Here is a 57671-nt window from a genome sequence, read left to right as displayed (position 1 = left end):
AGATAGATAATCTGAGTAAATCGTTTAATGGAAAAATAGTCATTGACGATTTGAGTTTAGTTGTTAAAGAACATACGATATACGGATTTATAGGCAACAACGGCACAGGTAAAACGACAACAATGAAAATGATACTGGGGCTGTTGAAACCTGATTCAGGGGAGATTGAAGTGTGCGGAGAGAAAGTTGTCTTCGGCAAAACAGATACAAACAGCTATATTGGCTACCTGCCGGATGTGCCTGAATTTTACGGTTATATGAGAGCTGAAGAGTATTTAAAATTATGTGCGGAAATTACTAATATCAGTAAAGCAGAACGTCAGCCGAGAATAAGGGAGCTGCTTGAACTGGTTGGAATGGATAACGATCATATACAATTAATACGTACTCAAGAGGAATGAAGCAGCGTCTCGGCATTGCTCAGGCACTGATTAACAAACCGAAGCTCCTGATTTGTGATGAGCCGACGAGTGCTCTGGATCCGAAAGGTCGCAGTGAAATACTAATATTCTAAAGCGTATTACGGCGGAAACGACGGTTATTTTCTCGACCCATATCTAACGGACGTGGAACGAATCTCGATATGGCAGGGATTCTATATAACGGCAACGTTGTAGAAGAAATTAATCTGGATAAGAGTCTCGGGGATAAAGGAATTATGCTTGAGTTGTCGGGGAAGTTAAGAGCTCAGTGCGGAGATGGAAATTAAGCATGTCAGCGATTCTAAATACCGGTGAAGAGTCAGCCGCTTAAAAATATATACAAAATACTTCAGGACAAAGAGATTTATCCGGACAGTATAGTCAGAGAGAGAAGGTCTCTTGAAGATGTATATATGGAGGTGACGTCATGAACCAGGTTTCCGCGCTGTTTAAAAAAGAAATAATGGAGTCTGTAAGAAATTTCAAACTGTTTGTTCTCTTAGCGGTGTTTATCATTATCGGTATTATCAGCCCGCTAACCGCACTCCTGATGCCGGATATTATGGCAATGGTGATGGAAGACGCCGGTATTTCATTTGACCTTCCCGCCGTTACAGGTATGGATTCATATGTTCAATTTTTCGGTAACATGAACCAGCTGGGATTGCCAATATTAGTCGTTGTTACGGGCAGTATACTGACGAATGAATTTACGAGAAATACACTTGTAAACTTCTTAACTAAAGGGCTGAAGCGGCACAATGTAATAATCGTGAAGTTTTTATATACTGCATTGATGTGGACGTTTGTTTACGTATTAAGTGCTGTCACTGCATACTTATATACAATGTATTACTGGGACAACCAGCTTGAAAATATATGGGGGGCATTCGCTTTGACATGGCTTTACGGTGTTTTTCTGATTAGTGTAATTATGCTGGCATCAGCGATTTTCAGAACGAGTTTTCTCGGAGTATTATTTACACTGCTTGGGGTGGTTATCATCATGATTCTGAGCATTCATCCGGCAGCAGCGGAATATCTTCCGCAGTCTTTAATTACTTCCAATGTAGAATTGCTAACGGGCGAATCGGGACTGAGCAATGTCTTACCGGCAGTGCTGATTACTGTTGTAGCTTCAGTACTCATATTATTATTGTCGATAATGACGTTTAATAAAGCAACAATATAAGGGGATGGCACAAAAGCCATGAGAAAATAAAATGAATTATATAGGGTAGACAAAATCCGTCCGTTATACTCCAGGGGGAATAGCATCAGCGTAAGACTACAGGCTCACGCGAGACCTGAGGAAAGATAACGAACGGATGATTTATTTTAAAAATATTTTTGATTTGCTGCCGGTCAATGGACTGCAGCATAAAGTTGCAGGTATCGTTGTTACTGCGGGGTCACCAAAACATTATTTAATTGTAGAAAATCAGTTAAAACCGATTTTAGGTTATATGAAAGCACAGATTGTTCAGACGTATGTCTTTATTGAAGAACAAGATTTTCAAAGAAAAGAGCTTGTAAACGATGACGTGATATTTCGCATCGACAGGCTGATGTAAGACACTTTCCTGCTGACAAAAACCTATACGAAAATCAGAGAAGAAAAAAGCGGAATAAGGATTTTAAACAACATGAAACGCCCTGGATAAAAGTCCGGGGCGTTTTTTAGTAATGTTATAAGTCTGTCTCCCCGATTTCTTTTCGGAGCGCCGAAACTTCTGTGCGCGTCATCGGGGCAAGGTGGCCATGGATATAAGTGGCGTAGGGGATTTTGTCGACGGTTGTAACGTAGTCATAAAATTTGTCCGCATCGTATCCGCCGTCCAGTTTGTAAAAATCGCCCGTGTCGGCATCGCCGGCGAATAGCACTTTATCTTCCTGAACGAAAACGACTGCGCCGTCATCGGAATGGGGGTTAGCAATCGGTGTGACTTCGACTGTAACGCTGCCTAAGTTCAGTGTTAAGTTCCCGTCGAACTCAATGTCTGCACGAACGACTTTAATGTCGGTGATATCATCGTATTCAATTTTCATATGGGTGTCGCAGAATTCGCATTCCTCACCGGTCTTAAGTCGCTCATCCATGGCTTCCGGCGTCCATTCCCATTTTGTAAGAATGCTGAGAATTTCATTGGTTTTCGTCTGAGTCATCGTCGTGCCGGCAAAGGCGTGCATGCCGAAAGTGTGATCCCAGTGCCAGTGGGTAATCAGTGCAATTTCAGGTTTCGGCAGCCCCGCTTCATCAACCGCTTCAAGCATTGCGTTCAAATGTGCTCTGGAATTGCCTGCATCGACGAGGATACTGAACTTTTCGCCGTGTATGTAGCCGAGATTCGGACGGTCACGCTGACTGTCGAACGGCAGTATGTAAACGTGCGGTGATATTTGGGTGAGCATAATAATCATCCTTTATATAGACAGAAAACCACTTAACATGAGTTAGGTGGTTTTTATCTTGTATTATTTTCTCTTCTTCTTTTTTGACGAAGAACTCCCGTCTTTGTTAAGAAATTTTTGAACGATTTTATTTATAATAATTGGTGCGATAAAAATTGCCGCACGTTTGAGTAAACGTCCCATAAGTTTACCTCCTAAATAATAGATACTTATATATAACCATTATCTCACAGAATAAAACAAGGGAGGTAGAAAAACGTGCTGAATAGACGGAAGCTGTTGTAACCAGACAAAAAAGACGACTCCCTTGAGGGAATCGCCAGCCAATCGTAAATATAAGTTATCCGAAGTAATCAGCAATCGCATCGTTCGGAATATGTCCGCCGACGTAGAAGTCGCCGAAGACGCCGTAGCGTGCGCTTGTTTCATCGAATCTCATTTCGTAAATAATCTTTTTGAATTCGAGCATGTCATCTGATAATAATGTAACTGCCCACTCGTATTTGTCTAAGCCTTGTGAGCCTGTGATGTACTGCTTGATTTTACCGGCATATTTGCGGCCGATCATGCCGTGGTCGCGCATTAACTGTTTGCGCTCTTCCATCGGCAGCATGTACCAGTTGTCATCAAGGTCGCGTTTTTTATCCATCGGGTAGAAACAGATGAACTTAGATTTTTCCAGTGAAGGATATAATCTCTGCTGAATGTGAGGAATTTCCATCATCTCTTCAGGAGTTTTGTTTCCGCCTAAATAGCTGCTCATCTCGATTATAGATACGTATGAGTAAGTTGGAATTAAGTAGTCCGCAATCGCGAGTTTGTTAATTTCAAGCTCAAGCTTAATCAGCTCGTCTGCTGTCGGGCGCAGCAGCCAGACGATAACGTCTGCTTTATGTCCCATAATATTGTAGAATGCATAGTCACCTTCGTGTTTTTCATGCACTTCTTCCTGTCTGTTTAAAAATGCCTGCAATTCATCTGTCAGCGCATTTCTTTCATCTTTGTCCAGCACACGTAAACCTGCCCAGTCCACGCTGTAAAGCAGGTGCAAGCTGTACCAGCCATCTATTGTACTTACCGGTTCACTCATCTTAGTCTCTCCTTATTAAGTCATTACTTCTATTCTAGACCAATGGAAAACGTTTTAACAAGAGATTCTGTTTAAAAGATGTGACAAAACACGTATAATATACTTAGAGTATAGTAGCCAAGGAGGATATAATGAGTAAATTCATTAAAGATCTTAAAAATAATTTAAATGGTGAAAACATCAGAATTGTATTTCCAGAAGGTACAGATAAAAGAATTCTGACTGCAGCAGCAGGACATTTATCAAACAGCTACGTGCATCCGATTGTTCTCGGTGATGCTGACGAGCTTAAGCAAATTGCCGCAGAGGAAAACATTAATATAGAAGGTTTAGAAATTTTAAATCCGAAAACGTCCGAGTTAAGCCCACAGCTTGCCGGGAAATTTTGTGAAGTCAGACAGGGCAAAGTGACGCTTGAACAGGCTGAAGATATTATCCAAAATATAAACTACTTCGGAACGATGCTTGTGCATACAGGCTATGCTGACGGATTGGTGTCAGGTGCAATACATTCGACGCCGGATACAGTCCGTCCTGCACTGCAGATTATAAAAACAAAAGAAGGCGTGTCGAAAACGAGCGGGATATTCTTTATGCGCCGCGGCGATGAATTGTACGTAATGGGAGATTGTGCAATTAACCCGACACTGACTGCTGAAGAGCTTGCGGAAGTTGCGGTTGAAACAGCGAAGACGACGATGAGCTTTGGTATTACACCGCGTGTTGCGCTCTTAAGCTTTTCTTCAAAAGGATCTGCGAAAACAGAAGAAGCGGAGAAAGTCCGTTTAGCAACTGAATACGCACAGGATAAACTTCCAGATACACTAATCGACGGCGAGCTGCAGTTCGATGCGGCATTTGTTCCCAGTGTAGCAGAGAAGAAATCTCCAAATTCACCGCTCGAAGGGAATGCGAATGTCTTTATCTTCCCATCTCTTGAAGCGGGTAATATCGGATATAAAATTGCTCAGCGTTTGGGCGGATTTGAAGCTTACGGACCTATTCTGCAGGGCCTGAACAAGCCGGTTAATGATCTGTCACGCGGTACGACGACAGAAGAAGTATATAACCTGGCATTATTTACAGCAACACAGGTGATGGCGAATCGTCATGACAGCTGAATTTTTTAACGGACCGGTGGAGGTCATTGATAAAATGCGAACGGAACATCCTTTTGAATCGTTTGCGTTTGATGATTCCCTGCAGCATCAGATCAGTGAAGACGATGTGCCTAAAGTACGTTTTTGGGTGCATTCGCCTTATATTATATTAGGGCTTCAGGATGCGAGACTGCCGAAACTGTCTTACGGACTCGACTATATTTCGGATGCAGGCTTCGATTACATCGTGCGCAACAGCGGAGGTTTAGGTGTTGTGCTGGACGAAGGTGTACTGAATATCTCTTTAATTTTACCTAAAGCAGATTTTCCTTACATAGAAAAAGGCTATGATATAATGACAGAGTTAGTGACAAAAATGTTTCCGGAAGGAAAAATCGAAGCGTATGAAATTTCAGCCAGCTACTGTCCCGGCACTTATGATTTAAGTATCGGCGGCAAAAAATTCGCAGGTATTTCCCAGCGCCGCATTAAAGATGGTGTTGCGGTACAGATATACTTATCTGTTACAGGCAGCGGTTCAAAACGTGCATTAATGATGCAGGATTTTTATCGTGATGCACGTGCAGAAGAGAGTGCGAAATTTACATATCCGGTAATTAATCCAAATCATATGGCATCGTTAAATGAACTGCTGAATACAGAGTTCTCGATTCAGGACGTGGAGGAACGCGCCTTAAATGTACTCCGTGATATGGGTGCAGAAATAACGGACTATCCGGTGCTGAACGATGAGCAGCAGGCTCAGTACGAACAGCTCCTCAGAAACATTAAAGAACGTAATAAAAAATACGTATCTTTTGACTGACCAGTATATTTTATACTGGTTTTTTAATTTTTATGAAAGAAGGAATAACATGTCGACAAGTGCTTATGCACCGAGAATATGGACAAAAGAATTTACAGCAATTTTTGCATTCCATTTTATTTTAATGGGGGCAATGTATTCAACATTAGTAACAGTCGGAAACTACGCAATTGAAAAATACGGTGTCAATCCGAGTATTGCCGGCTTTGCAGCAAGTATTTTTATCGTTGGTGTACTGGTCGGACGGGGTGTGACAGGCTACCAGATAAACCACCTCGGCGCCCGTAAAATTATGCTGGGCGGCACAGTGATTTACTTTTTAACTTATATTTTATATTTTCTTGATTTCGGATTAACTTTTTTAATTGTGACACGGCTGTTAAATGGTATTGCAACAGGGATGATCAGTACAGCGCTTAACACGCTGGCGACGATATCCGTACCGGAAGAACGCCGCGGTGAAGGAATCAGCTACTTCAGTTTGAGTATGGTGGTGGCGAGTGCCGTCGGACCGTTTTTAGCATTTCTGCTTCTCGAACAGATTTCATTTGAAACGATGTTAATTTACGTGGGTATTTTAATGCTCGTTGTTGTGCTGATGATCCCGCTGATTAAAACAAATAACGTTACGAAAGACACAGCAGTCAAGCCGGAAAAATTTGTGATGATTGAGAAAAACTCGCTCAGAATGCTCATGTCGATATTTTTAATGGGGCTCGCTTATTCAAGTGTGCTGTCCTTCCTCAATACTTATGCAATAGAAATCGATGTCGTTAGAGCGGCGAGTTTCTTCTTTATCGTCTATGCGGCGGCTGTACTTGCAACCCGGCCGTTTACGGGCAGACTGATTGACCGAAAAGGTCCGAATATTGTTATTTACCCGACGTTTATATTAATGGCAGCAGGATTTCTGCTGCTCGGCTACGGTTCGACGGGACTTATTGTCCTCGTTGCCGGTTTTCTTATCGGCCTCGGTTTCGGCAATTTCCAGTCAGCCGCTCAGATTATCTGCGTGAACATGGCGCCGAAAGAAAATGTCGGCCTCGCCACATCGACGTATTTTATTATTTTAGAAATTGGTCTCGGCTTCGGTCCTGTATTTTTAGGACTGCTCGTACCATTTGCCGGCTACAGCGGAATGTATTTACTATTAATTGTACCGATACTTGCCGCAGGTTTCGTTTACTTCCTGATGGTTGGAAAACGCGGCACCGGTTCATACAGTTAAACAGGTTGAAACGGTCGGCTTACCCGGCCGTTTTATGATATTATTGGGGTGTTAAGGGAGGCGTAACAGCGTGATGATGAGTGACTACAGCAGGAAACAATTACAGGAAGAAAAAGTCTTTAAAGATCCGGTCCACCGGTACGTTCATGTCCGCGATCAGGTCATCTGGGATCTGGTGAAAACGAAAGAATTTCAGCGGCTCCGCAGAATAAAACAGCTCGGCACTTTGTATTTGGCATTTCACAGTGCAGAGCATTCACGCTTTAACCATTCGCTCGGGGTGTATGAAATTGTCCGCCGGATGATTGAGAATTTTGAAGAATATCCTGAATGGGACTCAGGTGACCGTCTGTTAGCCTTGTCGGCGGCATTGCTGCACGACCTTGGGCACGGGCCGTTTTCTCATACATTTGAAGATATATCCATACAGATCATGAAGAATATACGAAAAAAATTATACTGGAAGACACTGAAGTGAACGAAGTATTATCAAGAGTGTCACCGGATTTTCCGCGTGAAGTTGCGGAAGTCATCAACAAGACACATCCGAATAAACTGGTTATCAGTATGATTTCAAGCCAGATTGATGCGGACCGTATGGATTATCTGCAGCGGGATTCTTTTTATACCGGTGTCAGCTACGGTAACTTCGATATGGAACGCATACTCCGCGTGATGCGTCCGTCAAAAGATGAAGTGCTGATTAAAGAAAGCGGCATGCACGCAGTGGAAGATTATTTAATGAGCCGCTATCAGATGTACTGGCAGGTCTATTTCCACCCGGTATCGCGCGGTGGGGAAGTTATGCTGAACCTGGTGATGCAGCGGGCAAAAGCACTGTATAAATCGGAGTACAGCTTTAAACAGAAGCCGACATATTTCATACCATTTTTTAATGAAGATGTCACCGTTCATGACTATCTCCGGCTGGACGAAATGGTCGTGAATTTTTATCTGCAGGAATGGGTACATGAAGAAGATGAGATATTAAGTGACCTTGCCAGCCGTTTCGTAAACAGAGACCTGTTTAAATATTTACCGTTTGACGGTTCTATTATTACGATTACAGAACTGAACGAATTATACAGAAAAGCGGGCATAGATCCGGACTATTACGTCTTCAGCGACAGTTATTCAGATCTGCCGTACGATTACGACAGGCCGGGACAGAACAGAAACCGCAGACCAATTCACTTGCTGCGTCCAAACGGTGACATTAGGGAAATAAGCTCCCAGTCGGCAATTATTAATTCAATTACCGGCATTCACCGTTTAGGTTCAAGATTGTATTATCCGAAAGAAAAAATATTGGCGATTAAAGATTTAAACGTCAAAGCAGAGATTATTAATTTACTGAATGAACTCGATTAGGAGGTATAACATTGTCTGAAGAACAACCAAAAAAGAAACCGGGATTCCAGTTTAATATTATTAAAAACGATCCGCTCGACGGTCACAGAGGACAAAACTTCGGCTCGATAAGCCTTGAAAATATCGCACCGGTCTACATTAATATCGAAACGCAGGAAGCGAAGCTTGATATCGGCGGACTCCACGGCAAAGCTGAAGTTGAAAAACGTGTAAAATGGATTAAAGATAAAGAAGAAGCGATGGGCCCAGATGCTAAAGAATATTTCCTCGTCTGGATCGCTGTGGAACGTGCGGAAGCAGGAGCGGTTTATAACGGCGTCGCAGCATGTTATTTAATGGTGAACAAAGAAAAACGCCGCGGTTACAAAATGATGCACGAACATGTCAACAGTTTAGACGACGCAATGAAGGGCCGCATTAAGCTCGACGCGCTCGATGAACGTTCGAAAGAAACGCTGAAGCAGTTTATGATGAACCACAACGAAGAAATGTGGAATATTTCACAAAAAATGCAGGAAGCATTCAATAATTAGCAATATAAAAAGATCATTGTTAAAATGAATTTTAAACATAATATTTTAGGAGGATTTAAACATGTCAAAATTAGTATTTCAATCTCCAAGCCGTTATGTACAAGGTACGGGTGTCATTAGTGAATTAGGTCAGGAAACAGCAAAAATTGGTAAAAATATCTTACTGATTGCAGATGAAGTTGTCTGGGATATTGCTGGGAAATCAGTGGAAGAAAGTTTCGAGAATGTAGATGTTAAATATAATCATATACAGTTTTCAGGCGAAGCTTCGGACAAGGAAATCGAGCGTCTGACTGATGAAGGGAAAAGTTTCGGCAGCGATGTTGTGATTGGTCTCGGGGGCGGTAAAACACTCGACACAGCTAAAGCAGTTGCGGATAAGCTTAGTGCACCAACTGTAATAGTGCCGACTACCGCATCTACGGATGCTCCAACAAGTGCATTATCTGTAATTTATTCAGATGAAGGTGTCTTTGAAGGATATAAATTTTATGATAAAAATCCGGATCTTGTGCTGGTAGACAGTAAAATTGTTATCGGCGCACCGCCAAAATTCTTTGCTTCAGGCATTGCAGATGCAATGGCGACATTAGTCGAAGCGAGTGCAACAGTCAGACGCAATGGAGATACGATGGCTGGAGGGAAACCGACTTTAGCATCACAGGCAATTGCTGAAAAAGCTGAAGAAACTTTATTCCTGTACGGTATCGAAGCTTATGAAGCGGCTAAAGACGGCCTTGTTACTCCGGCAGTTGAAAAAGTAATAGAAGCGAATACACTGCTGTCAGGTTTAGGATTTGAAAATGGCGGACTTGCAGGAGCACATGCTATACACAATGGTTTCACTGCATTACACGGTGATATACACAACTTAACTCATGGTGAGAAAGTGGCATACGGTACGCTTGTACAATTAGTACTGGAAGGTCGTCCGGGAAATGAAATAGCTGAGTATGTAGATTTTTACGAAGCGCTGGAAATGCCAACGACATTAGCTGCAATGCATTTAACCGATGTCTCCTTTGAAGATTTAGTTGAAGTCGGCAAACTGGCTACAGGAGACGGTGAAACATTGAAGAACTTAGATCCGGAAATTACACCGGAACAAGTCGCCGAGGCAATATTAGCTGTAGATAAGTATAATTAACAGCTTTAGAATATATGTCTTTTTTGTGTCTTTTGGATTAGACATTGCACAATAGCCAATCTATGGATAAAATAAAGAGTAGTTATAGACATATAACTAGGACATAAAGGCGGGGCATATTGCCCTGCCTTTTTTTATTTTTCATCAAACCAATGATGCGCCTGTTATGATATAATTTACGATACTGAAGGTGATAAAAATGACCGGAACTATAACACATGAATGTAACTTAACTCAACTGGTATTCATGCACGGTGAAGAGACAAAATACGAACAGAAACTGCAAGTATCCGAACTGGAAAAAGGGGATACTTATTTGCGCTATACTGAAGCGCTCGATGACTATGAATTAAAAGTAACTGTGCGGCTCGGAGACAACTTCGTTAAACTCCAGCGGCGCGGCATTATCAATATGAATTTCCATTTTGAAGAAGGTGTGAAGACGGATACGTTTTACGACTCTCCGGCAGGCAGGCATCACTTTGAAATAGTGACACACGAACTTACAACCGGTGACGGTACACTGAATATTAAATATGATTTATTTGAAAGCGGCACGTTGCTCGGCAAATATAAATATACGTTGGAGAGGATTTAATTATGAACTTAAAACAGCAGTTAAAAGAAGCAATTGAAGCCGCGATTAAAAAAGCGGACATAGCAGAAGAAATTCCTGAAGTTAAAGTTGAAGTGCCGAAAGACAAAAATAACGGAGATTTCTCAACGAATGCAGCAATGACACTGACAAAGCTTGCACGTAAAAATCCTCGCGACATCGCACAGGCGATTATCGATAACATCGATAAAGAGTCAGCAAGCATTCAGGAAATCAGCATCGCGGGACCGGGTTTTATCAACTTTAAAATGAAGACAGCAGAACTCGCTAACGTGATTTATACTGTCCTTGATAAGAAAGAAGATTACGGACGTACAGAGCGTGAAACGGCTGAAAAAGTTCTGATTGAATTCGTGAGTGCAAATCCGACGGGCGATCTGCACATCGGGCATGCGAGAAATGCATCTGTCGGTGCAACGCTGTCGAACATCTTGGACTTTGCGGGCTACGATGTAACGCGTGAATATTATATTAACGATGCCGGCAATCAGATTAACAACCTTGCGAAATCGATTGAAGCACGTTATTTTGAAGCGCTCGGTGAAGCGCTGAAGATGCCTGAAGACGGCTACAACGGTAAAGATATTAAAGTAATCGGCGAGAAATTGGCGTCGGAGCACCCTGAATATAAAGACCTTGAACAAGCAGAACGTATTTCTAAATTCCGCGACCTTGGTGTTGAATATGAGATGCGTAAACTGAAAGCAGACCTCGCAGAATTTCGCATCAATTTCGACAGCTGGTTCAGTGAAACAGCGCTGTATGAAAGCGGCGAAATCGATGAAGCGATGACGAAGATGAAAGATAACGGTTATGTATTTGAAGCGGACGACGCGACGTGGTTACGCACGACAGATTTTAAAGACGATAAAGACCGCGTACTCGTAAAAAGCGACGGCACGCTGACTTACTTAATGCCGGATATTGCGTACCATTACGATAAAGTTGAACGCGGCTTTGACAAGCTGATTAACTTATTCGGCGCGGATCACCATGGTTATATTAACCGTCTGAAAGCATCTTTAGGCGCTTTAGGTGAAAATCCTGACAAACTGGAAATTCAGATTATGCAGCTGGTCCGTTTAATTGAAAACGGTGAAGAAGTGAAGATGAGTAAGCGTACAGGCAAGGCAGTTACACTGCGCGACCTGATCGATATGATTGGCGTGGACGCAGCGCGTTACTTCATGATTATGCGTTCGACGGATACTCACTTCGACTTTGACTTAGACCTTGCACGCAGTGAATCAAGCGACAATCCTGTGTACTATGCACAGTACGCGCATGCGAGAATCTGCAGTATTTTACGCCAGGCTAAAGAACAAGGTTTTGAAATCGACACGGAAAATCCTGTTGATATTATTGAAAACGAACAGGCACTTGAACTGCTTAAAAAATTACTGGAATTCCCGAACATCGTTAAAGGTGCAGCGGAAGCACGCGCAACACAGCGTATTCCGAACTATATCCACGACCTTGCAGCAAGCTTTCATAAATTCTATAACGCGGAAAAAGTACTCGGTGAAAATGCCGATAAAACACGCGCTTATATTTTAATGATCGAAGCTGTACGCCAGACACTTGAAAACGCACTCCGTCTGATCGACGTATCAGCACCTGAAAAAATGTAAAAGTAATAAGTGGAAGCCTGAACTGTAAAGTTCGGGCTTTTTGTATTAGGGACTTCTCTCTGTATAAAGGGGCTGAACTTTAATATAATAAAGGTAGTGTGCTGTTAAATGTTGTCGTTGAAAAGAACGACGGCAACGAATCTTTCCTCAATGAAAGGAGAATTATAAAATTGAAAAATATATACCTTTATCTAGCGCTGCTCAGCATACTTTTACTCGCTGCATGTAATAACGGCAGTGATAACGAGAAACAAATGACAAATACAAATAATGAAGACATGCGCATCATCTCACTGATGCCGAGCAATACTGAAATTATTACCGAACTCGGGGCAACGGACAATCTCGTCGGTATTACAACAGCCGACGATTATCCTGAAGACCTGAAAGAAAATCTGACACGCCTCGATACTTTTGCACTCGATGAGGAAGCAATGACGGCACTCGATCCGACACATATTATTTCACACGCCTCAAACCACGATGCGAATGCGGATATAATCACGAGGACAGCAGAAAGTACCGGGGCAGAGGTACTCGTTGTTGATGATGCACAGGAAATTGATAAAATTTACGACACAATCACTGATGTTGGAACCTTTATCAGCAAAGAAGGTGAAGCAGAAGAATTAAATACATTACTGCAGCAGGAGGTTGAAGAAATCCATAATCAGTACAGCGGAGAGAAGGCCGATGATAAAGTGTTTATTCTGATTTCAACGGCGCCGGATATATACACAGCGGGGGAGGATACTTTCATCGATGATTTTCTGGATACATTAAATATCGGCAATGCTTTTGAAGATGTGGCCGGTTACCCTGCGGTGACATCAGAAGATGTGATTGCGCGCGAACCGGAAATTGTACTTTCAACACTTGGTATCAGCAATGAAGAACTCACTCATGCGCTTGATGATATTTCCGGCCTGGAAGGCGCAGCAATAACCGAAGAAGAAAATCAATGTACACCGGATCCAAACCTGATTTCAAGACCCGGGCCGAGATTTACAGAAGGACTGACTGCGATTGCAGAGTGTGTGTATGAATAAAACCAACTGTATTCTCGTATTTCTGCTGATTATCAGTGTGGTGCTGAGCATTTTTATCGGTTCGGTAAATATCGGAGATATAAACAATATACAGGCATTCACCATTATGCTTGACGTGCGGCTGCCGCGTGCACTTATGGCTATACTAGTCGGAGCCGCACTCGCGATGAGCGGGGCGGTATTTCAGATTATCCTGAAAAACCCGATGGCTGACAGTTTCACACTCGGCATGGCGAATGGTGCAGTGCTCGGTGCAGCACTTACCGTCGTAACGATTATCCCGGCAGTATTCGCACCTGTGATCAGTATTATTCTCGGACTGCTCAGCCTGCTGCTCGTGCTTGTAATCGCACGAAAACTCGATTTAACTTACCGTCCAGAAACGTTAATTATTACAGGCATTCTGCTCGGGGCAATGTTATCCGGCGTGCTCTATATTTTATTCTGTTATTCCCGGAAGATACGGCGAATATTGCACGCTACATGTTCGGTTCGCTCGGCGGTGCGGATTTCACTAAAGTTTCGGTCTTATTAATACTGACAGCAGTGTCATTTATTATTTTGGAACGATACGGGCATGTGCTTGATCTATTGAAACTCGGTGATATTAGGGCACATGCACTCGGTGTCAACGTCAGCGTCATCCGTCCGGCATTGTTAATCACAGCAGCAGTGCCGCCGCTCGTTGCGATCAGCTATACCGGAATTATTGCGCTCGTCGGCATCATTATTCCGCAGATTATTTTATATATTAAACCGATGGCATTCCGGCCGCTGCTAAAACGGTCAATTTTACTCGGCGGCCTTTACGTGCTGATCATCGATACGCTCGGACGCACATTAATCGCTCCGCTCCAGATTCCGACCGGTGTAATGGTCATGCTGTCGGCAGTACCGCTATTTATATTTCTTCTGTATAAACGCATTCTTGTGAATCCCCGTTAACGAAAAGTCTGGGAGTTTGAATGTCAGAATATTATGTTAATTAGTAAACTCACGTTAAAGAATGTTATATTTAAAAAAGGGGGAAATTCAATGAGCAAAGTTTCTATTGATGATATTTTCAAAATTAAGTCGGTGTCTTCACCGAAAGTTGTACCGCAGTCTGACAGAGTCACTTATCTTGTGACGAATACTGATGAGGATAAGGATACTTACTATTCATATCTGCATAATTTTGACGGCAGGGGCAATATTCAGCTTACATATAAAACGAAACGATAACGAATGTGACTCATTCACATGACGGGGCGCTGACATTATTTACAGCACCGGATGATGATAAGAAACCGCAGGTATTTATACTGAGGCACGCCGGCGGTGAACGTGAACAGCTGACGCACGAAGACGATGGGGTATTCGGCGCGCAGTTTTCTCATGATGGAAATTCGGTGTTTTATCACGTTTCAAGTGAGAAGAAGCAAGAAGAGACTAAAGACAAAGACGATAAAGATAAAAAACCTGAAGCGGCAGTGATTACCCGCATGAAATATAAAAGCGACGGCGGTCCGGGATCGTACGGCGTCTTAAAAGAAAAATATACATCGGTAAAATCAATTGATATTAAATCCGGTCAAACAGAGACTGTCTTATCGGGTAAAGAAAACTTTACGCTTTACGATGTTTTTGAAGGCGGCTTTATATACGCAACTGACGTGAGCGAAAATCCTGATTTCAATTTTTCACAAAAGCTGTATCTCCGTAAAAATAATGAAGATACTTTAATCCGCGATGATGCCAGCATTATGAAGGCAGAAATTTCAGCGGACCAGAAGCATATTTTAATGACGGTAATGACCCGCAAGTTTAAAAATGCGACACATCCGCACATTGAAGTTTACGATGAAAAAATAACGGCATCCTCGATGTTACAACAAAACTGGATAAACCTGTCGGTGGACTGGTCGTGCAGGATACACAGCAGAATGCCGAAGGCAATACAGCCGAGTGGATATCAGATACTAACTATGTATTTCTTGTGTCGGAATTCGGCAGCGTGAACTTATACAAAGGTGACGTTGAAGGGAATATCCGTCCGCTCTTGCGCGGAGAACATAATATTTTCGGCATGGATGCCGACGCGGATGCTGCGTATTTAACAATATCTACGCACATATCGCCTAGTGAATTATATAAATTTGATTTTAAAACTGAAGCGCTGACGCAGCTGACAGAAATTAATTATGACTATGTCACGGATACAGAACTTGTTAAACCGGAAGCAATGAGTTTACAAGTTCGATGACACGGCTGTTCACGGCTGGTTTATGAAACCTGCGGGATATGAAACGGGTAAAAATTATCCGATGATCACGAATATTCACGGGGGGCCGCATGCCTTATATGCAAACACATACTTCCATGAAATGCAGGATCGCCGCAAAAGGTTATGCAGTATTATTCATTAATCCGCGCGGCTCGCACAGCTACTCTCAGGAATTGTTGACGCGGTGCGCGGCGACTATGGAAACGGTGATTACAAAGATATTATGAGTGCGGTCGATTACATTGCCAGTAAATACGACTGGATTGATTCAGACAATCTCGGTGTGACCGGCGGCTCTTACGGCGGCTTTATGACGAACTGGATTGTCGGTCATACGAACCGCTTTAAGGCAGCTGTGACACAGCGTTCAATCAGTAACTGGATCAGTTTCAGAGGCGTATCCGATATCGGCTACTACTTTACGGACTGGCAGATTTTAGCCGGGCTCGATGACCTCGATAAATTGTGGCTTCATTCACCGCTGAAATACGCTAAAGACGTTGAGACACCGTTATTAATTCTGCACGGTGAAGAAGATATCCGCTGCCCGATTGAACAGGGAGAACAGCTGTTTATCGAACTGAAATCGAGAGGGAAAGAAACGGAATTCGTCCGTTTCCCGGAATCGTCACACGACTTATCACGCTCGGGCAAACCGAGTTTGAGAATACAGCGTTTAGCTCATATTGCGCGCTGGTTCGAGCAGTATTTAACTCACAATTAATTGGAGGAAGATATAATGACAGGCAAAATCGAAGCGCTGGCACACAGCGTAAAAGCAGACTACTCAATTATTTCCGATCCGGTGAACATATTTTATTTTACCGGGGTGCACTTAAATCCTCATGAAAGATTACTGCTCCTTCTAGTCGATAATAAGACACTCGATACAGCGATGATTTTTCCAGCGCTGGACGGCGAAACGGTTAGAGCAAATACTGACCTTACAACGTATCTGCCGCACGATGACAAGGATGATGCATTCCAGTATGTATTCGAGACAATCAGTGCGGATAAAACAATTGCAGTTGAAGGTGAGCATTTAATTTATTCTAGATATTTACGCTTAATCGAAAAATACGCTCCTGAAAATATCCAGACGCTGGATGATGAAGTGAATTATCTGCGTGGTAAAAAGAATGAACACGATAAAGCCGAAATCAAACGTGCAGTTAAGATGACTGAAAAAGCACTGGAAGATTTAAAAACGATTACTGTAGAAGGGAAAACTGAGATGGAAGTTTCGGATTTCCTGGTTAAGCAGTTTAAATCATACGGCGCCGTTGGTCCGAGTTTCGGACCGAGCGTACTTGCCGGTAAGAAATCGGCAATGCCGCATGGTGATACAGGGACAGATGTAATTCAGCGCGGAGATTTTCTGTTAATCGATTTTGGTGTGGTTTCGGACACAGGTTATGTGTCTGATATGACGCGCACGTTTATCGTCGGGGAAGCGACAGAAAAACAGGAAGAAATTTATAAAACTGTGCTGCGCTCAAATCTTGCCGGTATTAAAGCCTCTCAAAAAGGTACGGTGATGGGTGATATTGACCGTGCATCACGCAAGGTCATCGACGACGATGCAGGTTACGGTGAGTATTTTATGCACCGTATCGGGCACGGACTTGGCCTCGATGTACACGAGTCACCATCAATTCACGGCGGTAACACAGACAAGCTTGAAGCGGGTCACGTAATTACGATAGAACCGGGAATTTACATTCCTGAAATCGGCGGTGTCCGCATCGAAGATATGCTGTATATTGATGAAGATACAACGTATAATTTTAATAGCTTTCCAAAAGATTTTGAATCGATGAGAATTAAATAATTTAGGAGCTGCATGTGATTATGGCAAACACGACTAGAATTGAATCGGATTTCCTCGGAGAAAAAGAAATTGATAATAATGCTTACTATGGTGTCCAGAGCCTTCGTGCTTGAGAACTTCCCGATTACGGGCTACCGTTTAAATACAGATTTAATCCGTGCTTTAGGGATGGTTAAAAAAGCAGCGGCACTTGGAAACTACGCGAACGGCGTGCTTGAAGAAGATAAAAAAGATGCGATTGTCCAGGCGAGTGAAGAAATTATTGCCGGAAAACTGCATGAAGACTTTATCGTCGATCCGATTCAGGGCGGTGCAGGTACTTCAACGAATATGAACGCTAACGAAGTCATTGCAAACCGTGCGCTTGAGATTATGGGTCGCGAGAAAGGTGACTATGACTTTATCAGTCCAAATAACCACGTGAACATGTCACAGTCGACAAACGACGCATTCCCGACATCACTGCACGTTGGTCTTTTAATCCATGCAGAAAGTCTGCTTGAGACGATGAATACGATGCGTCAGGCATTTGAAGCAAAAGCTGTTGAGTTTGATCACGTCATTAAAATGGGACGCACGCACCTGCAGGACGCAGTACCGATTCGTCTTGGCCAGGAATTCAGTGCATATGCGAAAGTGTTATCGAGAGATATCCGCCGCGTATCGAATTCACTTGAAAACCTTTATGAAATTAATATCGGTGCAACAGCAGTAGGGACAGGATTAAACGCCGATCAGAAATATATCGATACTGTAGTTGAAGAGCTGAGCAAGATATCGGGATATAAGTTAAAATCTGCTGAAAATTTAGTTGATGGAACGCAGAATACAGATGCGTATACAGAAATCTCTTCAGCGCTGAAGATTTGTATGATTAACATGTCAAAAGTTGCGAACGACTTCCGTCTGATGGCATCAGGACCGAAAGCAGGACTGTACGAAATTAACCTGCCGGCGCGTCAGCCGGGATCATCAATCATGCCGGGTAAAGTTAACCCGGTTATGGCTGAAGTGTTGAACCAGATTGCATTCCAGGTGATCGGGAATGATAATACAATCAGTCTTGCATCAGAAGCTGGGCAGTTTGAACTGAACGTAATGGAGCCTGTACTGGCATTTAACCTGATTCAGTCAATCGACATTATGAACAACGGTTTCAAAGTGTTCACTGAAAGATGTATTGCAGGGATTACAGCAAACGAAGAACAGATGAAATCTTACGTTGAGAACAGCATCGGTGTAATTACAGCGCTTGTACCTCACATCGGTTACAAAAAAGCATCAGCGATTGCAGTTGAAGCAATCCAGACAGGCGCTCCGGTCCGCCAGCTGTGCTCGAAGTATGAAGTTCTTACAGAAGCACAGCTTAATCATGTGCTGAATGCATTTGAAATGACAAACATCGGCGTATCAAAACTGCCGGAATAAGTTAATATTAGTGTTTAGTTATTTAGTTAGATAAAAATCTCCCGTGCTTTCCCGGGGCATCGCTGAAGCCTGTAGTCTTCAGCAGATGCTTTTCCCCGAGGAGTCACGGGAGATTTTAATTTATTCTTCTAAAAAGAGATAGTACTCTCCGAGTCCAAAATTTTTATAAACATTCGTCAGTTGAGTTGTCTCGTCACCTTCGTTTAATTCACCTTCAGAAACTGTGCCGCTGTAAGAAAAGTATTCATCTTCACTTTCTTCGAATTCAGTAAAATCAATTGTCATCGAAGCATCCCCATCTTCAACAGTAATTGATAAATTATTTTCTTCTAAAGAATACTCCCCTGAATAGGTATTGCCGTTAAGTGTTAATGTCACATCGTTTGCTGATTCAAAATCGAGTACCGGTGTGTTGGATGTGAACTTAATTTCTGCATTCTCAGCTTCTTCCTTAGAAACAGTCGGATTGTGTAAAGACAAACCCAGCGTTTTACCTTTGAGTTCGGACTCTTCACTGTCGCATCCTGCCACTGCCAAAAGAATAACACTTAATACTGTCAGTAAAATTTTGTTCATAGATGCCCCCCTTAAACTTGTTGTTAATACAAATGTACCATTAATTGTAATTACTTACATATATGATTATTGAAATACGTGGGATTTTTGCGCTCATGTATATGCAAATGACAATACGTAGTCATGAGACGTATTCATGCCTCTGATTCGGATGAATCGTATGTATGAGACTCCGTCATGACTATGTATAAAGTAATGCGTATACATGAGTCTGATCAGAGAACTTTCATCTGGCTGGAAACTAAACATTAACCGCATGATAAAGTCGCATACGGTCAATAAATAATTATCGACCGCATGTAGAACTTTCATCCGGCTGGAAATGTGTATTCAACCGGATGAGCTCCTCACATTGGGGTGAATACTTGCTTTCAACCGGATGAGCTTCCAACGACTCAGGAAATTGAGGCGGTTTTAATCAGCCAATAAGCATCACGGGATGCATTTCCGTCCGGTTTACGTGTAAAATAAGAGTAATGGATATAATGAATATGGCGGGAGGCAAGCAGCATGGATATACAGACTTTTTATCAAACGTATTTAGGCGAACATGAACTCATTCGGGCGAGTTTGTTTAATGCGGGAAACTTTACAACTAATGAAGCACTAATAAAATATAAAATGGAAGAACTTGAGTCACAGTCTGCTTTGAATGAAATGTTCGAGCATTTATCGATGTCGGAAGCGAAGCTGTTACGGCGTTTATCGACTGAGGAATCGTACGACGATGTGCACAGAGTGTCATATTTGCCGGCGAAGTACCCGACGCTTATCGACTACCAGTATATTTTGGAGGATAACGGGACTGAAGGTGTGATTCACTCTGAAGTGGTCAATGTGCTGAACAGCGCGCTCCAGCAGACGGGTATTTTCCCTTATACACCGATGTCGATTCCGGACAGTGAGACGATTGAACCGCAGGATGTGTCGAGGCTGGAGAAAATATATAACGGACCGATATACTGGCTCTACAATAATTTAACGTTTATTGAACTGAGACAGACGATGGCGAGGCTGAATATTAAATCAGTCGGGCAGTACAAGGATGATTATTTAAATGAAGTCATCGGGCATTTAACAGCACCGGAATATCTGCCGGTCGCATTAAGTCAGCTGGATGAAGTGTCGTACGCTCAAATTAAAGAGAATGTTCACAAAGATTATTCAGTCTATGAGAATCATCCGCGCTGGCAGACGGCATTGGAAACCGGTCTGCTGGTTAAGGTCCATCAGGATTATCTGGTGATGCACCGCGATGTACTCGGCGCCTTAAAAAAAGTGGATTTCAAAAAGAGCGGAAATGAAGATCATCCGGAAACGCCGGAGAATTACAACGCATACCGTATTACGTGTACGATTAACGGCTGTGAAGATATTACCCGCACAATATCGATTCCTGCACGCATGAACTTTTTAGAGCTTGAAATTATTATCTGTGAAGCATTCGGCTGGAATAATATCGGCAGTGGAGAATTCATGACAGACAAAGATTTAATCGCAAATGAAGACGGCGTAAATAAGAATGCCCTTATGGTCGACGTCTACTTAACGAATGAATACATTCAATATTTATACGACTCGGACGATGATTACGTCGTTGATATTACGCTTGATTCAGTGACGAATACCCTGAAGCCGCTTCCTGAAGTCGTGAGCTACGGCGGAGAAGTGCCGATTGAAAATATCGGCGGGGTTGATAAACTCATCGAAACTTTAAATATTTTACAAGATAAAAACCACCCGGACTATGTTCGCACCTATGCGAATGCACGCACAAAAAATTACCGGGAACGCTATCCAGTCAGTGCGACGAATAAAAAACTCGCGCGGCTGTTCAACAGAGGAAACCCAATCACTTAAGGAGGATAACGATGGATTTACAAACCTTCTACAAAACTTATTTAACATATTTGCATCTGGATAAAACAGGAGAATCCTTATCACAGCTGGAAAAGATTATCGAAGATAAGATTGAGGAAGCGAGGTCTGATGATTATTTAACACTCCTCGGAGACAGTTTAAAGATGGAAGAAATTGAACTGATTAAACGTTACTCAAATGCATTGACCGGCGATAATATTATTACGATGCCGTTCAATCCCGAAGAGAATCCATTTTTAATATACAATCACCATCTGCTTTATATCGGAGATGGAATGGCAGTCATGCATGAGGAGGTCATCGACGGTATTTTAAGAAACTTCGGTTCGACGATTCATTTGGCACCGCTGCCGGAAGGACTCAGCGTATCAAACGTTATTTTAAATAACGCCGAATATACAACAACGGTGAATCTGCTTGATTATCCGATAATCGAATTCTACGATCTCCTCCTAACTGAAGACCATATGAATTTAGTCGCACAAAATCTGGATCTTGATTTGGAAGAGTATCAACACGTGCTCAGCTTATCAATGCAATATCGAAGCGGCTCGTGCATAAATCGTATATTGAAGAAAAACTTAAGATGTTTGAAGATGAAGAACTGACACGTTTTAAAGACAAGCTGAAACGCGGTGAAGTTTTTATTTACAGAAGAAGAGGGTAATTGGGATACATTCCTTGCAACTGGGATTATTATGCCTTATTTGCCTAATGCAGCGATACTGCCGCTCGTTTTGTTTCACTTCTTTACAGAAGAGATTTTCAATTAATTCTAAAAGGGGTCCTGGACATGTCATTAAAAGAGAAGTTATTCAAACAGCTTGAAGAAAATGAACAGCGTATGATTGAAATCAGACGTCATTTACATGAAAATCCTGAACTCTCATTTAAAGAAGAAAAGACTGCTCAGTTTATCGAAGAATTTTATAAAGATAAAGACGTGACTCTGACAGCGAATGTCGGTAACGGCTACGGAATTATCGTTGAAATAGAAGGTGGTGCAGGCGATGGACCGACGCTGGGTCTCCGTGCTGATTTTGATGCGCTGCCGATTCAGGAAGAAGCGGATGTAGAATTTAAATCAAAAAACGATGGTGTGATGCACGCCTGCGGTCACGATGGCCATACAGCCTATATGCTGATTTTAGGTGAAGCGTTAATCGATTTAAAAGATGAATGGAAAGGGAGAATTAAAATCATTCATCAGCACGCAGAGGAAATACCGCCGGGCGGTGCAAAAAGTATTGTTAGTTCCGGTATACTGGATGACCTGGATGAAGTGTACGGTATTCATCTCATGCCTACGCTGGATAACGGTCATATTACATTATGCCCGGGCGAAGCGATGACCGGGCGTTCAAACTTTGATCTTAAAATTCAGGGTTCGGGTGGACACGGCGCAATGCCTCATACAACACACGATGCGCTTGTAGCAGGCGCTTATTTTATCACCTCGGCACAAACAATCGTATCAAGACGTATGAACCCGAATGACTCGGTTACTGTATCGATTACAGCATTCGATGCGCCGGGCGGCTATAACGTCATCCAGGACAGCGTAACACTGCGCGGTACTGTGCGTTATTTATCGATGGATAATAAAGAAAAAGTGTATGAAGAAATGGCTCAGCTCGTTAAAGGGCTGGAAGTGACATACGGCGTTGAATGTACGCTGAACTATGTATATGACTATTCGGTATTGTATAATACAGTTGAAAAAATCGGTGAAATCGAAACATTGCTCGCGGAGAGTGCAGGCACTTATTTTGAAAAAGTATACCGCGATAAACCTCAGGCAGCATCTGAAGACTTCGCATATTATCTGGAGAAAACACCAGGTGCATTCTTCTTCGTCGGCGCGAAACCCGACGGTGTCGAAACTGCATATCCGAACCACCATCCTAAATTCGAAGTTAATGAAAAATCACTGCTGATTTCGGCGAAAGCTATGGCAGAAGTTGTGCTGAATAAGTTAGGATAATAATTTAATTTTTATGAAATGATTCCTCGAAAGAGGCAAATCGCGTTATAGCTGTCGATAATAATGATATGAGACTCGCACACGCCAAGCAGACAAACATGTAGAGGTATATAACTACAAGCAATTTGATAACCTCGGCAAGCACATACATGAAATTACGAAAGGCGGCGCGGAAGTTGTTATCGACTGCGTCGGCATGGACGGGGAAATTACAAGTAAAGACCGCATCAAAACACTCGGCGGCCAGGTTGGTACAATTGATCCGATTATTATGGCAACAGATATGGTTAAGAAATTTGGTACTATTCAGCTGACAGGTATATACGGTACACCTGCCACCGGTTATCCAATCCACAAAATATTTACACGCAACGTCACAGTCAAGGCAGGACAGGCACCAGTAATTCATTATATGCCGGAACTGTATAATATGGTGGAACAGGGTAAAATTAATCCAACAGATATTATTACGCATCAGGTGCCTTTAAAGCAGGCAGAAAAAATGTATAAAATGTTTAACGATCGTGCAGACGGATGTATTAAAGTAGTGATGAAACCGTAAATTTGAGTTCACGGTGGCACGGAAAGCGTGATTGCGCGCCACCGAGAATCCACGGTGACACAGAAAGTATAATTGCGCGCCACCGTGCTTCTCTAAACTCAAAAAATGCTGAATCCGCAATGGATTCAGCACTTTTTCTTATTCGTTTTCCAGATCTTTAATATATTTATCGAGTTTTTTCTTATCTTCACCGGAAATTTCCGGAAATTCAGGATTAATGCCTTCCAGCACATGAATCATCGCTTCTGTTATAATGCGGCGCGTATGCCATTCATCATCCGCAGGAAGAATGTACCAGGGGCTGTGCCTGGTCGAGGTATTATTAAGCATATCTTCAAATACTTTCTGATAGTCATCCCATTTTTTTCGTTCTTCAACATCTGAAAATGAGAATTCCCACTGTTTATTGGGATCTTTCATCCGTTTTAAAAAGCGTTCTTTCTGTTCATCTTTCGACATGTTAAAAAAGAATTTTACGAAGAGAAACCGTTCTCTGATAAATACTGCTCATAATTATTAATCTGACGGTAACGTTTTTCAATTTCAGCATCACTATCTTCGAGTAAATCATGAATGCGTGTCGCAATCACATCTTCATAATGCGAGCGGTTTAAAATCGCAATCTGACCACGTTCAGGTTCACCGTCGTGAAGGCGCCATAAATAATCATGCTTCTGCTCAGTCTCACTGGGCTTGCCGTAAGTCGTAACTTTCAGACCCTGTGCATTCAAGTTCGAAAAGATATAGGAAATAGCTTCATCTTTACCAGCGGCATCGATTGCCTGAAGTACAACCATAATGCCGTTTTTGCCTTCAGCGTGTAATTTTAGATGCAGCTCTTTAAGTTTTCCCACGAGCGACGGAATAATATTCTGTTCAATATATTCGTTATCTTCTTTCTTACCATCGGAACATTTATAGTCTTTTAATTTTATGTTTTTTGTACTTGGTATTTTATAATCGGATAATTTCATCAGAAACACTCCTATTCAATGTGTATATCAAGATATACCCCATAAAACTTGAAGAGAATCATTCTACTGTGCCAGAGAGTGCGGTTCATTGTCACGGCAGGAGGTTTACTGTGCCAGAGAGCGCGGTTCTTTGTCACGACAGAAGGTCTACTGTGCCAGAGAGCGCGGTTCTTTGTCACGACAGAAGGTCTACTGTGCCAGAGAGCGCGGTTCTTTGTCACGACAGAAGGCTTACCGTGCCACTGAGCTCAGCTCTCAACCAGCGACCAGTTACATCTTCAGCCGTTTCCCGTGATGAATAAACAGACCTGCCATAATCAGCAGCCAGACGATAATTGCTGCAAAAATAGTAATCTGCGGAATAATCATCAGAAATTCCAGCTCCAGTGCCATCGACAGATTAGCCGTACCGACTGTATACATTGCAATCGGAAAGGCCATGCCCCCATATCAGGTGTGTAAGTCAGAGGATAATGATTTACAATATGGCGCCACACACCGAGTGTAACTAATAATGGAATCCACCATGTGCCGAGGGCCCAGAAGAACAGCGTGAATCCTTTAATGAAAATTTCAAGTTCAGCGACAATGCCTGTACTATTCAGGACAAGCACCGAACCTGCGAGCGTCGTAATCGCAAGAGCCCCCATGCTGATCCAGTAGGGCGGAGTTAACGACATGGCTTCGATTTTTAAAAACATCAGACGGTAAAAAATAAATGCAATAATATTTAAATATAAGGCACAGCCTAACAGAAACAGGCAAAGTGAGATAAAAACCATTACTTCAGAAAAATCCGTACTGCCTGCTGTGAGAGTGCCAAGTACAGCAAGTGACTGAGTCGATACGACAACGAGCAGCCAGCCGCCGTTCACTGATTCATCGACTAAAGGCTTCGCTTTTTTAATAATAATCAGAGTGAAAAATGTATACATCAAAATGAGCCAGACGATAAACGCCGCAATCCAGAAGAAAATCCGGTCTCATACATATTTTTAATAATAGCGAACTGACTGCCTAAAACGCCTGAAGCAGCAATTAATGTAAAGAAGCCGGGACCCTTGCCGTTATCATTTAAATCCTTTAAAAAATCAGCTGTATTAAACAGCAATCTTAAACCATTCAGTACGAGCAGCAGCACGAATAGAAATACGTTAAAATACAGCAGTATTTCTGCCGCGATAGGAATATCCAAATACCATAAGGATAATGACAAAGCACCAGTCGCCATTACCATGGCAAAGTAGCCTGGATATAAATGACGCGACTGGCGCTGTAAAAATTCAATCATGAGTTTCACGCTTTCTTCATATAAATAAATTCAATTTCATTAAAAGTTATTCTTCTCTTTTCTCAAGCTGGCGTTCACGCGTTTCCTGGATTAACCAGGGGCTGTCTTTTTCTTTTCGAGCCGTTTATTATCTTCTTTAATCCGGTCGAGTACAGTTTTCATTTCTTCATTTTCGAGCAGATAGTTTTCCTGTTTCAGCCGCTGGAGTTCGATTTCTTTATCGAGATACTGTAATTTAATCTTTTCCATACTTCTTCTGTGGGAAAGATAGTTACTAATGATGCTGGAAGTGATACCAGCAAGGATAATAATGAGCAGCCACATAGTAGACCTCCTAAAGAATCTTATTTAATTTCTCCGTCAGCATAGGGAATGAACTCGCCGTATACATATTCACCGTTCTCGTTCATATATTCCACCTGACCGTAAGTCCATACTCTGAAATACCCAGTTAAGCCGTGATGAATATTCTCAAAAGGTACTTCAAAGTAGCCTTCCTCTGCGTTTAATACAGGATCTTCAAAACTGATGAGCGACATATCGAGTACGTTTATGTCGTAATAAGCTGAAATGAAATTCATAACATTATCTTCGGTTACGACTTCAGTATTGGTGGTATGAGCGGGATAAATCAGGCTGATGTTATCATCTTCATCACCTTCAACTGCGATGTAGAAGTTGGAATCAGCAGCCGGCTGGTACGTTAAAATTCGCACAGAAGTACCGGTATCTTCAGGCGATAAATCCTGCGTCGGTTCACCGAAAGATTCGATGATTTCATCAAATGTAATATCTTCCTCGGGGGTGATTAACACCTGCTCAACAGATTCATCATGGAGAGTGTATCTGACGCCAATGTCGTTAAATACATCGTCGACGGGAATATCATCTTCATCCGACGGTTCTCCTAAAACAGCGGTCACTTCATCTTCTGTCATGCCGCGTTCAACACCGCCGTAGCTGTGATAATAATAATTGTTTAAATAATCCTTATGAAAATTAGGAGAAAGAATATCGACATTTCCGGAACTGTCGTAAGCTGGTTCAAGTTCAGGTTCTTCAGCAGGCTCTTCCTCTGAAGCTTCATCGTTTTCAGCAGATTCTTCCTCATCCGTTTCTTCTTCGGCAGTTTTTCTTCATCTGCTTCCGGTTCAGGCTCATCAATGGGTTGAGCGTTACTGCAGGCAGTAAGTAATAAAATGAAAAACGAATAGTAATAAACGAATTATGAACACATCCTTATTTTTAGTATTGGTGTTCGGCAAAGCTGTTTATGAAAACGGAAAGTGTTTTATCTTAATTTAAATTATACCTTAAATACTTCTGTGAGTTAAATGGGGAAAGAGTAGGGCAGATTGATTATTTGAATTCCTATGAGTTTGTTTCATAGGAAATCCGTAGTGTTTGGAAATTCAATGAGTTTGTTTCATAGAAATCCGCAGTGTTTGGGAATTCGATGAGCTTGCTTCATAGGAACCCGCAGTGTTTGGGAGTTCGATGAGTTTGTCTCATAGAAATCCGTAGTGTTTGGGAGTTCGATGAGCTTGCTTCATAGGAACCCGCAGCGTTTGGGAATTCAATGAGCTTACTTCATAGAATTCCTGCAACTAAAAACAAAAAAACAGGCAAATCTTCTCAGATTCACCTGTTCTTCTCTTCAATCAATGTTAAGCAAACATCTTCATAACGCCGCCTGCGACTGCCAAGTCAAAGTAGCCTGCGCCGACGCATTTGTAAATCGTGATATCTGTGTTGTTTTCACGTAAATATCCTTTATCGTATATATCAGCGAGTGTGCCTCTGATATCATCCCAGCTAATGATTCCTGCTTCAACTGCATCGATCAGCTCGCCGGCTTCGTCTTTCACACCGTCCATATCATCGACATAGATATGGTCTGCTCTCAATCTGGTCCATTTCTTTCATCTCGTGTGTAAATGAACCGACACCGTTAACGTGGGTTCCCGGTTTCAGCAGCTCACCGTTGTAGACGGGTGTCTTGCTCTGCGTTGCACAGTTAATAATATCGCTCTGTTCAACGAGTGCATCCACATCTGTCACAACTTCGATATCTGCCCAGATGCCAAAGTCTTCTAAACGCTTTTTAAACGCTTCCGCTTTTTCTGCAGTGCGGTTATACAGATAAATCCTCTGAATGTCGCGAACTTCAACGACACCTAAAACCTGTTCAAAAGCCATGTTGCCTGTACCGATTACACCTAATGATTTCGCGTCGTCTTGCCAATTTATCAGTAGCGATCGCAGTCATCGCGCCTGTACGGAGTCTCGTTAAGTACGACGCATCCATCGTCGTCTTATGGCGCCGTCTGTCAGGTCGTTACTAAAATATACCCTGCGTTGTCGGCAGATTTTTATTAGTCGGGAAAATCGACACCGTTTTAATAATAGATACCTGCTGCGTTAAGCTGATGCACGGCATGTACAGCATTGAGCTGTCCCCAGGCAGCACTGTACGGATTGACTCTACGATCTTATCTTCATTGTAATCTTTTAAAATTGCGTTAACGTCTTTAATTGCATGACTGATTTTATATTTTTTTCTATTTCTTTGTCTGTCAATGTAATCAATGTATTCACTCCATCTAGTATTATTCGGTATTCATTAATCTGTCTTCTTTATCCTGAGCGGATTCTCCGCGCATTGCGAACACTGCAATCAATGACACAATTGCGGTCATCACAATATACAGCGATACCGGAATGCTTGAACCGTCAAACTGGTTCATCAGAAATTCAGCAATTAGCGGTGCAGAACCGCCGGCAACGGCCGCACCAATCTGATAGCCGAGCGTAACCCCAAGTATAACGTACTTCTTTGAATGATTCGGAGAACATCGTTCCGAGGATTGCGGTAATCGGCGGCAGATTACAACCAGTCCGATGAATGTTGCTAAGATAACGAGCATCGGCTCATGTGTATTAACGATAAAGATACGGGAATGCGTAAATCAGCATCGCCGTTGCACCAATCAGGAACATCTTTCTTCGTCCGACTCTGTCGGACAGACTGCCCATAATTGGAATCATAATTGTCGTGAGCACAGATACCGCCATAATCGCCAGCATCATAAATTCGAATGATACGTCGAGACTCGAGACACCGTAACCGACGATGAACGTGTTGTAAAGATATAGAACGGTCCGGTTTCAACAAATTTAGCACCTGTCGTAATCAGTACTTCTTTCGGGTGCTTCTTAAAGATTTCAACAATCGGCAGGCGTCTGACTTCGTTTTTCTCAGCCGCTTCTTTCTGCATTGCGACAAAGGCTGGTGTTTCATCGAGTCCTTTACGAATTAACAGGCCGATAATAACGAGCAGCAGACTGAAAATAAATGGAATTCTCCAGCCCATGCTAGGAACATTTCTTCAGGCATTGCCCATGTGAGCAGGAAGAATGAACCGTAAGCGAGACGAGACGATAGGAATACCCATCTGCGGGAAACTTCCGAACAGCCCGCGCTGTTTCTTTGGTGCATATTCAGTAGCAAGGAGCAGGGCGCCGCCCCATTCTCCGCCGATGCCGAGTCCCTGTATTAATCTGAATAAGAGTAACAGCAGCGGTGCGGCAACACCAATTTGTGCATATGTAGGCAGTAAACCGATTCCTGCGGTTGCGATACCCATTAAGCTTAAAGTAATAATTAAGGTCTTCTTACGCCCGACCCTGTCACCGATATGTGCAAAGATGACTCCCCCTAAAGGACGTATAAAGAATGATAAAGCCAGACCGAAATAGGCCAGTATGTTCGACAGGAACGCGTCGTCGGTCACAAAGAACTGTGTATTAAAAATAATACTTGCGACTGCTGCGTACAGGAAAAAGTCGAACCATTCGATTGATGAGCCGATTAAACTTGCTGATAATACTTTTCTTCTTAACTTTTTATCCATAGTAAACCTCCCCTTAAGTCTGGCTATAGATTAGCACATATAAAAATTCATTAATATAAAAATTAAATATTCAGGCAATAAAATATAATTAGTATTGAGTTGATTTATTTACTGAACTGGCTTAAAGTAGATAAGTAAGCAAATTCGATTCCGTAGCTCAGCGGGAGAGCGCTTCGTTGACATCGAAGAGGTCGGTGGTTCGATCCCACTCGGAATCATTAACTGTATAAAAGCTGCATGATGTTTTTGCATCGTGCAGCTTTTTTTATTTGTCAGATTTACAATATATGTTATATGCTTAAGTGAATACAGGATAGGGTATTTGTCAGTATAATTGTCTACATAAAGGTCGTGATAACTGTGACTGAAATAATTGCTTCACTGCAGGATGCTGATAAGAAATTTTTCTTTAATCAGGTGCTGACTGATATTAATTTAAATGTTAAAGCCGGAGAAATAGTCGGACTGATCGGGCCGGAGGAATCCGGCAAGACAACGTGTATTCGCTGCCTGATTGGTATGGAGGATTTAACAGACGGAAAAGCATATGTGCTGGATGAACAGATGCCGAAGCGGAAAATGCTGAGTAATATCGGCTATATGGGCCAGGAAACGGCAATTTACGAAACGATGACGGCGCATGAGAATATGGTGTTTTTCGGCAAACTGAAAAAACTTAAAGGACAAGAACTTAAAAGCGAAATCGATAAAAACCTGAAGCTGGTTGAACTGCATGAAACGGGGCGTAACACGGTATCGAAGTTTTCAGGGGATATGAAGCGGAGACTGTCACTGGCTATTACTTTACTTTGCAGTCCTAAATTGGTTGTGCTGGATGAGCCCGGGGCAGGAATTAATCCAGAGCTGCGATTGTCGGTATGGAATCATCTGAGGACGCTTGCAAATGAAGGTGCGGGCATTATCGCAGCAGCACAGGGCATGAGCGGAGTCGAAAAATACGATAGAGTGGTATTGCTTAATAAAGGCAGAATCGTGGCAGAAGGGCCGCCGGAAGCATTGATGAATGAATATAAAGCAGCTTCAATCGAAGAAGTGTTCATAAATATGGAGGCGGTTACATGACGGGGATGGGTACCATTGCTGTGCAGACATTCAGGAGTATGCTCGGTAATGTTAAAATGCTGCTTTGGGTTCTGCTGGCGCCGCTCATTGTCATTACGCTGATGTATCTGGTTTTCGATGTAAAAAATGCAACAGATATACGTATAGGCGTGCCGGATACAATGGACCCGGCCTTTACAGAAGGACTGCCGGAAGATGTGGAAGTTCTGACCTATGAACTGACCCCGGTGCTTGACACACTGCTTGATTCCCATGAACTGGATGCGTTTGTCAGCATGGAAGACAAGACACTTAATGTCACTTATAAAAATGAAGACCCGCCGAAAACAGCTGCTGCAGAACAGGCGGTTGAGACAGGTGTCCGTGCTGTGGAGGATGAAAGACTGAAGGGAATTATGACAGCCCTGCCGGAAGAGGCGGAGATTCCGAAGATTGAAATTGAAACATCTTTTCTATACGGTAATTCAGCAAGTACGTATTTTGAAAAAATGTTCCCGATACTGACAGGTCTGGTGCTGTTTTTCTTTGTGATGGTATTTACCTGTATTACACTGTTCCGGGAACGTACATCAGGCACGCTGGAACGGGTGCTGGCAACGTCAATCAGACGGAGTGAGGTTATTCTCGGCTATTTAATGGGACTCGGTCTGTTTGTCCTGCTGGAAACAGTAATGATGGTGCTGTATTCGATTTACCTGCTGGATGTAACAATTGCCGGGAGCATGATATGGGTGTTCGTCATTATATACTGCTCGCGTTCAGCGGTGCTGCGGCGGGTATGCTGATTGCGCTGCTGTCTAAAAGCGAAGGGCGGCTGATGCTGCTGATTCTGCTGGTCACTGTGCCGCAGATATTTTATCGGGATTAATTCCCTTTGATTATATAGGAGGCTGGTTTAATAACATCGGCTATGGATTCCCGCTGAGATATGCAGGGGACGCGCTGACGGAAGTAATGATTAAAGGAAACGGCTGGTCGTATATTTGGAATGAACTGCTGGCTTTAGCACTGTTCATTATTGGCTTTACGGCGCTTAGTATTTTAGGACTCAAGAAACACCGGAGAGTTTAATCTTTTTAAAAGGACTGATATAAATGATTAAAAAACTGGCGAACGTCATGCTGTATGTGGAAGATATCGATATGGCGGTGGACTTCTGGACGAAGCAATTAGACTTTACGGTGAAAGAAGAACTGGATCTGATGGAGAACTTTAAAGGATATGAAGTGGCACCGGATACTGAATCAGAAACGACAATAGTCATGTTTCCGCTTGAGTTTATCGAAAAATACAGTCCGGAAGTGAGCAGGGAAACGCCGTCATTAATGTTTGAAGTGGAGAATATTGAAGCGGTGTATGAAAAGGTGAAAGAAAAAGGCATCAATGTCGGAGAACTGGTGGAGATACCGGGGATGAAGACGTTTAACTTTAACGACGGGCAGGAAAATTACTTTGCGGTGAGTGAAGCGGTTTGATAGGGGACTGATGAGATGGTTGAATTTGTTGAGATAAATGAAGAGAATTATGAAGAGGTATTGAAGCTGAAAGTGACAGACGAGCAGGACGAGGATAAGGATAGAGCCTAATTATAGATCCATCTGTTTAATTTCTCAAAAGCGACATCTGAAGAATGAACAGTTTACATCGTTTGTTATAAAGCCAATTCTTTTTTTATGTGGTATATAACATTTAGAAAACCCTAGGGGTTAACGGAATTAAGTGAGGAAAACTTCAATATTATTTTTCAAACCTTGTACATTGTGTTTTAAAAAGAAGGATATATAGTGAACTAGTATACAGAACTGGAATTTTTCTTTAAAACTTTAAAATCAAATTACTGATATAATAAATTTACTTATGTATTTACAGAAGATAAGTGCAAAGAGGGAGAGATGAAATAATGAAAAACATACCATTTACAATCTCCGCTAGAACAGTGAAATTGTTAGGTAGAGAAAACGTGAGTAATGCCGAAGGAGCAGTTATAGAACTTGTCAAAAATAGTTATGATGCAGGTGCTCAGATAGGTGCTGTTTTCTTTGATAAAAGAGATACTGATTCTAAAAAACATGCTATTTATATTATCGATAATGGATCTGGAATGAATGAAGAAATAATTGAAAAACAATGGATGACAATTGGTACAGACAATAAAGAAGTGAACTTTATCGGAGTTGATGGAAGAGTTCAGTCAGGTGCGAAAGGTATTGGAAGGCTATCTTTAGATCGATTGGGCAACAAAACTGAATTATATACATCACATAAGGAAGAGGAAAGAATTATACGATGGGATGTAACGTGGGGGGACTTTGAAACAGAGGGCATATCATTAAACAATGTATTTGCTCAGATTGAAAAACAAAAAGGATCTTTATTAAATATTTTAGAAACAATCTATTTAATTATAAAGAGTTTGAATTATTTTACGTAATTATAATTTTTCTACCGGAACAATTATTAAAATATCAGAGCTAAGAGATGATTGGGACTATCATGACACTGCAAAGTTATTCAAAGATTTATCAATGATAGTCCCGCCGGTAGAAAACAGTCAATATAAAATTGTACTAAAGTCGACCATAGCTCCTGGAGAATTCGGTATAGCAGAAGTTCTCATACAAGATGAATATGATTATAAAGTAAAAGCTACTTTACACGACAATAAATTACTTTCTATAGAAGTTTGGAGAAATGAATTCGACTATAACATTATAGATTTGGATTTATTTAATTTGCACGAGATGAAGACACACCCTTTTGACATAGAAACTTTTGAAAAAGGATATTTCAAAAAAAACTATTTATTAAAAGAGTTAGTTCCAGGTTTAGAAGGTAAAACGGAAGAAGAAATATATGAAGAAATCGGGCCTTTTGAATTTACTTTTTACTTTATGAAATCAAGCATGACAAAAAAGGACCAAAGAAATTCTATTATAAGAATTTTAATGTACATGAAAGAAATAAATGGTTAAAAGAAATGACAGGAATAAAGCTCTATAGAGACAACTTTCGTGTAAGACCTTATGGAGAAAACGGCGGAACCTCGTATGATTGGTTACAGCTAGGGGACAGAGCGAATAGAAGTACAGCAGGACCAACACATCGATCTGGTCAATGGAGAGTAAAACCTTATCAGCTTTCTGGTAATATCTCTATTTCTAGGTTAACTAATATAAATTTTGAAGATAAATCAAGTCGTGAAGGAGTACAAGAAAATTATTCATTTTCTATCTTTACTCAATTGATAACTAAAATAGTCAACGTATTTGAAAAAGATAGGCAGCACGTTATGAGAGCAATGGATAAACTAGTGAATAAAAAAATGAAATTGAACGTAATAAGAATAAAGCGAGCCAAATAGCTAACCAAATAGTGAAAGATACGAAAAAATCAAATTCTAATAGAGAGGAATCAGTGGCTGTAACTAAGTTACCAAAAGAAGATGATACTAAACAAATAGAAGAAAAGGAAAATTGAAAATTTTAGCCGCTACTTATTTGGAAGCTGTGAAAGAAAATAAGGATTTGATTGGAGAACTTCAATTATTAAGAGCAATGGCTGGCACAGGCTTAACGATAAGTACCTTTGCTCATGAACTAAAAAATATGAGTGCTCAATTAGTATCTCGTAATGATAATTTGAAAGAGATATTAAAACCCTTGATTAAAGAAGAACAGTTGACAACATTAAGAAAGTTTCAAAATCCTTACATCATAATTGAAGACATGAAATTGCAAGACGAGAAACTGAAAAGTTGGTTAGATATTTCTCTAGAAACTATAAAAAAGGATAAAAGAAGTAGAAAGAAAACAGACCTATTTACAGTCCTCAATGATTTAGAGGAATTATGGAGACCTGTAATGGAGTCACAAGGAACCACAATTAAGGTTCCTGAACCTTTAGATAGACAGTGTATCTTTAGATTGTTTACTGTCGATTTTGATAGTATTTTTAACAACCTGATCTCAAATTCTACAGCTGCCTTTAAACGACGAGACGCTATGAAAAAAAGAGAAATTATTATTGATTTAAAAGAAGAAGATAAAAACATTGTAATTACATATGAAGATTCAGGGCCGGGTCTTCCAGAAGGAATAAAAGATCCTAATATAATATTTGAACCACTATTTACCACAAAGCTAGATAAAGAAGGTAAAGAGGTTGGTACAGGTCTAGGTATGTGGATAGTCAAGTCTACAGTGGAAGAGTATAGCGGTAAGATTAATATTTCGAAAAGTAGACCTAATTTTAAAGTAGAAATACTTCTTCCACTAAAATATGGAGAAGGGATAATTAATAATAATGTTTAAAGTAGCATATTTAGATGATGAAGAAGCTGTAATACGACAATTTCAGATTTCTACTATGGATAAACTTGATATTCCCGATAATGAACTAACTGATGATATTGAAAGCATAATATTTATGTTAAAAGAAGAGAAATACGATGCTCTAATTATGGACTATTCTCTCAATGACACCAAAGATGGAATAAATTTCACTGGTATCGATGTAATAAATAAAGTTTTTGAAGAGATGGAAGACTTTCCATGTTTTATACTAACTTCATTTGAGGAGACCGCTGAAGAAGGAAATATTAATCCGGATATGATTTACTCGAAAAGTGACGTTTTAGGAGATTCAGCCCGGTTTGTAAGAAAAATTATAAGAAAAATTAATTACCAAGAAAAATTAAATCTTATCAACAGGGTGTCGCTACACTTGTCCAAACTTCTTCTGAGAGACCACTTAAATTAGAAGAAGAAGAGCGACTAATTCATATGGATAATTTCTTGGAAAGAGTTTCAAGTAAAAGTGGTGCGATACCAGAAGAATTAAAAAGTACAAAGAATAATCAATTATTAAAATCTCTTATTGAGAAAACTGAAATGATTTGGAAGAGTTGGAAAACGATGAATAAAATTTATCCTGTAAGATACGAAGAACCAAAAAAGAACATGTACTAAGATATATTCTCAATACAGAACTTATAAAAAATACTTAGCAGAAGATTTTTTTAATAGATGCGGTGCGGTATTGTGGTGATTTTGATGGATGGATTGGTGGAATGTCGGCGTATCATATTGATCACTTTGCACCAAAGAAAAATTCGAATTATTAATGAACAACTATGATAATTTAGTATATTGCTTGTCCATATTGTAACCGATTTAAAAGTGATGAATGGCCATCAGAAAGTCATGAGATTAGTATTGTAGGAAATGAAGGTTTTATCGATCCATGTGATGGAGTTTATGAAGAACATCTTCAACGTAATATCGATGGTAGTATTGTACCTTCTACAGAGCTTGGTAAGTATATCTATAACCAATTACAATTAAACTTGACTCGTCATAAAGTATTATGGAATCTTTCGAAATTAAGTAAGTTGAAATTTCAACTAAAAGATAAAATTGAAGAAGCAAATTTGTCTCACGAGAAGAAAAAGAGAGTAGAAGCTAGCTATTTGGAACTATCTTTGGAAGCTGATAAATATATGAAGTACTTGTTAGGTGATAAATTTTAAGATATTTCAAAGTTTATGTTTTTTAAAAATAAATTTCTTTTCATATGAAATTTTTTCGGTTTTTGGTTATAGCGGCGAAGGTAGAAGTGGAGGTTTTAAAGAAATGCAAGAATTATACGAGCTAATCGATTACTCTGAACATTTGAAAGAAGTTATGAAAAGTAATCATAGCAATAAGAAGAAGGAAGAGTTTGAACAATATTTCACAAGTAAAGAAACTGCGTTATATATGGCACGATTGATAAAACCTTCATGGAAAAAGAGTTTGAAAATCTTAGATCCAGGAGCTGGTCTTGGTATTTTAGGAGTGGCTTTGCTTAATGTATTCTTAATGAGTGGAAAGTAAAACCTAGAAATATTGAAATAATTGCTTATGAAATTGATAGAAATTTAAATGGATTTATAAAAGAAAATTATGAGTATAGTAAAGAGAAATTAAGAGGAGCTGGGGTGAATTTTAAGTATAAAATTATTAATGAAAATTTTATGGAAGTAGGTTATAAAAATAGTTCCGTAGATATAATAATTCAAAATCCTCCTTACAAGAAAATTGATAGTAACTCAAAGATAAAGAAACAATTAATTGAACAGCAAATAGCTGTTTCTAATCAATACGCTGCTTTTATCTTAATCGCAATGAACTTATTGAAAGAAAGAGGTTCTCTAGTTGCTATTACACCGAGAAGTTTTTGTAACGGCAAATATTTTGTTGATTTTAGAGTTTCCCTATTGAAGTTAGGAACTTTTAAAGCGATTCACTTATATGAATCTCGTAATTCGTTGTTTAGAGAAGACTATGTACTACAAGAGAATATTATATATCATCTGGTGAAAAAGATACCTAATAACCAAGATAAAGTTACTATATACCATAGTGATAATCAACAACAGTCTGAAGTTACAAAATATATTGTTGATTATGCAGAATTAATTCACCCAGATGATAAAGAAATGATGATTAGAATTTTAAAAGATGAACGAGATAAAGAGATAGTAAGAAAAAGTAAGAAGTTTAAATATACATTAGAAGATTTAAATATATCAATTTCTACTGGGCCGTTTGTAGATTTTAGAGAAGAGAACAAGTATAAAAATAAAGATAACAAACAATTATTTTTACCTTATATTTTCCAGAACATTTTAATTTAGATAGAAAAAGTATAGAATGGCCAGCCCAGCCAGTGAAAAATTCAATTATATTGCAGTTAGTGAGGGTAATTACGCTAAATTTAGACCTATAGGAACCTATGTGTTAGTTAAGAGGATTTCAGCGAAAGAGGAACAAAGAAGAATTATCGCAACTGTTTTAAATGAAAAATTAGAACCTAATTTAATGGATACGAATATTTAGCTTTCGATAACAAAATAAATTATTTCCACATTGATAAAAAAGGAATTAACGATATTGTAGCTTATGGCTTGTGTTTATATTTAAATTCTACACTAGTAGACTTATACTTCAGGATTTTTAGTGGTCATACTCAAGTAAATGTTTCTGATTTGAAGAACTTACGTTATCCTTCTATCGAGCAATTAAGCGCATTAGGTAAGGAATATATTTCTGGAGAAACTTCACAAGAGAATATAGATTCTTGGCTTTCAAATTTATAAACTCTTAACAAAATAGATGAGTTAACGCTATCAGAAAAGTTCAGAAATAGAACTACAGAATAATAATTATTAATAAATAAGGAAAGGGTGTTCTTCTTTATTCTATTTGTAAATATTACTTTTCTAAAAGACAATTTATATTCTTCAAGTTTTAAAAATAGAGTTTTGAAGTTATGATTACAGCTTTCCTAAGTAATTGTCCTCCTTTAATCTAATTTATCTAATCTTAAAATTTATTCTCACTTTCTTTGTTCTTCCAAACAGTATAAACAGGTCTTCCAAATAGAGTGACAGATACTAAACTGAGGATCTTGATAAAATATAAACTGTTTCCGAATAATGTTGCACTAATAAAATAAGACATCAAATCAAAACCTCCATATTTTGTATAGAATATTAGTACAAAAACATAGAGGATTATTAACACTCATTTAATATGAAAAACTATATCTTAAGGAAGATTATTTTTAAAATCAAATGGAATATGTTACATGAAATTTAAGTTTTTATATAACATGAACTGAAATTTTAAATATTATCCATAGATATATTACTACTAGAGAATTAAATTAAGTGATTTACGATATTAATTGGAATTACTATAATACCAATGACATAGAATAGCTTATTTTATAATACTTCTAAATATGATAGATCATAGATATTAAATAAAATTCATAAATTACATCTAGTTATAGGTGGGATTTATGAATTTTTTTCAAGTAAGTGATAATTCTAATCAGATAGTAAATTACATAATATTTATATAAGATTACAATGTTAAGGTGTAAAGTAATTATATAATACATTGATCTAGGAGTGTCGTTACTTGAAATCTCAAAAAGTAAATCTATTGAATGCTTATGAACGTGGTTTTATTGATCGTTTTACTACCAAAACATCACACCATCCACCAGAATTGATTATAAATTCTAAAGAAGAGAATGTATTATCACCGATGCTTGATGCATTGGAGACTTGTGAATCCTTTGTCATATCAGTTGCCTTTATTACAGAGGGAGGCATCGCATCTCTAAAAACGGTATTATATGAGCTTAACAAACGTGGTATAAGAGGAAAGATTATCACGTCTACATATTTAAATTTTAATAAACCTAAAGTTTTTAAAGAATTACTTAAGATACCTAATATAGATGTACATATTACTGATCAAGCAGGCTTCCATGCTAAAGGTTACGTATTCGATAAAAAAGATTATTCTATTATGTTCATTGGGAGTTCTAATTTGACTGATGCTGCGTTAAAGAAGAACTACGAATATAATTTAAAACTGACCTCGCTCGATAATGGTGAGGTTATTCAGCATTTTAAATCACAGTTTGATACGTTGTGGGTTAATTCGACTCCTTTAACAGAGCAATGGATTAGAAAGTATGAAAAAATATATGCAGAAATTAAACATGATGATATAGTGCTTCAGCTAATAGAAACGAAAAAACCTTATCGTTATGACAACATTGATCCAAAAGAAATCACGCCGAATTTAATGCAAGAAGAAGCATTAGACTCTTTGAAAAACCTGCGTTTAACTGGCGAGAAAAAAGGATTAGTTGTCTCAGCAACAGGTACAGGTAAAACTTATTTATCTGCATTTGATGTAAGAAATGTAAAACCAGAGCGTGTACTTTTTATAGCACATAGGGAACAGATTTTAATGAAATCAAATGATTATCGTGACTTACTTGGAGGAGATCCCGCTGATTATGGGATTTATAGTGGTTCTAAAAAGGATATTAATGCTAAATATATGTTTGCTACGGTTCAGATTTTTCTAAAAAAGTCATATAGAACAATTCCCAAAGGATGCCTTTGATTACATTGTGTAGATGAGGCATCGAAGCAGTGCAAATTCATATACGAAGATTTTTAAACTACTTAAACCAGCCTTCTTACTAGGTATGACAGCTACTCCTGAACGTACAGATAACAATGAAATTTTTGGGTTGTTCGACTTCAATATTGCTTATGAAATTAGATTGCAAAAAGCATTAGAAGCGGAAATCTTATCACCATTTCATTATTTTGGTGTAACCGATTATGTTGTAAATGGAGAGACCATTAGTGATACAAGTTCGTTGAGTGATCTGTTAGATCAAGAGAGAATTCAGCATATTATTGATAAATTATATTACTACTCTCATGCTGGTGAAGAAGTACGTGGTTTAATGTTTGTGTCCAATAGAGAAGAAGCACGTAAACTATCAAATTACTCAATCAAAGAGGTTACAAAACGAAAGCTCTGACAGGAATGAATTCTCAAGAAGAACGGCAAGAAGCGGTTAAATTACTAGAAGCTAATAAGCTAGATTATTTAATTACCGTTGACATTTTTAATGAAGGTGTCGATATACCCTCAGTAAACCAGGTTGTGATGTTAAGACAAACAGAATCGAGCATTATTTTTGTACAACAACTAGGAAGAGGGCTACGTAAACACGAAGATAAAGAATTTCTTACAGTAATTGATTTTATCGGTAACTATAAAAATAACTACTTGATCCCTGTAGCGTTAACTGGAGACAAATCTTTTAACAAAGATAGATTACGCAAAGATGTAGTTGATAGAAGCTTAATTACTGGTGAATCAACGATTAACTTCGAGAGGATTGCACAGGATAGAATTTTTAAATCTATTTCAAAAAACATTAGATTCACTAGCGAATTTAAAACGAATGTATCATTATACAAAGAACAAACTAGGTCATATCCCAACTTTAGTGGATCTTCAAACAGATCAAGATTCGATGAATCCAATGTTAGTTTTAAATAAATTTAATCACTATATTGAATTTTTATCTAAGATAAAAGAGGAAACAGAGCCGTTAACGAATGGGCAAGATCGTATATTGACGTATCTATCAAAGGAAATCGTTGATGGAAAACGTGTGACCGAAGTTTTATTACTTCAGCAGCTTTTTAAAGGACCTGTAAATAAAGCAGAATTTCAGCGGGATATGAATGAGAAAAAATATTATATGTCTGATGAAACGATGAGATCAATCATACGAATGTTTACCTTAGAATTTTATACAATGCAGAAAACTGAGAAATATAAATATCCTCTTATAGAAATTAGAGGTGAAAATATTTATCTAACAAAAGAGTTCAGATCATCCCTGAAAGATGAATATTTTAGGAAAAAAGTAGAAGATGTACTGGAACTAGCGATATTGAATTCTAACGAATATGATCAATCTGTGCAGTTAACCATCAATGAAAAGTATAGTAGAGCAGATGTATGTAGAATTCTCAATTGGGAGAAAGATGAGACAAGTACGATATATGGTTATAAAAACAAACATAATACGACACCTATATTTGTTAACTATAATAAGAATGACGATATAGATGAATCTGTTCGTTATGATGATCGATTTTTAGATTCACATATATTCCAATGGTATACGAGAAAAGGAACGGACCTCACTTCAAAAATTAATAGAGAAATCATTGAAGACTATGAAAGTGATGACACGGTAATACATCTGTTTGTAAAACGAGACGACGAAGGTGTATATCATTATTATATGGGAGAAGTCGGTATAGACTTAAAATCTACAGAAAATGCATCGATTGGGCTGATGGACAACAAGCACAAAGTAGCGAAGATGAATTTTATTTTAGAACATCCTGTTGATTATAATATGTATCGATTTAGATGGTAAATAATAGTAGCAAAAATTAAATAATTGGAATACTAGAATCCTAAGTAAAGGTGAAAAAATGGATAGAATAAAAGCACTAAAAGATTTGTTCGAAATTCAAAGTATTGATGAAAAAATGAGGATAATCAAGGGATATGGTATTACAATAGATGGGTTTTCCAATGTAAATACTATAACAATAAGAAAAAACGAAAAAATTATTAACACTAAGGCAATATCTAATAGGAACTTAAAAAATATACTTAAAGAGATTAATATACGCAAAAAAATACATGAAAATAGTTTGGATAACTTTCTATCATCTGAAAAAATTATAGATAAGTATGATAAAAACTGGGAAAAAATAATATTGATTTTTGAACAAGATGAATATGGATCAAAAACTATTGAGATTTTAAACGGATTAACTGAACGTTATAAAAAGAATAGTGAAACAATAGAACCTGTTAAGGATGTACAACAAGAGGATATAAAAATTATAGATAAACAGCGAGAAATTATAGTGAAGCTAGAAAATGATATTAAGATAAAAGAACAAAAACAAAATAAAGTGATACAAGAAATATTGGATTTAGAATCAAAGGTAAATAATTTAAACAAGGCGTATAAAGAAGTTAAAGAAAAAAATAAAAATGAAATAGATGTAAATAAGAAATTAAAGTTAGAAAACGAGGAATTGAAGACACTAGTAGAGAAGTTGAGCAATGACATTGAAATACTAGACAAAGAATATAATCAGCTCTACAAAGAAAAAATAGAAGTTCAAAAAAACAATGAAGGTAAAATATATATTCGGTTCATCATTGAGAATGAGAGATGAACTGAGAAACACAGAAGCTAATTTAGTATTTATAACAGAGGAAGAAACCTTGGATTTCTTTGACACTATAATTAGAGAGCAAGATGAAGTCATTTTTTACAAATATGGAATAACACTTTCGATTATATATAGACTCAAAAAAATACCATATTATAAAGAATTTCAGAGTATAGAAAATATGAACAGTTATGTAAAGGAGAATTACATATGAAGGAATGGGAAGATGTTGAATTAATCGGGGTTTTTGCTACCAAAGAAGAAACACAAAAAGAGTTTGATAAAACCAATATCATTATAAACTCAAATGATGTTATACAGTTTTTTACTAAGATAATATCTACAGCACCGGTTAGTTATCCAGAGAAAATAAAATATATTTCATGTTTCGCATCAGCATTCTATGATGATTTTATTGATAATAAAGAACTAGATCATTGGCAAAGAATAGAAGCTTTTAGATCATTCATAGAGGATAAATATTTATGTCTAAGAGTGAGTGAAAATGTTGATAAAACTTATGAAGGAAAGGTTCATTATAATGGAGTGGGATTAAAAATACTCCCTAAAGATAGTAGTATGCAGAGAGACGAGACACTGTTTCCTATCCCGATATTTAATTGTAATACAACAAAAATGAGTTTTGAAGAATTCAAAGATACTTTAAAAAGAAAAAACCTATAGGAAATATAAAACATTACTCGAAAGAAGTGGATGATTTCCCACAATTTTTATTTTGGGAGAGTAACAAGGGCTCATACTACGTGGTAGGAGAAATACAGAAGCAAAAATATTCAGAAGTAGATGGATACACATATATCCCCACAAATTATTTTTCCTATTATAAATTAGATGAAGAAGATATTAAAAATATAGTGAACAATCAGGATAGGATTGCATTTATCAATATTGAATTAATTCAGAAATTAGAAGGCGAATTAAATAAAGTTTCAGAAGATAAAAAAAGTGTAGTATTCGATAATAACACTAAGGATGAGATGGAAGATGAATTTTTATTATATTTCAAAAATAGATTATTAGAACAAGGACTCGTATATAGTGATAGAGATATAATAAATTTCCACACTTCAATAAAATCATCAAAATTAGTAATACTATCTGGAATGAGTGGTATTGGAAAATCTAAGCTAGTTACTGCTTACGCTGATGCTCTAAACCTGAAGACAGATAACCAATTTAAATTTATTTCTGTTAGTCCTGGATGGACAGATGATAGTGATTTAATAGGTTACGCAGATACATTAAATATGATTTATAGACCAAGTGATAATGAATTAGTTGAGACATTGATCGAAGCTTCAAAAAATACAGACAAACTATACATTGTATGTTTAGATGAGATGAATTTAGCAAGAGTAGAACATTATTTCTCACAGTTTCTATCAGTTCTTGAGGCAGATGAAAAAAATAGAACATTGAAGCTGTATAATCAAGAATTAGGAAATAGATTGTATAACTCGGAACAATATAAACCGGAAATAAGAATAAGAGATAATGTCAAATTTGTTGGGACTGTAAATATGGACGAATCTACATTTCACTTCTCTAATAAAGTATTAGATAGAGCAGACGTCATAAACTTAGGAATAATGAACTTTAAACAATTAGTTAAAGCTTCTTCTAGAAAAGAAACCATTACATTAAACGAAGGACAGTTCCAAAAGGACTATATTGAGAAATTTATAAATACTAATAAACAAATAGAACTTGATGATGAAATAATAGAGTTTTTACAAGAATTACATGATCTAATTTCAAAATTTAATAATCAACTTGGAATAGGACCAAGAGTATTAAAACAAATAGATAGTTATATGAAAAACATACCTATAATGCAAGATGTATTCACTCGAAAAATGGGGATAGACCTTCAAATTGTCCAAAGAGTGTTAACAAAAGTGAGGGGATCTCAAGAAGAACTCGAAAGATTGATAGGTACTTATGATAAAAAACATGATCAGACTCAAGCTTCTTTAATAATTGATTTATTTGATGATTATAATAACATCTCTGATTTTAAAGAATCTAGAAGCAGTATAAAAATGAAAGCTAAGGAATTGTATCTAAATGGCTATACATTCTAAAGTTACAATAAGTGCTTTTTATTCAAATCTAGAACCAGAAATGCAGTCGTTGCGACTATTTGAAGATTAAAGACTATCGATTTTGAAGATGAGAATGCTTTAGTCAGAGTAAAAGAATATAAAATATATCTATAATATTTGAGAGTGAAAATATCAATGCTAAATTGTATTTTGATTTATTTGAAGATATTAAGAGAAATATTGAAAATATCTTAATACTTGAAGATGAATTGGGCTTCTATATTCATCCAGGTACTATAAATATTGTAAATATAGTGGATAAAAATATAGATACGATACTAGTCCCAGGATACTATCAGATGAGAGTGGAATCTGAAGAACCTCTATGGGGTGTCTTAGAAATAGTACCAAAGGACATAACAAAAGCTGAATGGTTATTAATGAATAATGATATTGAAGATTTTTTAGTAGGTTTATCTAATACATTTAGTAAAAAAGGGAACATTGAGACCTTTGCTACTAGCGAGAAGAATTATGATTTAGTTCAAATTTTATCTTTTATAAAAGATAATAGAGTTTATTTTAAAAATGCCTTAAGGGTGCTAAGATCAAATCCTAAATATAGTATTAAGAAGAATTATAAGTGGGTCTCTAAGAACCTTACACCTAGAGTAGATTCAGTTTCAATTAAAAATTATGTGAAACATCCTGAGAAAAAGGAAGAATTTTATGCTCCAGAGAGAATTATTGATTTTAACATTAAAGAAAATCGCTGGTTTAAATACACATTATCTAATATTAAGAGTAATTTAACGATTATTCTGAACGATGTAAATAAAAGAATTACTGATATTAGTTCAAGATCTTTTAAGTTTAAAAATGAGGAATTAGCTAGTCAAAAAGAGCTAGAAAAACTGGAGTTAGGTAGAAAGTATATAAATGAAATTTTTCATGAAATTTCGCGTTATAATTATGAAATATGGTTTAGTGAGGTTTCTTCAGGTTTTAGTTTGCCATCTCATTCTACACTAATGAACCCACACTTTAGATTAAAGAGAAATGGAACGCTAATATAGTAAAAGAAAAAATAGATACTATATTTAGTGAAAAACTGAGAAACGTTTGGAAAAAAACTGATGAGTTATATGAAATATGGTGTTTTATTCAGATTATAAAAACAGTTGAAAATTTAGACTTTAAAATCATTAGTGGGTGGGTATTCGACGGAGATGTGTCAAAAGATTTAGATGAGGGAACTGTTATTGTTTTTGAAAGAGAAGAAGTAAAAGTGAAATTACATTATAATTCAAAGATAAAAGATACTCTAATGAAACAAATAATACACATCCTTTATTTACAAACCATAGAAAGAATAAACCAGATATTAGAATAGTATTTTGTAAACAATAATTATATATATAGTATTCCAATTGATTCGAAATACAGAAAGTTTAATTCTATATTTAATGAAAATGACTATGGGAATATGGAACAATTGAGAGCTTATGCGGATAGTCCGAAATCTAATCTCCATTTAAAAGATGCAAATGATATTAGAAGAAAGCACCATAAAGTTATAAGTAAAGTTCTTGTATTATATCCTTTTAATAATGATGTAGAAGATTACAAAACAAGGAAAAAAAGGTTATTTGATGAGAGGATAGAAATGATTGAATTTAGCCCTGGTAATATGGATTACGAAGTTCAACTATCTATAGAATCAGCGATCGAGGGTGCAGTAGAGTTATATAACGATATAAAATAAGGTATTTTAACTAAATGAAGAAAAATATTTAAATCAAGCAGCTAGATATTAATAGGTATTATGGCTGCTTAATATTATTTTTATTAATGGATAGTAATGAAATTACAGTATCACATATTAATGGAAATAAAGATTTATAAATGATTTAAATACACAAAAGATATCTACCAGTATTATCACAGGGATCTTTTATAAAATTAATATTTAATCATTAATCTTTAAAAATTGTCTTATCAATTCATCGTTTCTGTCATCAATAATTTCTGGATTCCAACTTCATATGAAGTTAGCTGTCTTGTTAATAATAAATTGTATTTTCTGTATTCCTCTTTCTTCTTTTCAAAATTTGAATTTTGAAAAGAAGAATTAGTTTTTCCTAGCGATAAAGTTAAATTCCCGAGTTGCCATAGATAAGTGATGTATAACTCAGCGTTGAAAGATCAATCATCACCTTCTTTGATAGTTTGGTATCACTGTATTTAAAGCTGAAAAATATCCATATAGTTTCTTCTCTAGTTTTATCTTTCCAGACATCTTGAAATTCATCTCTTATAAGTTGTTCTCATATTAATTGCATCATATTTAATATTATTTATAAATACCTAATTAATGAAGAACTCAATAGAACTTAGATATAGTCGGTTTTATTGACACAATAATCAGACAGTGTTCTAATAGTCTTTGTAAGCGCTTTATATAAATTTACGAGGTGGAGTATGGTTTCTTCAAAAGACGTTGCGAAAAAGGCGGGAGTTTCCCAGTCGACTGTTTCAAGAGTAATTAATAATCCTGAGTCTGTTTCTAAAAAAAAGGGAAAAAGTTGAAAGGGTTATGAAAGAACTGAATTACATTCCGAATTCCGTTGCGAGATCTTTAATCAGCAATAAGACAAATCAAATTTCTTTAATTTCCGGTACTTTGAATAATCCGTTTTTTGTAGAAGCGACAAGGACTATTGTTAATGCTGCATTAAAAAAGGATTTACTGTGAATGTGTTTTTTGAAGAGGATGTAAGTAAAGAAAGTTTATACAAAACAGTTTTCAGTCAAAAATCAGAGGGGATTATTTTATCATCAATGTATTATGAAAGTCAGTATTTTGATGAACTGCTGAAACTGGGTATTCCTTACATAATGTTCAACAGAAAGCATAAGAGCGGGGGTAATTTTGTAGAGATTGATAATCATCAGGCAGGTTATCTTGGAGCAAAGTATTTAGTTTCAAAAGGTCATAAAGATATACATTTTTTCTCGGGTGAACTGGAGAAATCAACTTTTCTAAACAGGTATAAAGGTTTTTGCGAAGCAATGGATGAGCTTAATACGGCTTATGATTCAACGATATCCATTACAAAACAAAATCCTGAATTAATCAGAGAAGAGTTGGAAAAAGTATTGTCACAGGAGAAAAGGCCTTCTGCAATATTTGCTGCGACGGATATGATCGCGTTGACATTAATCGATTGTCTTCAAAAAATGAATTTAAGAATACCTGAGGATATTGCAATTATAGGAATTGATAATACGGAAACTTTAAAACACAGTTCACTAAATCTCACATCAATCGGCCCTGTAGAAGGTGAACATTTAAGCTCCATAGCAGTTGAGCAGTTATTCAAAATGATTGAGAATGGAGAAATGAAGGAATTTCAAAGAACAATACCTTGTAAATTATATGAACGCGGCACTGTTTAAACTTATTTTTGAATACGTATTCAAAAATAAGTTTAAAACAAAGGGGTGGGAAATTGGAGTATACAAAGGTAATAGAAAATGAAATACAAAAATACTCGAATTATAATTTGAATACGTACCCATATGAATATACGGATACACTTCAAAATTTAGAGATTTATGATTTTAACGAATTGGCTTTAGCAGATGTTGTTGCAACAGCAGAAGAGAAATACAGAGAGTATAGAACAACGACTCTTTATGAAAGAACAGAGATACTTCTGAACACAGCAAGATTACTCGAGAAACATAAAGAGGCAATGGCTGAAATAATCAGTTATGAAGCTAAGAAGCCCATTAAGTTTGCTCTTCAGGAGGTTGACAGGTCTATTCAGACATTGAAACTTTCCGGTATTGAAGCTTCAAAATTAGAAGGGGAATACATCAACTTGGATGTAGCAGCTAACGGTGGAGGTCGAGATGCTTTTACGAAGTATGAGTCACTTGGAGTTGTCTATGCAATGACACCGTTTAACTTCCCATTAAATCTTGTGATCCATAAGGCAGGGCCTGCTCTTGCTGTCGGGAATTCAATTATTGTAAAGCCTTCTGAGAAGACGCCGTTTTCCACTTACTTTTTAAAATATCTGCTTGAACAGTCAGGCCTTCCTGAGAATGTTCTTCAGGTGGTTACAGGGGATGGTGAAAAAGTTTCGGATGTTTTACTGTCTTATGACGAGATTAAAAAACTATCGTTTACAGGCAGTGTGAGAGTAGGTAAAATTCTTAAAAATAAAATAGGATTAAGAAAACTCACGCTGGAATTGGGCAGTACATCAGCCCTTTATATTTCAAAAAATGTAAATAAAGAAAAACTTGATGATATCGCCGATCAGATTGTAAATGGAGCATTTTCTTATAATGGTCAAGTCTGTATCAGCACTCAAAAAGTATTTATTGATGATGAAATATATGACAGTGTTTTAGATAAAGTAGTTAAACGTACAAAGTTATTAAAGTATGGGGCTTTAAACGATAAAAAGACTGATTATTCCGACTTGATAGATGTACATTCTCAAAAAAGAATTCTTGAATGGATTCAGGAAGCTGAACAGGCTGGAGCGAAAGTTATCACTGGTGGTACGAAACAAGAAGGTGCAATAGCACCAACAGTAATTACGAATACTTCTGAAAATATGAAAGTCTGCAGTGAAGAAATATTTGGTCCGGTCGTCGTCGTTGAAAATGTAAATGGAAGAAATGCCGTTGAAATTTTAAATGACAGCAGATTTGGTCTGAATGTTGGTGTGTTTACTTCTAATTTGGAAGAAGCATTGCAGCTGTCGAATGACCTGGATTACGGACAGGTTCTTATCAATGATGTCCCGACCTTGCGTTTTGATCATATGCCGTATAACGGTAGAAGGAATTCCGGTTACGGTACCGAAGGAATAAAAATGCGATTAAAGAAATGTCGCAGCTGAAGATGGTGAGTTTGAAATATGTCTGAGACACAGTTTAATTTACCGGTCCTGATTTCAGAGTGGCAGGTGAAATACAAACCGCTGCCATTGATGAAAAAGAAGGGGCTGACACATTTTTAGCAACAAATTTGTTAGAAACATCGACATCGTTCAGTGATGAAAGTTTAAAAGATTTTAGAACTGAGAAATACAATATCACTCTTCCAGTCAGCGTAGATTACGATGTTAATCAATATGGTGAGAGCATGCTTAAGAATTATTATATGCATCAGAAGAAAAGCTGGAGTTTTCCGGAAATAAAAAAGATTACAGAGTATATAGTTTATCTGCCGTATGCCATTGAAGAATACGATAAAAAAGTATTTTTAGTCGAAGAATCAACGGGGATGAAGAAAAAGATATCCAAAAGAATAAAATATATGAACTTTTACAAAGGGGATAAATGCATATGACTTTTCTGTATATTATTTTAGCAGTGAATGCTGCGACATGGCTCATTATGTATATCTTAATATTTAAAACACCGTTACTTGACGTGGACGAGGGGGATAAATAATGGGAAGCGTAGTATTTTGGTCGTGGATCTTTCTTATTGTATTTGTTGTTATGATGATGATTTTTGGATTTATGGGAATGAAAAAGACTCATAACAATGAAGATTTTGCGACAGCACGTTCGAGTTACGGACCAATCACAATAGCACTGGTTATTGCAGCGGGGATTTCAAGCGGATCGACATTTATGGGGATGCCGGGTCTTGCATTTGATCTTGGTGCGCCATCACTATGGTACCCGTTGCTTTACCCAGTAGCGACAGTATTCGGAATGCTGTTCTTTGCAAAGGCCATTAAAGAATATGGCGATACGCTCGGAACTAGAACAATTCCAGAATTTATTGGAAATCGCTATAACAGTAATTTTCTCAGAGTAATTCTGGCTATTATCTCTGCACTGTTAATCTTCTACGTCATTTCACAGCTTGTTGCTGCTGCAACAATGTTCCAGATTATGATGGGTGTTGATTACAAAATTGGTATTCTGATTACTATTGTAGTTATTGGCGCTTACGTATTCATGGGAGGTTCCCACTCGGATATTATGACTGATGCTGTACAAGGAATGCTTATGGTTCTTATTGCAGTAGTTGTTGTTGTCTGCTTTGTATTTGCGGTAGGAGTTGATGGCGGATTCAGCGGTATGATTAATACAATTCAGGAAAGACGCCCGGAAGGTCACTTCGGCAAACTGTTCATACCTGGAGATGCAACGTATGGTTCAATCTGGTTGGTGCTGCTTCTGTTTGTAGCTCACTTGCCTTTCGCGATTCAGCCTCATCTTGGCAATAAATTTATGGCTGTTAAATCAGGCAGGGATTTAAAGAAATTATTAATGTGGACAACTGTATTTGCAACAATTTTACCGTTAATGGGTCTTGGAGGAATGCTTGCAATTGCAGTTCTGCCTGGTGACATCGATATTCGTCCAGATGCGGTTATTCCAACATTATTTACGGAGTTATTCCCGCCGTTCATAGCAGCTTTCTTAGCAATAGCGGTACTCTCAGCAGTAATGTCAACTTCAGATGGGCTGGTCGTATCCTTAACACAGCTGTTGGCAAATGACCTGTTCAGACTGTCTATTGTTCCAAGATTAAATATTTCAACAGAAAAAGCAGATCGTATTGAATTAAATATAAGCCGTATTGCTACACCAATAGTATTAATTATTGCAGCAATAGTCGCACTGAACCCGCCTCAGTATCTGTCGATCTTTATGTGGATTGGTATAGGCGGAATTGTATCCTCAACAGCTGGACCACTTGTTATCGGTTCATTGTGGAAACGTGCAAATAAAACTTCAGCGATAATTTCGTTATTAGTCGGGACGGCGGCTTACTGGATTATCTATCTGCCGTTTGGATTTGATGTTTCAAATCCGTTTGCAGCTGCAGGTCTCGGTGTAATTATTTCTATGGTTACTATGGTGATTTCAGTGCTGATTACGACTAAGAAGAATGAAGATAATTTAGCAGAAGTTATAGAGAAATAAGAGGAGATGTTTTAATGAAATTGATTTCACCTAAATTTATATATCATGGATTGGAATCGACACAGGAAATAGAAAATATACTGGGTGACATAGAAGCAAAGAAAGTTTACCTTTTATGCGATCCGATTTTAAAAGAAATCAATGCAATAGAGAAAGTGACTGCTATTCTTGAATCGAAGAATATCGAATATGTCACTTCAACTAATGTAATGGCAGAGCCGTCAGTAGAAAAAGGAAACGAAATTGTAGAGGAAGTAAGAGAAGCAAATCCTGATTTAATTATTGGTCTTGGCGGCGGCAGTACTATTGATTTAGCTAAAGCAGCTTCACTGGTGACACCTCAGGCAGGCAACATTGAAAATTACTTAAATTTAACAGGTGATATGGAGCTTGAAAATAAAAAAATACCGAATATCCTGATGCCATCAACTTCAGGAACAGGTGCAGAAGTGACTGACATAGCGGTATTTTCAACTGGAGATAGTAAAGACGCAATTACTAATCCGCTGATGATAGCAGACTATGCAATCGCCGATCCATTCTACACATATTCGCTGCCGCCTAAAGTAGCAGCAGCGAGCGGAGTGGATGCTTTAACACATGCAATAGAATGTTTTACCTCTATTGATGCAACACCGCTTACTGATAATTTAGCATATGGAGCAATAGAGAAAATATACAGCAATATTCGTGAAGCGGTATGGGATAAATCAAATTATAAAGCAAAAGATGAACTGTCTTTAGGAAGCTTAATGGCTGGCCTCAGTTTTTATAATGGGGGTGTAGCAGGTGTTCATGCACTGGCTTATCCTCTCGGAGGGAACTTTAAAATACCTCATGGAGAATCAAACGCGGTACTGCTGCCATATGTCTATGGCGAGATTATAAAATCATGCAGTAATAAATTATCCCGCCTGGCCCCTGTGTTTAAGATTGAAACTCATGGAAAAAATAACATGGAAATCTCAAAAGATATCACGGATAAACTATTTGATTTAGTAACAGAAGTAGGTCTGCCGGAAAATCTGCAGCATTATAATATTAAAGAACAGGATATTGAGCTGCTGACAAAAAATGCATTAAAACAAACACGTCTCCTGGTACGCAGTCCGCTGGAATTAAAAGAAGACGTTATTAGGAAGATTTATACAAGTGCTCTAAATGGCAGAAAAAAATAAAATTTAGGAGTGTCGTAATGGAAATTCTTAAACAAGGTAAATCGGTTGATGATATTAAAAGTGCAGATGAGAAGGTTTCGGCGATTGTAAGTGAAACATTAAAAAAAATTGAAAGTGACGGAGACAAAGCAGTCAGAGAGCTTTCCGAGCAGTTTGATAAGTGGTCACCGGAATCTTTCAGACTTTCTGATGGACAGATTCAAGATATTGCAGATCAGATACCGGAACAGACAAAAACTGATATAGCTTTTGCACAGGGAAATATTAGAAAGTTTGCTGAAGCACAGAAAGGCTCAATGAAAGACATAGAAGTTGAAATGGAGCCGGGTATTATTCTCGGTCATAAAAACATCCCTGTGGACAGTGTCGGATGTTATGTTCCCGGCGGCAGGTATCCAATGGTAGCAAGTGCACATATGAGTGTGCTTACTGCAAAGGTCGCAGGTGTCAGCCGTGTTATCGCGTGCACACCGCCTATCAACGGTGAAATACCTAAAGAAACAGTCTACGCAATGCACAAAGCGGGTGCAGATGAAATTTATATTCTGGGCGGCATTCAGGCGATGGGTGCAATGGCACTTGGAACAGAGAATATTGAAAGTACAGATATGATTGTGGGACCAGGAAATGCATTCGTTGCCGAGGCAAAGAGACAACTTTTTGGTAAAGTTGGTATCGATCTGCTGGCTGGGCCGACAGAAGTTATGGTTATTGCAGATGAAACAAGTGATCCTGAGATGATCGCAACAGATCTTCTGGGACAGCTGGAACATGGTCCAACTTCACCTGGGGTGCTTATTACAATATCAAAAGATATTGCTGACAAAACAGTAGAAGAAATTGAGCGGCAGCTGAAAATCTTAGAAACTGGTGAAGTGGCAAGAGAATCATGGGAAGAATACGGCCAGATTATTTTAGTAGAAAATAATGAAGAAGCATTGAAAATAGCGGATGAACTTGCTTATGAGCATGTTGAAATTCTGACAGAAGATGAAGATTACTTCCTGGATAATATGAAAAACTATGGCGCCTTATTTGTCGGACCGAGAACAAACGTTGCTTTTGGAGATAAAGTCATTGGTACAAATCATACATTGCCTACTAAACAGGCTGCTAAGTATACCGGCGGTTTATGGGTTGGGAAATTCATTAAAAATGTAACATATCAGCGTATTACCTCCGATGAAAAAAGTGTGAAAATAGGAGAATACGCTGCTAGACTATGCGAACTTGAGAATTTTGCGGGTCATGCTGAACAAGGACTTCTCCGCGTTAGGAAATATGGAAATAAATAATTGAAAATAGAAACTGCTGAAGTTATTTAATTCAGCAGTTTTTTTTGAAATGAGGAATTCTATGGAACGCGTATCGATTATCGGAAGTGGGACAATGGGACATTCTATTGCTATTTCTTTAGCTTGGGGAGCTCACCCTGTAAAAGTTTATTGCATGAATAATGAAGCAGCTGAAGAGGCATTAAAAAACATAGAAGCTAAACTTGAGGTAATGGTTACTCATAAAGCAATAAGCTTAACCGAGTCAGGAGATATAAAGAGTAATATTAAACTTCAAACCAGTCTCGAACAAACACTGTCAGATACAACATTTATTATTGAAGCAATTACTGAAAACCTGGAATTGAAAAGGGAATTATTCAATAACATTAGCGAGTATATAGATGAGGGAACTGTCTTGGCCAGTAACACATCAGGATTCCTGCCTTCCGAGCTGTCCTCTGAGTTTAAATATCCGGAGCAGTTTGCGGTAACTCACTTCTGGAATCCTGCACATTTAATTCCACTTGTAGAAATAGTACCGTCTGATAAAACTAGTACGCGGACAATTGAAAGAACAAAAGAACTGCTGAATAAAATTAATAAGAAACCTATTGTATTGAAAAAGGAAATAACAGGGTTTATCGGAAATAGGCTTCAGTATGCAATGCTGAGAGAGGCACAGTATTTATTAGATAACGGTTATGCAGATAAAGAAGATATAGATGCATCGGTTACATACAGCATAGGACGAAGATATCCTGTGACAGGTCCGCTTATGACTGCAGATCTTGGCGGGCTGGATGTATTTTCAACGATATCTGATTATTTATTTAAAGAATTGAGCAAAGCAGATTATTCAGGGGAGACTATCACCCAGCTCGTTAAAGATGGGAACTTAGGAATTAAGAATCGTTCAGGATTTTATGAATGGAATGAAGAATTCTCAAGGGAAATAAATGAGCAGCGAGAAAAGATGCTGCTTGATTTTCTAAAAAGTGATGAGCGGGAGGTGTAATCAAATGACGAATTACTTTTCGGATATAAAAGGAAAAGTTGTAATAGTAACTGGCGGAAGCAAAGGGATTGGAAAAGAAATAGCAGTCGAATATTCTAAACTGGGTGCAAGAGTTATTATTATCGGAAGAAATATTGATGATTTAACTAAAGTGAAAAAAGAACTGGATGAGCACAGTGAAGAGAATTTGGCAGTGCAGCTGGATATTAATGATGTTGCTGCATTAAAAATAAAGATAGAAGAGATTTATGAGAAGTATAAAAGTATCGATATTAGTAAATAATGCAGGAATTAATATTACTAAAGATGCATTTGATATTACTGAAGAAGACTGGGATAAGGTATTGGATACCAATTTAAAAGCATCATTCTTTATGTGCCAGGCTGTCGGCAGGAAGATGAAGGAAAACAACGGAGGCAGAATAATCAATATGGCTTCTCAGATGTCATTTGTAGGCTATGTCAAAAGAGCAGCATATGGTTCAAGTAAAGGAGGCGTACTGCAGCTGACAAAAGCACTGGCAGTTGAATGGGCGAAGTATAATATCAATGTTAATGCAGTGGCGCCTACCTTTGTAGAAACAAATTTGACTGCAAAAACACTAGAAGATGAAGAGTTGAAAAAAGATATATATCAGAGGATATTATTTGATGAACTGCCTAAACCCTCAGATATAGTCGGCGGTGTATTATATCTTTCCTCAAACTTATCGAACTATGTAACAGGAGAAACAATTAAAATAGATGCAGGATGGACAGCTATATAAAACTCGAATGAATAGTAAGAAAAGGAGTGTATCATTATGACAATCCACATTAATCGTATGAAAGAAAACCTGGATTACGTTGGTAATACTTTTAACAGCGACACAGAGGGATATAATCGTCTCGCATTTTCTAAAGAGGAAAAAGATGCAATTAACTGGCTGGAAGAAGAACTTAAAAATAACAATATCAGCGTCAGACGCGATACAATCGGCAATTTATTTGCCCGTATTGGTCCGAAAGATAAGCCGATTTATGCATTCGGCTCTCATTTAGATACAGTGAAGAATGGAGGCTTATATGATGGGGCTTTAGGAGTGATAGCAGGTCTCGAATGTCTGCTTCAGCTTAAGAAGTTTAATCCTCAGACTGCCGCATACGAACTGGTCTGTCTTGTCGGAGAAGAGGGTAATCCTTTAGGCGGTACTTTTGGCAGCCGTGTCATCGCTGGTCAGGTTAATACTGATGATCTCGATGAGGATATTTTACAAGCTGCTGAACTGACGAAAGAACTGATTCAGGAAGCTTCCAATACTATCGAGAACTATGCTGGGTTTATCGAACTGCACATTGAACAGGGGACGGTCCTTGAGAGGAATGGCAATAAGACCGGTGTTGTTACGAATATCGCAGGTATCGTCAGAAATCATATTACAGTCATTGGTGAAGCGGGTCATTCCGGCACTATGCCAATGGAATACCGTAAAGACGCATTGGTAATGGCGAGTGAGATTGTTCAGTATATTAACGAAGAAGTAAGAAAACTTGATGATGGTACTGTTGCAACTGTCGGACAGCTTGAAGTGAGACCGAACGCTGCGACGATTATTCCCGGTGAGGTTGAAATGACTTTTGAAGTCCGTTCGGACAATAAAGAAAGACTTGAAACTTTCCCTGAAGAGGTACTAAGCTGGGTTAGAAATAATTATGACGTGAAAGTTAAACCGGGGGTACGAAAACCGGCTAATGCTATGTCTGATAAAATTATTGAAGCGACTGAACAAGCTGGAATAACATTGGATTTTCCGACAATGCGAATGATGAGCGGAGCCAATCACGATACGAATACGCTGGCACCATTTATGGATACAGGAATGATTTTTGTACCGAGTATCGACGGTATCAGTCACAATCCTGCTGAGAAATCTGATTGGAAACACATTGAAAATGCAGTGAACATTATGCTCGAAACATTGAAATCATTTGATCAGTAAACCAACCCCTGAAGTATTTAATTTACTTTAGGGGTTAATCTTTTTGAATATTGAATCATTTCTGATCATACATTAATAACTAATGGTATCATCAAAGTATTACATATTTAATCTAACGGAGACATCCATATGAACCAATACTTATAATAAAGGATTTATTAAGGTGGAAAGGAAGGGTTTCATGTATATAATCAGTGGAAATGAAGCAGAACTTGTGGAACCAAATACATTTGCTTCGATTGAATGGAAAGAAGACGATATTGAAGAATTAATCAAAAAATATCGACATAATTTGTGATGAAGAAGAATCAATGCTGATTGTTGGTAAG

General features: G+C 38.3%; 67 protein-coding genes, 1 tRNA gene and 8 pseudogenes (2 of these 76 running past the window's edge). 60 read left to right on the top strand and 16 right to left on the bottom strand.

Annotation, left to right across the window (positions count from 1 at the left end):
* The 5 genes and pseudogenes from G4D76_RS06805 to G4D76_RS06790 all read left to right on the top strand — a co-directional run.
* On the top strand, positions 1-401 hold the 3' portion of the coding sequence (locus tag G4D76_RS06805) for an ATP-binding cassette domain-containing protein (protein WP_213810912.1). It extends 13 nt beyond the left edge of the window; only the last 401 of its 414 coding nucleotides appear in the window; its start codon lies beyond the left edge, outside the window; the stop codon is at positions 399-401.
* Positions 398-514 (top strand): ATP-binding cassette domain-containing protein, encoded by a 117-nt coding sequence (locus G4D76_RS14895; RefSeq protein WP_250130256.1) that lies wholly within the window; start codon positions 398-400, stop codon positions 512-514. Before G4D76_RS06805 ends, G4D76_RS14895 begins: the two co-directional genes overlap by 4 nt.
* A gap of 69 nt (positions 515-583) precedes the next feature.
* Positions 584-709, top strand: a complete 126-nt coding sequence (locus tag G4D76_RS15900; protein WP_256440545.1) for a hypothetical protein — start codon at positions 584-586, stop codon at positions 707-709.
* Positions 710-849: 140 nt separating this feature from the next.
* Positions 850-1614: an ABC transporter permease gene (locus G4D76_RS06795; RefSeq protein ID WP_213810911.1), complete on the top strand. Its 765-nt coding sequence runs from the start codon at positions 850-852 to the stop codon at positions 1612-1614.
* A 148-nt stretch (positions 1615-1762) separates the two neighbouring features.
* Positions 1763-1996 (top strand): annotated as a pseudogene (locus G4D76_RS06790) (NADPH-dependent FMN reductase); the annotation flags it as partial.
* 115 nt (positions 1997-2111) lie between these two features.
* Here the strand turns inward: G4D76_RS06790 and G4D76_RS06785 are convergent.
* Positions 2112-2834, bottom strand: coding sequence for an MBL fold metallo-hydrolase (locus G4D76_RS06785; RefSeq protein WP_213810910.1), 723 nt, complete (start codon positions 2832-2834; stop codon positions 2112-2114).
* Positions 2835-3174: 340 nt separating this feature from the next.
* A complete protein-coding gene (gene hemQ, locus G4D76_RS06780; protein ID WP_213810909.1) occupies positions 3175-3924 on the bottom strand; it encodes a hydrogen peroxide-dependent heme synthase in 750 nt (249 codons plus the stop codon).
* A 131-nt stretch (positions 3925-4055) separates the two neighbouring features.
* Here hemQ and pta point away from each other — a divergent pair, with 131 nt between their 5' ends.
* The 16 genes and pseudogenes from pta to aspA all read left to right on the top strand — a co-directional run bounded on the left by pta (position 4056) and on the right by aspA (position 18950).
* Positions 4056-5045, top strand: a complete 990-nt coding sequence (gene pta / locus G4D76_RS06775; RefSeq protein ID WP_213810908.1) for a phosphate acetyltransferase — start codon at positions 4056-4058, stop codon at positions 5043-5045.
* A complete protein-coding gene (locus G4D76_RS06770; RefSeq protein ID WP_250130255.1) occupies positions 5035-5850 on the top strand; it encodes a lipoate--protein ligase family protein in 816 nt (271 codons plus the stop codon). Before pta ends, G4D76_RS06770 begins: the two co-directional genes overlap by 11 nt.
* 49 nt (positions 5851-5899) lie before the next feature.
* On the top strand, positions 5900-7078 hold the full coding sequence (locus G4D76_RS06765) for an MFS transporter (RefSeq protein WP_213810907.1): 1179 nt from the start codon (positions 5900-5902) through the stop codon (positions 7076-7078).
* Between the two features lie 73 nt (positions 7079-7151).
* A pseudogene (locus G4D76_RS06760) lies at positions 7152-8449 on the top strand (HD domain-containing protein).
* An 11-nt stretch (positions 8450-8460) separates the two neighbouring features.
* Positions 8461-8982 (top strand): YwhD family protein, encoded by a 522-nt coding sequence (locus G4D76_RS06755; protein ID WP_213810906.1) that lies wholly within the window; start codon positions 8461-8463, stop codon positions 8980-8982.
* Positions 8983-9043: 61 nt separating this feature from the next.
* Entirely contained in the window at positions 9044-10129 is a 1086-nt protein-coding gene (locus G4D76_RS06750) for a glycerol dehydrogenase (RefSeq protein WP_213810905.1), read from the top strand.
* Between the two features lie 199 nt (positions 10130-10328).
* A complete protein-coding gene (locus G4D76_RS06745; RefSeq protein WP_213810904.1) occupies positions 10329-10727 on the top strand; it encodes a YwiB family protein in 399 nt (132 codons plus the stop codon).
* Positions 10728-10729: 2 nt separating this feature from the next.
* Positions 10730-12376 (top strand): arginine--tRNA ligase, encoded by a 1647-nt coding sequence (gene argS, locus G4D76_RS06740; protein WP_035785188.1) that lies wholly within the window; start codon positions 10730-10732, stop codon positions 12374-12376.
* A 170-nt stretch (positions 12377-12546) separates the two neighbouring features.
* Positions 12547-13425: a helical backbone metal receptor gene (locus G4D76_RS06735; RefSeq protein WP_051238976.1), complete on the top strand. Its 879-nt coding sequence runs from the start codon at positions 12547-12549 to the stop codon at positions 13423-13425.
* Entirely contained in the window at positions 13418-13960 is a 543-nt protein-coding gene (locus G4D76_RS14890; protein ID WP_250130254.1) for an iron chelate uptake ABC transporter family permease subunit, read from the top strand. Before G4D76_RS06735 ends, G4D76_RS14890 begins: the two co-directional genes overlap by 8 nt.
* Positions 13909-14370, top strand: a complete 462-nt coding sequence (locus tag G4D76_RS14885; protein WP_250130253.1) for an iron chelate uptake ABC transporter family permease subunit — start codon at positions 13909-13911, stop codon at positions 14368-14370. The genes G4D76_RS14890 and G4D76_RS14885 overlap by 52 nt, the downstream gene beginning before the upstream one ends.
* A 90-nt stretch (positions 14371-14460) precedes the next feature.
* The gene (locus G4D76_RS06725) at positions 14461-14649 is read left to right on the top strand and encodes a hypothetical protein (protein WP_213810903.1); all 189 of its coding nucleotides are present in this window, start codon (positions 14461-14463) and stop codon (positions 14647-14649) included.
* A 5-nt stretch (positions 14650-14654) separates the two neighbouring features.
* A complete protein-coding gene (locus G4D76_RS06720; RefSeq protein ID WP_213810902.1) occupies positions 14655-15425 on the top strand; it encodes a TolB-like translocation protein in 771 nt (256 codons plus the stop codon).
* A 164-nt stretch (positions 15426-15589) separates the two neighbouring features.
* A pseudogene (locus G4D76_RS06710) lies at positions 15590-16415 on the top strand (alpha/beta hydrolase family protein); the annotation flags it as partial.
* A 15-nt stretch (positions 16416-16430) separates the two neighbouring features.
* Complete coding sequence (locus G4D76_RS06705; protein WP_213810900.1) at positions 16431-17522, top strand: aminopeptidase P family protein; 1092 nt, start codon at positions 16431-16433, stop codon at positions 17520-17522.
* 20 nt (positions 17523-17542) lie between these two features.
* A pseudogene (aspA, locus tag G4D76_RS06700) lies at positions 17543-18950 on the top strand (aspartate ammonia-lyase).
* A 120-nt stretch (positions 18951-19070) separates the two neighbouring features.
* On the opposite strand, the gene G4D76_RS06695 reads toward aspA, so the two are convergent.
* Entirely contained in the window at positions 19071-19526 is a 456-nt protein-coding gene (locus G4D76_RS06695; protein ID WP_026858912.1) for a hypothetical protein, read from the bottom strand.
* Between the two features lie 510 nt (positions 19527-20036).
* Here G4D76_RS06695 and G4D76_RS06690 point away from each other — a divergent pair.
* The 5 genes from G4D76_RS06690 (at position 20037) to G4D76_RS06670 (ending at position 23953) form a co-directional block, all read left to right on the top strand.
* A complete protein-coding gene (locus G4D76_RS06690; RefSeq protein WP_213810899.1) occupies positions 20037-21386 on the top strand; it encodes an IS1096 element passenger TnpR family protein in 1350 nt (449 codons plus the stop codon).
* Between the two features lie 11 nt (positions 21387-21397).
* Positions 21398-22015 carry a hypothetical protein gene (locus tag G4D76_RS06685; protein ID WP_213810898.1) on the top strand — a complete coding sequence of 206 codons (618 nt, stop codon included), beginning with the start codon at positions 21398-21400 and terminating at the stop codon, positions 22013-22015.
* 27 nt (positions 22016-22042) lie between these two features.
* The gene (locus G4D76_RS06680; RefSeq protein ID WP_213810897.1) at positions 22043-22180 is read left to right on the top strand and encodes a hypothetical protein; all 138 of its coding nucleotides are present in this window, start codon (positions 22043-22045) and stop codon (positions 22178-22180) included.
* 20 nt (positions 22181-22200) lie between these two features.
* Positions 22201-23391: an amidohydrolase gene (locus G4D76_RS06675; RefSeq protein ID WP_213810896.1), complete on the top strand. Its 1191-nt coding sequence runs from the start codon at positions 22201-22203 to the stop codon at positions 23389-23391.
* A 196-nt stretch (positions 23392-23587) separates the two neighbouring features.
* On the top strand, positions 23588-23953 hold the full coding sequence (locus G4D76_RS06670) for an MDR/zinc-dependent alcohol dehydrogenase-like family protein (RefSeq protein ID WP_213810895.1): 366 nt from the start codon (positions 23588-23590) through the stop codon (positions 23951-23953).
* Positions 23954-24091: 138 nt separating this feature from the next.
* Here G4D76_RS06670 and G4D76_RS06665 read toward each other — a convergent pair.
* From G4D76_RS06665 to G4D76_RS16775, 12 genes and pseudogenes are all read right to left on the bottom strand, one after another.
* Positions 24092-24927 (bottom strand): annotated as a pseudogene (locus tag G4D76_RS06665) (PPK2 family polyphosphate kinase).
* A gap of 270 nt (positions 24928-25197) precedes the next feature.
* On the bottom strand, positions 25198-25320 hold the full coding sequence (locus tag G4D76_RS15895; RefSeq protein ID WP_256440544.1) for a hypothetical protein: 123 nt from the start codon (positions 25318-25320) through the stop codon (positions 25198-25200).
* A complete protein-coding gene (locus G4D76_RS06660; protein ID WP_213810894.1) occupies positions 25296-25862 on the bottom strand; it encodes a tellurite resistance/C4-dicarboxylate transporter family protein in 567 nt (188 codons plus the stop codon). Before G4D76_RS06660 ends, G4D76_RS15895 begins: the two co-directional genes overlap by 25 nt.
* Positions 25862-26218 carry an SLAC1 family transporter gene (locus G4D76_RS15890; protein ID WP_213810893.1) on the bottom strand — a complete coding sequence of 119 codons (357 nt, stop codon included), beginning with the start codon at positions 26216-26218 and terminating at the stop codon, positions 25862-25864. Before G4D76_RS15890 ends, G4D76_RS06660 begins: the two co-directional genes overlap by 1 nt.
* Before the next feature lie 90 nt (positions 26219-26308).
* Positions 26309-26542: a hypothetical protein gene (locus G4D76_RS06650; protein ID WP_213810892.1), complete on the bottom strand. Its 234-nt coding sequence runs from the start codon at positions 26540-26542 to the stop codon at positions 26309-26311.
* 20 nt (positions 26543-26562) lie between these two features.
* The gene (locus tag G4D76_RS06645; protein ID WP_213810891.1) at positions 26563-27156 is read right to left on the bottom strand and encodes a hypothetical protein; all 594 of its coding nucleotides are present in this window, start codon (positions 27154-27156) and stop codon (positions 26563-26565) included.
* Positions 27157-27885: 729 nt separating this feature from the next.
* The gene (locus tag G4D76_RS16800; RefSeq protein WP_371814633.1) at positions 27886-28125 is read right to left on the bottom strand and encodes a hypothetical protein; all 240 of its coding nucleotides are present in this window, start codon (positions 28123-28125) and stop codon (positions 27886-27888) included.
* Entirely contained in the window at positions 28097-28417 is a 321-nt protein-coding gene (locus tag G4D76_RS16795; protein ID WP_371814632.1) for a hypothetical protein, read from the bottom strand. The genes G4D76_RS16800 and G4D76_RS16795 overlap by 29 nt, the downstream gene beginning before the upstream one ends.
* A gap of 410 nt (positions 28418-28827) precedes the next feature.
* Complete coding sequence (locus G4D76_RS16790; RefSeq protein ID WP_371814631.1) at positions 28828-29145, bottom strand: hypothetical protein; 318 nt, start codon at positions 29143-29145, stop codon at positions 28828-28830.
* Positions 29146-29158: 13 nt separating this feature from the next.
* Positions 29159-29308 carry an MFS transporter gene (locus tag G4D76_RS16785; RefSeq protein ID WP_371814630.1) on the bottom strand — a complete coding sequence of 50 codons (150 nt, stop codon included), beginning with the start codon at positions 29306-29308 and terminating at the stop codon, positions 29159-29161.
* Positions 29305-29592 carry a hypothetical protein gene (locus G4D76_RS16780; RefSeq protein ID WP_371814629.1) on the bottom strand — a complete coding sequence of 96 codons (288 nt, stop codon included), beginning with the start codon at positions 29590-29592 and terminating at the stop codon, positions 29305-29307. The genes G4D76_RS16785 and G4D76_RS16780 overlap by 4 nt, the downstream gene beginning before the upstream one ends.
* A 15-nt stretch (positions 29593-29607) precedes the next feature.
* Positions 29608-30132 carry an MFS transporter gene (locus G4D76_RS16775; protein WP_371814627.1) on the bottom strand — a complete coding sequence of 175 codons (525 nt, stop codon included), beginning with the start codon at positions 30130-30132 and terminating at the stop codon, positions 29608-29610.
* A gap of 146 nt (positions 30133-30278) precedes the next feature.
* Here G4D76_RS16775 and G4D76_RS06630 point away from each other — a divergent pair.
* The 23 genes and pseudogenes from G4D76_RS06630 (at position 30279) to G4D76_RS06540 (ending at position 46687) form a co-directional block, all read left to right on the top strand.
* Positions 30279-30350: transfer RNA gene (locus G4D76_RS06630), tRNA-Val, on the top strand.
* Between the two features lie 142 nt (positions 30351-30492).
* Positions 30493-31215 carry an ABC transporter ATP-binding protein gene (locus G4D76_RS06625; RefSeq protein ID WP_213810890.1) on the top strand — a complete coding sequence of 241 codons (723 nt, stop codon included), beginning with the start codon at positions 30493-30495 and terminating at the stop codon, positions 31213-31215.
* A complete protein-coding gene (locus G4D76_RS06620) occupies positions 31212-32000 on the top strand; it encodes an ABC transporter permease (protein ID WP_213810889.1) in 789 nt (262 codons plus the stop codon). The genes G4D76_RS06625 and G4D76_RS06620 overlap by 4 nt, the downstream gene beginning before the upstream one ends.
* 309 nt (positions 32001-32309) lie before the next feature.
* A complete protein-coding gene (locus G4D76_RS06615; RefSeq protein WP_213810888.1) occupies positions 32310-32690 on the top strand; it encodes a VOC family protein in 381 nt (126 codons plus the stop codon).
* A gap of 425 nt (positions 32691-33115) precedes the next feature.
* Positions 33116-33646 (top strand): ATP-binding protein, encoded by a 531-nt coding sequence (locus G4D76_RS06610; protein WP_213810887.1) that lies wholly within the window; start codon positions 33116-33118, stop codon positions 33644-33646.
* 94 nt (positions 33647-33740) lie between these two features.
* A complete protein-coding gene (locus G4D76_RS06605) occupies positions 33741-34187 on the top strand; it encodes a hypothetical protein (RefSeq protein WP_213810886.1) in 447 nt (148 codons plus the stop codon).
* Between the two features lie 5 nt (positions 34188-34192).
* Positions 34193-34576: a hypothetical protein gene (locus tag G4D76_RS06600; protein WP_213810885.1), complete on the top strand. Its 384-nt coding sequence runs from the start codon at positions 34193-34195 to the stop codon at positions 34574-34576.
* A 112-nt stretch (positions 34577-34688) separates the two neighbouring features.
* Positions 34689-35525 carry an ATP-binding protein gene (locus G4D76_RS06595; RefSeq protein WP_213810884.1) on the top strand — a complete coding sequence of 279 codons (837 nt, stop codon included), beginning with the start codon at positions 34689-34691 and terminating at the stop codon, positions 35523-35525.
* Positions 35518-35973: a hypothetical protein gene (locus G4D76_RS06590; RefSeq protein ID WP_213810883.1), complete on the top strand. Its 456-nt coding sequence runs from the start codon at positions 35518-35520 to the stop codon at positions 35971-35973. The genes G4D76_RS06595 and G4D76_RS06590 overlap by 8 nt, the downstream gene beginning before the upstream one ends.
* A 755-nt stretch (positions 35974-36728) precedes the next feature.
* Positions 36729-37088 carry a hypothetical protein gene (locus G4D76_RS06585; RefSeq protein ID WP_213810882.1) on the top strand — a complete coding sequence of 120 codons (360 nt, stop codon included), beginning with the start codon at positions 36729-36731 and terminating at the stop codon, positions 37086-37088.
* Positions 37067-37891, top strand: a complete 825-nt coding sequence (locus G4D76_RS06580) for an Eco57I restriction-modification methylase domain-containing protein (RefSeq protein ID WP_371814661.1) — start codon at positions 37067-37069, stop codon at positions 37889-37891. Before G4D76_RS06585 ends, G4D76_RS06580 begins: the two co-directional genes overlap by 22 nt.
* Before the next feature lie 16 nt (positions 37892-37907).
* Positions 37908-38093, top strand: coding sequence for a hypothetical protein (locus G4D76_RS06575; RefSeq protein WP_213810880.1), 186 nt, complete (start codon positions 37908-37910; stop codon positions 38091-38093).
* A 1089-nt stretch (positions 38094-39182) separates the two neighbouring features.
* Complete coding sequence (locus tag G4D76_RS14880; RefSeq protein WP_250130252.1) at positions 39183-40187, top strand: DEAD/DEAH box helicase family protein; 1005 nt, start codon at positions 39183-39185, stop codon at positions 40185-40187.
* A 13-nt stretch (positions 40188-40200) separates the two neighbouring features.
* Positions 40201-40254 (top strand): annotated as a pseudogene (locus G4D76_RS16770) (hypothetical protein); the annotation flags it as partial.
* Positions 40255-40272: 18 nt separating this feature from the next.
* The gene (locus tag G4D76_RS14875) at positions 40273-40617 is read left to right on the top strand and encodes a hypothetical protein (protein WP_250130251.1); all 345 of its coding nucleotides are present in this window, start codon (positions 40273-40275) and stop codon (positions 40615-40617) included.
* 5 nt (positions 40618-40622) lie between these two features.
* Positions 40623-41144 (top strand): helicase-related protein, encoded by a 522-nt coding sequence (locus G4D76_RS14870; protein WP_250130250.1) that lies wholly within the window; start codon positions 40623-40625, stop codon positions 41142-41144.
* Positions 41128-42039 carry a DUF3427 domain-containing protein gene (locus G4D76_RS14865; protein WP_250130249.1) on the top strand — a complete coding sequence of 304 codons (912 nt, stop codon included), beginning with the start codon at positions 41128-41130 and terminating at the stop codon, positions 42037-42039. Before G4D76_RS14870 ends, G4D76_RS14865 begins: the two co-directional genes overlap by 17 nt.
* A gap of 58 nt (positions 42040-42097) precedes the next feature.
* Positions 42098-42859, top strand: coding sequence for a coiled-coil domain-containing protein (locus tag G4D76_RS06565; RefSeq protein WP_213810879.1), 762 nt, complete (start codon positions 42098-42100; stop codon positions 42857-42859).
* Positions 42860-43066: 207 nt separating this feature from the next.
* Complete coding sequence (locus G4D76_RS06560; protein WP_213810878.1) at positions 43067-43540, top strand: hypothetical protein; 474 nt, start codon at positions 43067-43069, stop codon at positions 43538-43540.
* An 80-nt stretch (positions 43541-43620) separates the two neighbouring features.
* Positions 43621-44961 (top strand): McrB family protein, encoded by a 1341-nt coding sequence (locus G4D76_RS06555; RefSeq protein WP_213810877.1) that lies wholly within the window; start codon positions 43621-43623, stop codon positions 44959-44961.
* A 164-nt stretch (positions 44962-45125) separates the two neighbouring features.
* The gene (locus G4D76_RS06550; protein WP_213810876.1) at positions 45126-45998 is read left to right on the top strand and encodes a DUF2357 domain-containing protein; all 873 of its coding nucleotides are present in this window, start codon (positions 45126-45128) and stop codon (positions 45996-45998) included.
* Positions 45971-46315, top strand: a complete 345-nt coding sequence (locus tag G4D76_RS16765) for a nuclease domain-containing protein (RefSeq protein ID WP_213811005.1) — start codon at positions 45971-45973, stop codon at positions 46313-46315. Before G4D76_RS06550 ends, G4D76_RS16765 begins: the two co-directional genes overlap by 28 nt.
* A gap of 93 nt (positions 46316-46408) precedes the next feature.
* Positions 46409-46687 carry a hypothetical protein gene (locus G4D76_RS06540; protein ID WP_213810875.1) on the top strand — a complete coding sequence of 93 codons (279 nt, stop codon included), beginning with the start codon at positions 46409-46411 and terminating at the stop codon, positions 46685-46687.
* Between the two features lie 233 nt (positions 46688-46920).
* On the opposite strand, the pseudogene G4D76_RS16760 reads toward G4D76_RS06540, so the two are convergent.
* Positions 46921-47109 (bottom strand): annotated as a pseudogene (locus G4D76_RS16760) (DUF1524 domain-containing protein); the annotation flags it as partial.
* A 294-nt stretch (positions 47110-47403) separates the two neighbouring features.
* Here G4D76_RS16760 and G4D76_RS16755 point away from each other — a divergent pair.
* The 11 genes and pseudogenes from G4D76_RS16755 to G4D76_RS06480 form a co-directional block, all read left to right on the top strand.
* Positions 47404-47511 (top strand): LacI family DNA-binding transcriptional regulator, encoded by a 108-nt coding sequence (locus G4D76_RS16755; RefSeq protein ID WP_371814624.1) that lies wholly within the window; start codon positions 47404-47406, stop codon positions 47509-47511.
* 162 nt (positions 47512-47673) lie between these two features.
* Positions 47674-48381, top strand: coding sequence for a substrate-binding domain-containing protein (locus G4D76_RS06525; protein ID WP_213810874.1), 708 nt, complete (start codon positions 47674-47676; stop codon positions 48379-48381).
* An 8-nt stretch (positions 48382-48389) separates the two neighbouring features.
* A complete protein-coding gene (locus G4D76_RS06520) occupies positions 48390-49844 on the top strand; it encodes an aldehyde dehydrogenase family protein (RefSeq protein WP_213810873.1) in 1455 nt (484 codons plus the stop codon).
* Between the two features lie 59 nt (positions 49845-49903).
* A complete protein-coding gene (locus G4D76_RS06515; RefSeq protein ID WP_213810872.1) occupies positions 49904-50296 on the top strand; it encodes a hypothetical protein in 393 nt (130 codons plus the stop codon).
* A 103-nt stretch (positions 50297-50399) separates the two neighbouring features.
* The gene (locus tag G4D76_RS06510; RefSeq protein ID WP_213810871.1) at positions 50400-51893 is read left to right on the top strand and encodes a sodium:solute symporter family protein; all 1494 of its coding nucleotides are present in this window, start codon (positions 50400-50402) and stop codon (positions 51891-51893) included.
* 14 nt (positions 51894-51907) lie between these two features.
* Positions 51908-53071: an iron-containing alcohol dehydrogenase gene (locus G4D76_RS06505; RefSeq protein WP_213810870.1), complete on the top strand. Its 1164-nt coding sequence runs from the start codon at positions 51908-51910 to the stop codon at positions 53069-53071.
* 17 nt (positions 53072-53088) lie between these two features.
* Positions 53089-54366, top strand: a complete 1278-nt coding sequence (gene hisD, locus G4D76_RS06500; RefSeq protein WP_213810869.1) for a histidinol dehydrogenase — start codon at positions 53089-53091, stop codon at positions 54364-54366.
* 61 nt (positions 54367-54427) lie between these two features.
* Positions 54428-55363, top strand: coding sequence for a 3-hydroxyacyl-CoA dehydrogenase family protein (locus G4D76_RS06495; protein WP_213810868.1), 936 nt, complete (start codon positions 54428-54430; stop codon positions 55361-55363).
* Positions 55347-56130, top strand: a pseudogene (locus tag G4D76_RS06490) (SDR family NAD(P)-dependent oxidoreductase). The gene G4D76_RS06495 and the pseudogene G4D76_RS06490 overlap by 17 nt, the downstream one beginning before the upstream one ends.
* A 36-nt stretch (positions 56131-56166) precedes the next feature.
* Positions 56167-57342 carry a M20 family metallo-hydrolase gene (locus G4D76_RS06485; RefSeq protein WP_213810867.1) on the top strand — a complete coding sequence of 392 codons (1176 nt, stop codon included), beginning with the start codon at positions 56167-56169 and terminating at the stop codon, positions 57340-57342.
* 311 nt (positions 57343-57653) lie between these two features.
* Positions 57654-57671, top strand: partial view of a PDDEXK family nuclease gene (locus G4D76_RS06480; protein ID WP_250130245.1) — the beginning only. 822 nt of this gene lie beyond the right edge of the window; the window shows 18 of its 840 coding nt (coding positions 1-18); it begins with the start codon at positions 57654-57656; the stop codon falls past the right edge of the window.

Source organism: Jeotgalicoccus sp. WY2, from assembly GCF_018437745.1.
In the GTDB taxonomy this organism is placed as follows: Bacteria; Bacillota; Bacilli; order Staphylococcales; family Salinicoccaceae; genus Jeotgalicoccus; species Jeotgalicoccus psychrophilus.
This window is presented reverse-complemented; position numbering and strand designations above follow the sequence as displayed.

Bases quoted from the DNA above. Each gene is read 5' to 3' on its own strand.
- G4D76_RS14895 (WP_250130256.1), top strand. From the start codon at position 398: ATGAAGCAGCGTCTCGGCATTGCTCAGGCACTGATTAACAAACCGAAG.
- G4D76_RS15900 (WP_256440545.1), top strand. From the start codon at position 584: ATGGCAGGGATTCTATATAACGGCAACGTTGTAGAAGAAATTAATCTG.
- G4D76_RS06795 (WP_213810911.1), top strand. From the start codon at position 850: ATGAACCAGGTTTCCGCGCTGTTTAAAAAAGAAATAATGGAGTCTGTA.
- G4D76_RS06785 (WP_213810910.1), bottom strand. From the start codon at position 2,834: ATGCTCACCCAAATATCACCGCACGTTTACATACTGCCGTTCGACAGT.
- hemQ (WP_213810909.1), bottom strand. From the start codon at position 3,924: ATGAGTGAACCGGTAAGTACAATAGATGGCTGGTACAGCTTGCACCTG.
- pta (WP_213810908.1), top strand. From the start codon at position 4,056: ATGAGTAAATTCATTAAAGATCTTAAAAATAATTTAAATGGTGAAAAC.
- G4D76_RS06770 (WP_250130255.1), top strand. From the start codon at position 5,035: ATGACAGCTGAATTTTTTAACGGACCGGTGGAGGTCATTGATAAAATG.
- G4D76_RS06765 (WP_213810907.1), top strand. From the start codon at position 5,900: ATGTCGACAAGTGCTTATGCACCGAGAATATGGACAAAAGAATTTACA.
- G4D76_RS06750 (WP_213810905.1), top strand. From the start codon at position 9,044: ATGTCAAAATTAGTATTTCAATCTCCAAGCCGTTATGTACAAGGTACG.
- G4D76_RS06745 (WP_213810904.1), top strand. From the start codon at position 10,329: ATGACCGGAACTATAACACATGAATGTAACTTAACTCAACTGGTATTC.
- argS (WP_035785188.1), top strand. From the start codon at position 10,730: ATGAACTTAAAACAGCAGTTAAAAGAAGCAATTGAAGCCGCGATTAAA.
- G4D76_RS14890 (WP_250130254.1), top strand. From the start codon at position 13,418: ATGAATAAAACCAACTGTATTCTCGTATTTCTGCTGATTATCAGTGTG.
- G4D76_RS14885 (WP_250130253.1), top strand. From the start codon at position 13,909: ATGTTCGGTTCGCTCGGCGGTGCGGATTTCACTAAAGTTTCGGTCTTA.
- G4D76_RS06725 (WP_213810903.1), top strand. From the start codon at position 14,461: ATGAGCAAAGTTTCTATTGATGATATTTTCAAAATTAAGTCGGTGTCT.
- G4D76_RS06705 (WP_213810900.1), top strand. From the start codon at position 16,431: ATGACAGGCAAAATCGAAGCGCTGGCACACAGCGTAAAAGCAGACTAC.
- G4D76_RS06695 (WP_026858912.1), bottom strand. From the start codon at position 19,526: ATGAACAAAATTTTACTGACAGTATTAAGTGTTATTCTTTTGGCAGTG.
- G4D76_RS06690 (WP_213810899.1), top strand. From the start codon at position 20,037: ATGGATATACAGACTTTTTATCAAACGTATTTAGGCGAACATGAACTC.
- G4D76_RS06685 (WP_213810898.1), top strand. From the start codon at position 21,398: ATGGATTTACAAACCTTCTACAAAACTTATTTAACATATTTGCATCTG.
- G4D76_RS06675 (WP_213810896.1), top strand. From the start codon at position 22,201: ATGTCATTAAAAGAGAAGTTATTCAAACAGCTTGAAGAAAATGAACAG.
- G4D76_RS06670 (WP_213810895.1), top strand. From the start codon at position 23,588: ATGGACGGGGAAATTACAAGTAAAGACCGCATCAAAACACTCGGCGGC.
- G4D76_RS15895 (WP_256440544.1), bottom strand. From the start codon at position 25,320: ATGGCACTGGAGCTGGAATTTCTGATGATTATTCCGCAGATTACTATT.
- G4D76_RS06660 (WP_213810894.1), bottom strand. From the start codon at position 25,862: ATGTATACATTTTTCACTCTGATTATTATTAAAAAAGCGAAGCCTTTA.
- G4D76_RS15890 (WP_213810893.1), bottom strand. From the start codon at position 26,218: ATGATTGAATTTTTACAGCGCCAGTCGCGTCATTTATATCCAGGCTAC.
- G4D76_RS06650 (WP_213810892.1), bottom strand. From the start codon at position 26,542: ATGTGGCTGCTCATTATTATCCTTGCTGGTATCACTTCCAGCATCATT.
- G4D76_RS06645 (WP_213810891.1), bottom strand. From the start codon at position 27,156: ATGACAGAAGATGAAGTGACCGCTGTTTTAGGAGAACCGTCGGATGAA.
- G4D76_RS16795 (WP_371814632.1), bottom strand. From the start codon at position 28,417: ATGGCTTTTGAACAGGTTTTAGGTGTCGTTGAAGTTCGCGACATTCAG.
- G4D76_RS16790 (WP_371814631.1), bottom strand. From the start codon at position 29,145: ATGCTCGTTATCTTAGCAACATTCATCGGACTGGTTGTAATCTGCCGC.
- G4D76_RS16785 (WP_371814630.1), bottom strand. From the start codon at position 29,308: ATGATGCTGGCGATTATGGCGGTATCTGTGCTCACGACAATTATGATT.
- G4D76_RS16780 (WP_371814629.1), bottom strand. From the start codon at position 29,592: ATGGGCTGGAGAATTCCATTTATTTTCAGTCTGCTGCTCGTTATTATC.
- G4D76_RS16775 (WP_371814627.1), bottom strand. From the start codon at position 30,132: ATGGATAAAAAGTTAAGAAGAAAAGTATTATCAGCAAGTTTAATCGGC.
- G4D76_RS06620 (WP_213810889.1), top strand. From the start codon at position 31,212: ATGACGGGGATGGGTACCATTGCTGTGCAGACATTCAGGAGTATGCTC.
- G4D76_RS06615 (WP_213810888.1), top strand. From the start codon at position 32,310: ATGATTAAAAAACTGGCGAACGTCATGCTGTATGTGGAAGATATCGAT.
- G4D76_RS06610 (WP_213810887.1), top strand. From the start codon at position 33,116: ATGAAAAACATACCATTTACAATCTCCGCTAGAACAGTGAAATTGTTA.
- G4D76_RS06605 (WP_213810886.1), top strand. From the start codon at position 33,741: ATGATAGTCCCGCCGGTAGAAAACAGTCAATATAAAATTGTACTAAAG.
- G4D76_RS06600 (WP_213810885.1), top strand. From the start codon at position 34,193: ATGACAGGAATAAAGCTCTATAGAGACAACTTTCGTGTAAGACCTTAT.
- G4D76_RS06590 (WP_213810883.1), top strand. From the start codon at position 35,518: ATGTTTAAAGTAGCATATTTAGATGATGAAGAAGCTGTAATACGACAA.
- G4D76_RS06575 (WP_213810880.1), top strand. From the start codon at position 37,908: ATGGCCAGCCCAGCCAGTGAAAAATTCAATTATATTGCAGTTAGTGAG.
- G4D76_RS14875 (WP_250130251.1), top strand. From the start codon at position 40,273: ATGACAGCTACTCCTGAACGTACAGATAACAATGAAATTTTTGGGTTG.
- G4D76_RS14870 (WP_250130250.1), top strand. From the start codon at position 40,623: ATGAATTCTCAAGAAGAACGGCAAGAAGCGGTTAAATTACTAGAAGCT.
- G4D76_RS14865 (WP_250130249.1), top strand. From the start codon at position 41,128: ATGTTAGTTTTAAATAAATTTAATCACTATATTGAATTTTTATCTAAG.
- G4D76_RS06565 (WP_213810879.1), top strand. From the start codon at position 42,098: ATGGATAGAATAAAAGCACTAAAAGATTTGTTCGAAATTCAAAGTATT.
- G4D76_RS06560 (WP_213810878.1), top strand. From the start codon at position 43,067: ATGAAGGAATGGGAAGATGTTGAATTAATCGGGGTTTTTGCTACCAAA.
- G4D76_RS06540 (WP_213810875.1), top strand. From the start codon at position 46,409: ATGGAACAATTGAGAGCTTATGCGGATAGTCCGAAATCTAATCTCCAT.
- G4D76_RS16755 (WP_371814624.1), top strand. From the start codon at position 47,404: ATGGTTTCTTCAAAAGACGTTGCGAAAAAGGCGGGAGTTTCCCAGTCG.
- G4D76_RS06510 (WP_213810871.1), top strand. From the start codon at position 50,400: ATGGGAAGCGTAGTATTTTGGTCGTGGATCTTTCTTATTGTATTTGTT.
- G4D76_RS06505 (WP_213810870.1), top strand. From the start codon at position 51,908: ATGAAATTGATTTCACCTAAATTTATATATCATGGATTGGAATCGACA.
- hisD (WP_213810869.1), top strand. From the start codon at position 53,089: ATGGAAATTCTTAAACAAGGTAAATCGGTTGATGATATTAAAAGTGCA.
- G4D76_RS06495 (WP_213810868.1), top strand. From the start codon at position 54,428: ATGGAACGCGTATCGATTATCGGAAGTGGGACAATGGGACATTCTATT.
- G4D76_RS06485 (WP_213810867.1), top strand. From the start codon at position 56,167: ATGACAATCCACATTAATCGTATGAAAGAAAACCTGGATTACGTTGGT.